Source organism: Kitasatospora sp. NPDC032757 (assembly GCF_055579305.1).
In genome coordinates this window covers 1-56,049 of the sequence record NZ_JBVINN010000021.1, presented here as the reverse complement: position 1 = coordinate 56,049, position 56,049 = coordinate 1, and the positions used below count along the sequence as shown (strand labels likewise).

At 74.3% G+C, this 56,049-nt stretch carries 52 protein-coding genes (1 of these 52 only partly in view); 28 read left to right on the top strand and 24 right to left on the bottom strand.

Translation table 11 applies throughout. The annotated features are described in order from the left end of the window. On the bottom strand, positions 1–840 hold the 5' portion of the coding sequence (locus tag ACZ5WK_RS22695) for an alpha/beta hydrolase (protein ID WP_465549423.1). Its footprint begins 750 nt before the window's first position; the window shows 840 of its 1,590 coding nt (coding positions 1–840); the start codon lies at positions 838–840; its stop codon lies beyond the left edge, outside the window. Positions 841–1,214: 374 nt separating this feature from the next. After that, positions 1,215–2,462: an MFS transporter gene (locus tag ACZ5WK_RS22690; protein ID WP_465549421.1), complete on the bottom strand. Its 1,248-nt coding sequence runs from the start codon at positions 2,460–2,462 to the stop codon at positions 1,215–1,217. A 349-nt stretch (positions 2,463–2,811) separates the two neighbouring features. Between ACZ5WK_RS22690 and ACZ5WK_RS22685 the strand changes: the two genes are divergently transcribed. Next, positions 2,812–5,259, top strand: coding sequence for a molybdopterin cofactor-binding domain-containing protein (locus ACZ5WK_RS22685; RefSeq protein ID WP_465549419.1), 2,448 nt, complete (start codon positions 2,812–2,814; stop codon positions 5,257–5,259). A 35-nt stretch (positions 5,260–5,294) separates the two neighbouring features. Further along, a complete protein-coding gene (locus ACZ5WK_RS22680) occupies positions 5,295–5,756 on the top strand; it encodes a (2Fe-2S)-binding protein (RefSeq protein WP_465549417.1) in 462 nt (153 codons plus the stop codon). A gap of 47 nt (positions 5,757–5,803) precedes the next feature. On the opposite strand, the gene ACZ5WK_RS22675 is transcribed toward ACZ5WK_RS22680, so the two are convergent. Beyond that, on the bottom strand, positions 5,804–6,238 hold the full coding sequence (locus ACZ5WK_RS22675) for a hypothetical protein (RefSeq protein ID WP_465549415.1): 435 nt from the start codon (positions 6,236–6,238) through the stop codon (positions 5,804–5,806). A gap of 272 nt (positions 6,239–6,510) precedes the next feature. Between ACZ5WK_RS22675 and ACZ5WK_RS22670 the strand changes: the two genes are divergently transcribed. Next, positions 6,511–7,758 (top strand): hypothetical protein, encoded by a 1,248-nt coding sequence (locus ACZ5WK_RS22670; RefSeq protein WP_465549413.1) that lies wholly within the window; start codon positions 6,511–6,513, stop codon positions 7,756–7,758. A gap of 17 nt (positions 7,759–7,775) precedes the next feature. On the opposite strand, the gene ACZ5WK_RS22665 is transcribed toward ACZ5WK_RS22670, so the two are convergent. The 6 genes from ACZ5WK_RS22665 to ACZ5WK_RS22640 form a co-directional block, all read right to left on the bottom strand. Beyond that, positions 7,776–8,372, bottom strand: coding sequence for a TIGR03086 family metal-binding protein (locus ACZ5WK_RS22665; RefSeq protein WP_465549411.1), 597 nt, complete (start codon positions 8,370–8,372; stop codon positions 7,776–7,778). Between the two features lie 209 nt (positions 8,373–8,581). Beyond that, positions 8,582–9,367 (bottom strand): SDR family NAD(P)-dependent oxidoreductase, encoded by a 786-nt coding sequence (locus ACZ5WK_RS22660; protein WP_465549409.1) that lies wholly within the window; start codon positions 9,365–9,367, stop codon positions 8,582–8,584. A gap of 235 nt (positions 9,368–9,602) precedes the next feature. Further along, positions 9,603–10,403: a LysM peptidoglycan-binding domain-containing protein gene (locus ACZ5WK_RS22655; protein WP_465549407.1), complete on the bottom strand. Its 801-nt coding sequence runs from the start codon at positions 10,401–10,403 to the stop codon at positions 9,603–9,605. A 660-nt stretch (positions 10,404–11,063) separates the two neighbouring features. Then, positions 11,064–11,732, bottom strand: a complete 669-nt coding sequence (locus tag ACZ5WK_RS22650; protein ID WP_396323362.1) for a response regulator — start codon at positions 11,730–11,732, stop codon at positions 11,064–11,066. Positions 11,733–11,811: 79 nt separating this feature from the next. Continuing rightward, the gene (locus ACZ5WK_RS22645) at positions 11,812–13,536 is read right to left on the bottom strand and encodes a sensor histidine kinase (RefSeq protein ID WP_465549405.1); all 1,725 of its coding nucleotides are present in this window, start codon (positions 13,534–13,536) and stop codon (positions 11,812–11,814) included. A 235-nt stretch (positions 13,537–13,771) separates the two neighbouring features. Then, positions 13,772–16,258, bottom strand: coding sequence for a SpoIIE family protein phosphatase (locus ACZ5WK_RS22640; RefSeq protein WP_465549403.1), 2,487 nt, complete (start codon positions 16,256–16,258; stop codon positions 13,772–13,774). A gap of 133 nt (positions 16,259–16,391) precedes the next feature. Here ACZ5WK_RS22640 and ACZ5WK_RS22635 point away from each other — a divergent pair, with 133 nt between their 5' ends. Continuing rightward, a complete protein-coding gene (locus ACZ5WK_RS22635) occupies positions 16,392–16,739 on the top strand; it encodes a DUF4326 domain-containing protein (protein ID WP_396323359.1) in 348 nt (115 codons plus the stop codon). A 3-nt stretch (positions 16,740–16,742) separates the two neighbouring features. Here the strand turns inward: ACZ5WK_RS22635 and ACZ5WK_RS22630 are convergent, their stop codons facing one another. Then, positions 16,743–17,309 (bottom strand): Uma2 family endonuclease, encoded by a 567-nt coding sequence (locus ACZ5WK_RS22630; RefSeq protein WP_396323358.1) that lies wholly within the window; start codon positions 17,307–17,309, stop codon positions 16,743–16,745. 175 nt (positions 17,310–17,484) lie between these two features. On the opposite strand from ACZ5WK_RS22630, the gene ACZ5WK_RS22625 reads away from it, so the two are divergent. Beyond that, positions 17,485–18,819, top strand: coding sequence for an outer membrane protein assembly factor BamB family protein (locus ACZ5WK_RS22625; protein WP_465549400.1), 1,335 nt, complete (start codon positions 17,485–17,487; stop codon positions 18,817–18,819). Positions 18,820–18,912: 93 nt separating this feature from the next. Further along, a complete protein-coding gene (locus tag ACZ5WK_RS22620) occupies positions 18,913–19,548 on the top strand; it encodes a nucleoside/nucleotide kinase family protein (protein WP_465549398.1) in 636 nt (211 codons plus the stop codon). Here the strand turns inward: ACZ5WK_RS22620 and ACZ5WK_RS22615 are convergent. Both ACZ5WK_RS22615 and ACZ5WK_RS22610 read right to left on the bottom strand, forming a co-directional pair. After that, a complete protein-coding gene (locus ACZ5WK_RS22615; protein ID WP_465549396.1) occupies positions 19,496–20,350 on the bottom strand; it encodes a DNA-formamidopyrimidine glycosylase family protein in 855 nt (284 codons plus the stop codon). The genes ACZ5WK_RS22620 and ACZ5WK_RS22615 overlap by 53 nt on opposite strands. Positions 20,351–20,431: 81 nt before the next feature. After that, a complete protein-coding gene (locus tag ACZ5WK_RS22610) occupies positions 20,432–20,893 on the bottom strand; it encodes a universal stress protein (RefSeq protein WP_465549394.1) in 462 nt (153 codons plus the stop codon). Between the two features lie 138 nt (positions 20,894–21,031). On the opposite strand from ACZ5WK_RS22610, the gene ACZ5WK_RS22605 reads away from it, so the two are divergent. After that, positions 21,032–21,439, top strand: a complete 408-nt coding sequence (locus ACZ5WK_RS22605; protein ID WP_465549392.1) for a hypothetical protein — start codon at positions 21,032–21,034, stop codon at positions 21,437–21,439. 87 nt (positions 21,440–21,526) lie between these two features. Here the strand turns inward: ACZ5WK_RS22605 and ACZ5WK_RS22600 are convergent, their stop codons facing one another. The 3 genes from ACZ5WK_RS22600 to ACZ5WK_RS22590 all read right to left on the bottom strand — a co-directional run bounded on the left by ACZ5WK_RS22600 (position 21,527) and on the right by ACZ5WK_RS22590 (position 24,743). Further along, complete coding sequence (locus ACZ5WK_RS22600; RefSeq protein WP_465549390.1) at positions 21,527–22,537, bottom strand: zinc metalloprotease; 1,011 nt, start codon at positions 22,535–22,537, stop codon at positions 21,527–21,529. Positions 22,538–22,834: 297 nt separating this feature from the next. After that, complete coding sequence (locus tag ACZ5WK_RS22595; protein WP_465549388.1) at positions 22,835–23,494, bottom strand: AAA family ATPase; 660 nt, start codon at positions 23,492–23,494, stop codon at positions 22,835–22,837. Positions 23,495–23,816: 322 nt separating this feature from the next. Further along, positions 23,817–24,743, bottom strand: a complete 927-nt coding sequence (locus tag ACZ5WK_RS22590) for an LLM class F420-dependent oxidoreductase (protein WP_465549386.1) — start codon at positions 24,741–24,743, stop codon at positions 23,817–23,819. Positions 24,744–24,904: 161 nt separating this feature from the next. Here ACZ5WK_RS22590 and ACZ5WK_RS22585 point away from each other — a divergent pair, with 161 nt between their 5' ends. Together ACZ5WK_RS22585 and ACZ5WK_RS22580 are read left to right on the top strand one after the other, a co-directional pair. After that, a complete protein-coding gene (locus ACZ5WK_RS22585) occupies positions 24,905–25,258 on the top strand; it encodes a DUF6401 family natural product biosynthesis protein (protein WP_396323346.1) in 354 nt (117 codons plus the stop codon). A 180-nt stretch (positions 25,259–25,438) separates the two neighbouring features. Continuing rightward, complete coding sequence (locus tag ACZ5WK_RS22580; RefSeq protein ID WP_465549384.1) at positions 25,439–26,248, top strand: alpha/beta hydrolase; 810 nt, start codon at positions 25,439–25,441, stop codon at positions 26,246–26,248. Positions 26,249–26,315: 67 nt separating this feature from the next. Here ACZ5WK_RS22580 and ACZ5WK_RS22575 read toward each other — a convergent pair whose 3' ends face one another. Together ACZ5WK_RS22575 and ACZ5WK_RS22570 are read right to left on the bottom strand one after the other, a co-directional pair. Further along, entirely contained in the window at positions 26,316–26,531 is a 216-nt protein-coding gene (locus tag ACZ5WK_RS22575; RefSeq protein WP_465549382.1) for a hypothetical protein, read from the bottom strand. 106 nt (positions 26,532–26,637) lie between these two features. Next, positions 26,638–27,714 (bottom strand): serine hydrolase domain-containing protein, encoded by a 1,077-nt coding sequence (locus ACZ5WK_RS22570; protein WP_465549380.1) that lies wholly within the window; start codon positions 27,712–27,714, stop codon positions 26,638–26,640. A gap of 320 nt (positions 27,715–28,034) precedes the next feature. Here ACZ5WK_RS22570 and ACZ5WK_RS22565 point away from each other — a divergent pair, with 320 nt between their 5' ends. The 12 genes from ACZ5WK_RS22565 (at position 28,035) to ACZ5WK_RS22510 (ending at position 40,379) form a co-directional block, all read left to right on the top strand. Continuing rightward, positions 28,035–28,733 (top strand): helix-turn-helix domain-containing protein, encoded by a 699-nt coding sequence (locus ACZ5WK_RS22565; protein ID WP_465549378.1) that lies wholly within the window; start codon positions 28,035–28,037, stop codon positions 28,731–28,733. 195 nt (positions 28,734–28,928) lie between these two features. Then, positions 28,929–29,429 (top strand): hypothetical protein, encoded by a 501-nt coding sequence (locus tag ACZ5WK_RS22560; protein ID WP_465549376.1) that lies wholly within the window; start codon positions 28,929–28,931, stop codon positions 29,427–29,429. 283 nt (positions 29,430–29,712) lie between these two features. Continuing rightward, positions 29,713–30,327 (top strand): class F sortase, encoded by a 615-nt coding sequence (locus ACZ5WK_RS22555; RefSeq protein WP_465549374.1) that lies wholly within the window; start codon positions 29,713–29,715, stop codon positions 30,325–30,327. A gap of 110 nt (positions 30,328–30,437) precedes the next feature. Further along, a complete protein-coding gene (locus tag ACZ5WK_RS22550; protein ID WP_465549372.1) occupies positions 30,438–31,286 on the top strand; it encodes a hypothetical protein in 849 nt (282 codons plus the stop codon). Continuing rightward, the gene (locus ACZ5WK_RS22545; protein ID WP_465549370.1) at positions 31,283–32,137 is read left to right on the top strand and encodes a response regulator; all 855 of its coding nucleotides are present in this window, start codon (positions 31,283–31,285) and stop codon (positions 32,135–32,137) included. Before ACZ5WK_RS22550 ends, ACZ5WK_RS22545 begins: the two co-directional genes overlap by 4 nt. Beyond that, positions 32,134–33,402 carry a sensor histidine kinase gene (locus tag ACZ5WK_RS22540; RefSeq protein ID WP_465549368.1) on the top strand — a complete coding sequence of 423 codons (1,269 nt, stop codon included), beginning with the start codon at positions 32,134–32,136 and terminating at the stop codon, positions 33,400–33,402. The genes ACZ5WK_RS22545 and ACZ5WK_RS22540 overlap by 4 nt, the downstream gene beginning before the upstream one ends. Before the next feature lie 324 nt (positions 33,403–33,726). Next, a complete protein-coding gene (locus tag ACZ5WK_RS22535; RefSeq protein WP_465549366.1) occupies positions 33,727–34,479 on the top strand; it encodes a GntR family transcriptional regulator in 753 nt (250 codons plus the stop codon). 9 nt (positions 34,480–34,488) lie between these two features. Continuing rightward, entirely contained in the window at positions 34,489–34,716 is a 228-nt protein-coding gene (locus ACZ5WK_RS22530) for a 4Fe-4S dicluster domain-containing protein (RefSeq protein WP_465549364.1), read from the top strand. 11 nt (positions 34,717–34,727) lie between these two features. After that, positions 34,728–36,110, top strand: a complete 1,383-nt coding sequence (locus ACZ5WK_RS22525) for an ABC transporter substrate-binding protein (RefSeq protein WP_465549362.1) — start codon at positions 34,728–34,730, stop codon at positions 36,108–36,110. Next, on the top strand, positions 36,107–36,937 hold the full coding sequence (locus ACZ5WK_RS22520; protein ID WP_465549360.1) for an ABC transporter permease: 831 nt from the start codon (positions 36,107–36,109) through the stop codon (positions 36,935–36,937). The genes ACZ5WK_RS22525 and ACZ5WK_RS22520 overlap by 4 nt, the downstream gene beginning before the upstream one ends. Beyond that, a complete protein-coding gene (locus ACZ5WK_RS22515) occupies positions 36,934–37,698 on the top strand; it encodes an ABC transporter ATP-binding protein (protein WP_465549358.1) in 765 nt (254 codons plus the stop codon). The genes ACZ5WK_RS22520 and ACZ5WK_RS22515 overlap by 4 nt, the downstream gene beginning before the upstream one ends. Continuing rightward, on the top strand, positions 37,695–40,379 hold the full coding sequence (locus ACZ5WK_RS22510; protein ID WP_465549356.1) for a fumarate reductase/succinate dehydrogenase flavoprotein subunit: 2,685 nt from the start codon (positions 37,695–37,697) through the stop codon (positions 40,377–40,379). The genes ACZ5WK_RS22515 and ACZ5WK_RS22510 overlap by 4 nt, the downstream gene beginning before the upstream one ends. Before the next feature lie 133 nt (positions 40,380–40,512). Here the strand turns inward: ACZ5WK_RS22510 and ACZ5WK_RS22505 are convergent, their stop codons facing one another. Beyond that, positions 40,513–41,307: a metal-dependent hydrolase gene (locus tag ACZ5WK_RS22505; protein ID WP_396323336.1), complete on the bottom strand. Its 795-nt coding sequence runs from the start codon at positions 41,305–41,307 to the stop codon at positions 40,513–40,515. 225 nt (positions 41,308–41,532) lie between these two features. Here ACZ5WK_RS22505 and ACZ5WK_RS22500 point away from each other — a divergent pair, with 225 nt between their 5' ends. From ACZ5WK_RS22500 to ACZ5WK_RS22485, 4 genes are all read left to right on the top strand, one after another. Then, the gene (locus ACZ5WK_RS22500) at positions 41,533–42,297 is read left to right on the top strand and encodes an amino acid ABC transporter ATP-binding protein (RefSeq protein ID WP_465549354.1); all 765 of its coding nucleotides are present in this window, start codon (positions 41,533–41,535) and stop codon (positions 42,295–42,297) included. Positions 42,298–42,334: 37 nt separating this feature from the next. Next, on the top strand, positions 42,335–43,225 hold the full coding sequence (locus tag ACZ5WK_RS22495) for a glutamate ABC transporter substrate-binding protein (RefSeq protein WP_465549352.1): 891 nt from the start codon (positions 42,335–42,337) through the stop codon (positions 43,223–43,225). Between the two features lie 164 nt (positions 43,226–43,389). Beyond that, positions 43,390–44,055, top strand: coding sequence for an amino acid ABC transporter permease (locus ACZ5WK_RS22490; protein ID WP_396323333.1), 666 nt, complete (start codon positions 43,390–43,392; stop codon positions 44,053–44,055). Beyond that, positions 44,052–44,984, top strand: coding sequence for an amino acid ABC transporter permease (locus ACZ5WK_RS22485; protein WP_465549349.1), 933 nt, complete (start codon positions 44,052–44,054; stop codon positions 44,982–44,984). Before ACZ5WK_RS22490 ends, ACZ5WK_RS22485 begins: the two co-directional genes overlap by 4 nt. 110 nt (positions 44,985–45,094) lie before the next feature. Here ACZ5WK_RS22485 and ACZ5WK_RS22480 read toward each other — a convergent pair whose 3' ends face one another. Further along, positions 45,095–45,685, bottom strand: coding sequence for an isochorismatase family protein (locus ACZ5WK_RS22480; RefSeq protein ID WP_465549347.1), 591 nt, complete (start codon positions 45,683–45,685; stop codon positions 45,095–45,097). Between the two features lie 145 nt (positions 45,686–45,830). Here ACZ5WK_RS22480 and ACZ5WK_RS22475 point away from each other — a divergent pair, with 145 nt between their 5' ends. Continuing rightward, on the top strand, positions 45,831–46,823 hold the full coding sequence (locus ACZ5WK_RS22475; RefSeq protein ID WP_465549345.1) for a GlxA family transcriptional regulator: 993 nt from the start codon (positions 45,831–45,833) through the stop codon (positions 46,821–46,823). 40 nt (positions 46,824–46,863) lie between these two features. Here the strand turns inward: ACZ5WK_RS22475 and ACZ5WK_RS22470 are convergent, their stop codons facing one another. From ACZ5WK_RS22470 to ACZ5WK_RS22460, 3 genes are all read right to left on the bottom strand, one after another. After that, the gene (locus ACZ5WK_RS22470) at positions 46,864–47,673 is read right to left on the bottom strand and encodes an arylamine N-acetyltransferase family protein (protein ID WP_465549343.1); all 810 of its coding nucleotides are present in this window, start codon (positions 47,671–47,673) and stop codon (positions 46,864–46,866) included. A gap of 71 nt (positions 47,674–47,744) precedes the next feature. Continuing rightward, a complete protein-coding gene (locus tag ACZ5WK_RS22465; protein WP_465549341.1) occupies positions 47,745–48,470 on the bottom strand; it encodes a response regulator in 726 nt (241 codons plus the stop codon). After that, positions 48,467–49,693: a sensor histidine kinase gene (locus ACZ5WK_RS22460; protein ID WP_465549339.1), complete on the bottom strand. Its 1,227-nt coding sequence runs from the start codon at positions 49,691–49,693 to the stop codon at positions 48,467–48,469. The genes ACZ5WK_RS22465 and ACZ5WK_RS22460 overlap by 4 nt, the downstream gene beginning before the upstream one ends. Before the next feature lie 270 nt (positions 49,694–49,963). Here ACZ5WK_RS22460 and ACZ5WK_RS22455 point away from each other — a divergent pair, with 270 nt between their 5' ends. Then, positions 49,964–52,174: an MMPL family transporter gene (locus ACZ5WK_RS22455; RefSeq protein WP_465549337.1), complete on the top strand. Its 2,211-nt coding sequence runs from the start codon at positions 49,964–49,966 to the stop codon at positions 52,172–52,174. Positions 52,175–52,309: 135 nt separating this feature from the next. On the opposite strand, the gene ACZ5WK_RS22450 is transcribed toward ACZ5WK_RS22455, so the two are convergent. Further along, positions 52,310–53,098, bottom strand: coding sequence for a maleylpyruvate isomerase family mycothiol-dependent enzyme (locus ACZ5WK_RS22450; RefSeq protein WP_465549335.1), 789 nt, complete (start codon positions 53,096–53,098; stop codon positions 52,310–52,312). A gap of 23 nt (positions 53,099–53,121) precedes the next feature. Then, positions 53,122–54,450, bottom strand: a complete 1,329-nt coding sequence (locus ACZ5WK_RS22445; protein ID WP_465549333.1) for an aldehyde dehydrogenase family protein — start codon at positions 54,448–54,450, stop codon at positions 53,122–53,124. A gap of 115 nt (positions 54,451–54,565) precedes the next feature. On the opposite strand from ACZ5WK_RS22445, the gene ACZ5WK_RS22440 reads away from it, so the two are divergent. Then, positions 54,566–55,024: a MarR family winged helix-turn-helix transcriptional regulator gene (locus ACZ5WK_RS22440; protein WP_465549331.1), complete on the top strand. Its 459-nt coding sequence runs from the start codon at positions 54,566–54,568 to the stop codon at positions 55,022–55,024. Positions 55,025–56,049 lie beyond the last annotated feature (1,025 nt).

The window sequence follows — 56,049 nt, the reverse complement described above, 5'->3', positions numbered from 1 at the left end:
GGCGCAGCGCGGGGCTCCGGCCGTCTTGCAGCGCTTCAGGTACTCGTCCAGGGCGAGTTCGAAGCCGGCGGCGCGCTGCCGGTCGTACTCCAGGCCGTTGTGCAACCGCAGGTTCGGGTCGACGTTGCCGTCGATGATCAGCGCGCGGACCTTGTCCGGGTACATGCTGGCGTAGGTGGCGCCGATCAGCGTGCCGTACGAGAAGCCGGCGAAGGTGAGCTGTTTGTCCCCGACGGCCCGGCGCATCCGGTCGAGGTCGCGGACGACGTTCTCGGTCGACATGTGCTCGATCAGCGGGCCGGCGTTGCGGTCGCAGGCGTCGGTGTAGTCCTCGGTGGCGGCCAAGGTACCGTCGATCTCGGCCTTGGTGACGGGCACGCCGGTCTGCCGGCCGAAGACGGCGGCCGCCTCCTCGTCGGTGGTGAAGCACTTCAGCGGGTTGCTCCGGGCGACGCCGCGCGGGTCGAAGCCGACCAGGTCGAAGCGGGCCTGCACCTCGGGGTCGAAACGGCCGGTGGTGGCCCAGAGATAGCCGCTGCCGCCCGGGCCGCCGGGGTTGAGGAACAGCGAGCCGATCCGCTTGGACGGGTCCCCGGCCCGGCGGCGCATCATGGCGATGCCGATCTTCTCGCCGGACGGGTCCGCGTAGTCGAGCGGGACGGGGTAGACGGCGCAGTCGTAGATGCCGGGGTCCGGCTTCGACGGGTCGGGGTTGCAGGGCGTCCAGGCGACCGGTTCGACCCGGGCCTCGGCGGCGGGCGCGGCCGAGGGCGGTTCCGGCGCGGCCGACGCCGCGGCGGCGGTTCCGGCGACAAGGGAGAGCGCGCTGGCAAACGTCAACGCCAGACTGGATATGCGGGACACATGACCTCCTCCGGTTCTGCAAACCCGGCCAGCCTGGCAGCCGGGGACCGGGAGCGGAAGACCATGAACAGCCGTAGATTCTTCTGGCCAATCGTCATCTGACCGGTATTTCCCGGTTCTGACGGATGTTCGGGCGCAGAATCCACGGCGCGGTGACGGAACATCGCCAGTCCGTGGCCGTCTCCCCGATGGCGGCCGTCCGCCACACGGACGCCACACGAACCCCACACGGAGACCACTCGGACCCCACATGCACCCCACTCGGCCCCCGCCATGCGGACGCCGCGCAGGCCCCGCGGGCTCCCCGCGCGCCCCCGCGCGGACGCCGGGGCGGCCCGGCGTCCGGCTCCTCAGGCGCGCAGCGCGACCGCGGTCTGCTCCGGCGCCGCCACCCCGGGGAGGCGGCGCTCGGCCCACCGCACCGCCGGCCCCATCGCACAGCCGGCCGCCAGGAAGAGCCCGCCCAGCAGCAGCCACCCGGGCACGCCCCAGTCCAGCAGCAGGGTGGTCAGCAGCAGCGGCCCGACGGTGCGCGCCACCGCCACCCCCGAGCCGAAGAAGCCCTGGTACTGGCCGGTCTGGTGGGCGGGCGCGAGGTCGAAGCTGATCTGCCAGGAGCCCGCGGACTGCTTCATCTCGCCGATCACCTGGAGCGTCGCGGCCACCACGAGCAGCCCGGCCATCACCCAGAGCGGTACGTCCCCGGCCGAGAGGGCGAAGACGGCGCAGGAGGCGAGCAGGATGACACCGGCGTCGCGGACGGCGCGCGAGGCGGACCGCAGCCCGGTCACGCCGCGGGCCGTGCGGACCTGGAAGGCCATCACCACCGCGGTGTTGAGGACGAACAGCGCCGAGCCGAGCCAGGCCAGGTGGTCGGCCCGGGCCGCGATCCAGAGCGGAATGACCAGGCTGAGCAGCGGCATCCGCAGCAGGAGCACGGTGTTGATCAGCGTGACGACGGCGTACGGTCGGTCGGAGAGCACCGCCAGCTTCCGCCCGGGGCCCGAACTCGCCTGCGCGGGCGGCACTTCGGGCAGTCGCAGCAGCACCAGGCCACTGACCAGGAACCCCACGGCGGTGACCGCGAAGGCGACGAGGAACCCGGCCCGGCTCCCGGTGCTCAGCACGATGCCGCCGAGTGCGGCGCCAAGGGCCAGGCCCGCGTTGAGGGTTGCCTGCAGGCGGGCCAGCAGTGCCGTCCGCTCCGCCCGGTCGACCAGCCCGCCGACCAGTGCCTGCCGGGCCGCCGACAGCCCGGACTGTGTCGTGGCGTAGAGGCAGACGGCGGCCAGGAACGGCACGAAGGAGCGGATGACCAGGAAGGAGGCGACCACCGCGCCGGTGGCGAGCGCCAGCAGCACCGCCGTGCCGCGCGGCCCGCGCCGGTCGGCGAGGTGGCCGAGCGGGACGCCCGCCAGTGAGCCGACCGCCCAGGCCACGGCGAGGCCGAGGCCGAGGCGGGTGGGGGACATCCCGATGACCCGGGTGAAGTACAGCGCCGAGCAGGTGTAGTACGCGCCGTCGCCGATCGAGCCGACCAACTGGGCGGTGGCGAGCGTCCGCTGGACGCCTGCGGGTGGTGCAAGACGGATCGGCAACGACACTCCCCCGGTACGGCGGCCCCGAAGACCGCCGGTTCCCCACTGACCTGACATGATCAATCCTAGAGGCCGGGTGGACCACTGGACAGGTCCAGTCGGAGCACATTCGAGTGGGCCACTTGGGAAGCCGGGGGCCCGCCCCGCCACCACCCCTCGCCGCCGTCGCCCCGCACGGGCCGGCGAGGGCCGAACTCCGGTACGGGAACGGACGATCCGTCACCCGGGCGGCGGTACCGCAGCCACGCCCGGCCCGTCCGGTGCCGTCCGTGTCCGCCCCATCCGACATCCGGCGGGATGTCCGGTCCGGCCCGAAGTGCCCGTGTTGACCGGCCAGTAACCCCCTCCTATGCTCGTCCGCGTTCGCGATCCGGCACCGGGGCCGGGGCCGCCCAGGCCCGCCCGGCCGGAGCCGTCACCGGCTCGAAGGGCTCCTCCCATCAGCACCTCCATCGCACCCTCGGACAGCGCCCGGAACGCCACCACCCCGGCCACCACCCCGGCACAGGAGAGCCCGGCCCAGGAGCGCCCGGCCGACGCCACCGCCGCGCAGCCCCCGGCCGACCCGTCCCCGGCCCCCGCCGGCCGCCGGCGCTTCCTCACCTACCTGCTCGCCGCCCCCACCCTCACCGTCGCCGCCCGGCTCGGCCTGGACGCCGCCGCGCCCGCCACCGCCCGGGCCGCCGTGCGGACCGCAGCCGAGGGCGCATCCGCCGAAGGGCCCGCCGCCGCGCCCCAGTTGCTCGGCCTTCCCGGCATCCCGGACATCCTCGACCTCGGCGACGCGCTGATCCTGGCCGGCCTGCCCACCTCCCACCTGCTGGTGCTGGAGGTCACCGCCGACGGACGCGCCGCGCTGCACCTCCCCCGCCTGGAGGTCGGCCAGGGCCTGACCACCACCATCGCCATGCTGGTCGCCGACGAGCTCGACGCCCGGCTCACCGACGTCGACGTCCCGCTCTCCGACGGCCGCCCCGACCTGCTCTTCAACCAGCTCACCGGCGCCTCCAACTCGGTGCGCTCGCTGTACGACCCGGTCCGCGCCGCCGCGGCCGCCGCCCGCGCCCGGCTGGTCACCGCCGCCGCCCGCCGCTGGTCGCTGCCGGCCGACACCCTGCGCACCGCCGACTCCGCCGTCCTCGCCCCCGACGGCCGCCGGGCCGGCTACGGCGAACTCGCCGCCGCAGCCGCCGGCATCGCCGTCCCGGCCGTGCCCTCCGCCCCCAAGCCGCCCGAGCAGCAGCGCCTGGTGGGCCGGCCGACCGGCCGGATCGACGCCCGCGACATCGTCACCGGCCGCGCCAAGTACGCCGGCGACCTCGTCGTCCCCGGCGCCGTGCCCTGCGTCGTCGCCCGCCCGACCACCATCAACGGCACCCTCAAGTCACTGGACGCCTCCGCCGCCCGCACGATGCCGGGCGTCCTCGGCGTGGTCACCGTCCCGACCGGCGTCGCCGTGCTCGCCGAGACCTTCGACCAGGCGCTCAAGGCCCGCGACGCCCTGCAGACCGCCTGGAACCCGGGCCCCGTCGCCGCGCTCTCCGACGCCGACATCCGGGCCCGGCTGCGCGCCGCCCACCTGCCGTTCCTCGTCCCGCCGCTGCTGACCCAGTACGTGGACGGCGAGTTCGACTTCGCCTTCGTCAACCACGCGCCGATGGAGGTGCTGACGGCCGTCGCCGACGTGCGCCCGAACCGCGCCGAGATCTGGTTCGCCTCACAGACCCCGATCGTCGCCCAGCAGACCATCGCCGCCGACCTCGGCCTGCCGCAGGACGCCGTCACCGTCCATGTCGTGCGCGGCGGCGGCTCGTTCGGCCGCCGGCTGTTCTTCGACGCCGCTCTGGAGGCCGCACGGATCTCCCGGGCGGCCGGCCGCCCGGTCAAACTGATGTGGACCCGCAACGACGACATGCGCCACGGCCGGATGCGCCCCGCCAGCCACCACCGGATCCGCGCCACCTACGGACTGGGCCAGGTCATCAGCTACGAGCACCGGGCCGCCACCGTCCGGACCGACTTCCGGCACGGCCTCGGCGAGGCGCTCACCGCCGCCGGGTTCAGCCTCTCGGTGGCCGGCCTCAGCCTCGCCCAGGCGTTCTTCCTGCTCAGCGAGAAGAACCCCTACGACGTCGGCATCCCCACCCAGCTCCTCGCCGAGGTCCCGTTGGACATGCACACCGGCAGCTGGCGCTCGGTCTACTCCGGCACGGTCCGGGTCGCCGACGAGATCATGATGGACGAACTGGCCCGGCGCCTCGGCCAGGACCCGGTCGCCTTCCGCCGGGCCCGGGTGCGCGGCGCCGCCGGCAGGGCCGTGCTCGACAAGGTCGCCCAGGCCGGCCGCTGGGGACGCGCGATGCCCGCAGGCCAGGCCCAGGGCATCGGCTACCACGACGAGAACGGCGGGCGCGCCGCCTACCTGGTCGAGCTGGACGCCACCGACCCGAAACAGCCCCGGGTCACCAGGGCGGTGATCGCCGCCGACCTGGGCCTGGTGATCAACCCCCGTGGCCTGGAAGCCCAGTTGACCGGCGCGCTGATCGACGGCATCTCGGTCGTCCTCCAGGCCGGCAACCACATCGACCACGGCGCCGTCCGCGAGGGCAGCTACGCCGACTTCCGCTACGCCCGGCAGCGGCACAGCCCGCCGTCGGTCGAGATCCACCTCATGCCACCGAGCGGACCGCCCGGCGGTGCGGGCGAGTTGGGCGTCCCCGCCGCCTCGGCGGCGGTCGCCAACGCGTACGCCCGCGCGACCGGCATCAGCCCGCGCTCCTTCCCGATCGACTTCTGATCCCCTCCACCGACTCCCGAAGGGCGCAACTCCCCATGCCCAGCCACACCTTCGTCCTCAACGGGCAGCCGGTCACCGTCGAGGCCCCGGACGACATGCCGCTGCTCTGGGTGCTGCGCGACAAGCTCGGCGTCACCGGCCCCAAGTACGGCTGTGGGGTCGGCGTCTGCCGCGCCTGCACCAGCCACCTGGACGGTGAGGAGTTCCAGCCCTGCACGGTGGCGGTCAAGGACTGCGCCGGCCGCCGCGTCACCACCATCGAGGGGCTGGCCGACGGCGACACCCTGCACCCCGTCCAGGAGGCCTGGCTGGCCTGCGACGTCGCCCAGTGCGGCTTCTGCCAGCCCGGCCAGATCATGACCGCGGCCGCCCTGCTGCGCCGCACCCCGGCCCCGACCGACGCGGACATCGACCAGATCCAGAACATCTGCCGCTGCGGCACCTACCCCCGCATCCGCGAGGCGATCAAGCAGGCGGCCGCCCGCACGGCGCCGTGACGCGGTCCGCCCCGCCCGCGGGCGGGGCGGACCGCGTCAGCCGGCCGTCAGCACCCGCCGATGGCTCCGTTCTGCCAGGCGTAGTGGAAGTACCAGTTGCTGTCCGCGTAAGCGCCGTACACGTAGACGGTTCCCACGTACGTGGCGTTGTAGTTGTACGAGTAGGCGGCGTGGACCCGGTACCACACGTTGCCCTGGTTGTTGATGTTCTCGCCCCGCGTCCAGCAGTCGGGGGCGATCTTGTCGCCCCACCCGGCGTAGGAGCCCAGGTCGAGGCTCCACGGCTTGTAGGACGGCGAGTACGACTGGGGCAGGGAGTACAGGCCCACCCCGTGACCGCTGGGGGTGTGGCTGCTGATGTAGTACCACCCGTCGGCGGACGCGTCGCCCGCCGACAGGCCGACACCGCCGGCCGCGAGTGCCACCACCGCTGCCGTGGTGGCCCCGCGGCGCCCGATCCTGCGCAGAAGTCCCTTGCTCATGCCGGTCTCCCCTGTGGTCCGTCGTCTCCTCGGGTGCCGCCGCAATGACTGCGGCGGCGGAGACAGCTGACCCGACCACCCGCGGTGTTCGGTACCGGCTGACAGGAACTGACAACAGCTGACACCGAGGGCACCCTGTCCCGAACACCCCCTCCCCCATGAGGATCTGGGCGATCGCCGATCGCCGCCGCCACTCGTCGCTATGATCCGTACGCGACAAGCGAACAGTGGTCGCCGATGGATCTGACACTGTCTGACACCAGGGGGGCGTCATGGTGGATCGGGAGCCGCAGGCCGAGAAGCGAGAAAAGGCGCGGACTGCGGCGGAGAGCTTCGCCGCCGAGCTGTGCCGACTGCGCCGGGAGGCGGGCCAGCCCTCGTTCCGGACCATGGCGAAGAAGGCCGGCTCGATCTCCCACACCACCCTGTACGAGGCGGCCTCCGGCTCACGCCTGCCGTCCTGGCCCACCACCAGGGCCTACGTCCAGGCCTGTGGCGGCGACGAGGCCGAGTGGCACCGCCGCTGGTCCGCCGCCACGGGGAGGGAGGCGGCACCCGAAAACCCGCCGACCCGAACCCCGCCGGCCGTACGCCCGCAGCCCACCGCGTCCGACCGGCCCGCCGACGAACCGTCGGCGCCCCCGGCCGTCACCCCGGCCGGACCGTCCGCGCGCGGACACCGGCTCTGGACCCACGCGGTCGCCCTGCTGGTCGGCGCACTGGTCGGGGTCTGCTCCACCCTGGGCGTCCTCTCCTTCCACGAACCCGTCGCCGCGGCCCCGCTCCCCCAGGACTGCCCGACCGGAGACCCGGTGCCCGTCCGGTCCCCCGCCACGGACGTCGACGCGGCCGGCCCGCCGGCCGGGCCGCCCCGCCCTGCGACGGAGCCGCCCGCCACGGCGGCGGATCCGGCCTGGGTGGCCCGTCCGGCCGCCGACCAACAGGCCCTCCCCGGCACGGACGTCGTCCTGCCGGTCCTCTCCCCGGTCGTCCGGGGGGACGCGCTGGTCGTGACGATGATGCTGACCAGCACCTGCCCCGGGAACGTCACGGTCACGGACACCCGGGGCGATCTGTTCGAGACGGCGGGGGACGTGACGGACTCCAGGCGGCACCGGGTGCTGGTCTTCGCGGCCTTCGGCGTCCCCGCGCTGACGACGGCGGACTCCATCCACGTGACCTACCCGCACGCCAGCAAATACCACATCGCGGTGGACGAGTTCCGCGGGATCTCCGTCGCACGGGGCACCGCCCAGGCGCACGGCCCGTCCGGCGGGACGACCTTCACGACCAGTGCCACCCCCGCCACCTGTGCCCGTGGCGACCTCATGGTCGGCACGGTGGGCACCAACACCGGCACCGCTCCCGAGTTCGGCACCGGGTGGACCGCCCTCCCCGTGCTGGCCCTCTCCTCCTACCGGCTCACCACCGCCTACCAGGTGGCGACGGCCGGCGGCCTCTGCGCCGCGACCGGGCGGACCACCTCGCAGTGGGGGGCCGTCCTCACCGTCTTCCACTGACCGCGGGACGGGGCGGCTCAGGCCCTCCGGGGATCGCGCCCGAAGAACCCGGCCAGCCGGTCGTAGACCGGCGCGTCCTCGGGGACGGTCACCTCGGGGCCGAAGGCGCGGCCGTCGCCCTCGCTGCCGCGGTACTGGGGGCGCAGCGCGCCGTGGGCCCAGGCCAGCGAGGTGCGGGCCACGTCGTGGTCGAGGCCCGCCGTGGACTGGCCGGTGGCGCGGGCCAAGTCCCATCCGTGGACGGCGAATTCGGCGGTCTGCTGGTCCACCGGGAAGCGCGCGGGGATGACGCCGACGCCGGGGGCCTCGATGGTGCCGCTGAGCTCCCCGGCGCTGCGCCAGGCGGCGACCAGCTTCTCGGCCCCCGCCTCGAAGGCGTGCAGCCAGTCCTCCTCCACCCGCTCGAAGGGCTGCGTGAAGTCCGGGTCGTGGCCGTTAGCCCGGACGGTGAACTGCCGGAGGTCCCAGAGGAGGTGGCTGATCAGATCGGCCACGTCCCAGGACCGGCAGGTCGTCGGGTGTCCGGCCTGCTCGGCACCGACGCCGTCGATCAGGCCGGCGGTCTGGGCGAGGGCCCGGGCGAGCAGGTCGATCGGGTCTTCCGCTGCGGTCATGGCGACACCTCTTCGGGGCTGGGACGTGTGCTCGGACCGGCCGATCGTAAACGCGACCGCCGCCCCCCGGCCCGGCGCAACACCGCGCCGGGCCGATCACCGTCCCCTTCCGCCCGCCCCGCTCGTCCCCGACCGCCCCGCTCGTCCCCGCCCGCACCCCGGCGCCACCCGCCCCGGCGCCTCCCCCGCCCGTGCCCCCGCTCGGCGGGTCAGGCGGCCGCGAGCCCGCCGTCCACGGCGATCTCGGCGGCCGTGATGTAGCGGCCGTCCTCGCCTGCGAGGTGGGCGACGGTTGCGGCGACGTCGGCAGCGCGGCCGTACGCCCCGAGCACGGTCAGGCCCGCCTGGAAGTCGCCCGACGGGCCGTCCGCCGGGTTCAGCTCGGTGTCGATCGGCCCGGGGTGGATCACGTTGACGGTGATCCCCCGCGGGCCCAGCTCGCGGGCCAGCGCCTTGGTGAGCCCGATCGTCGCGGCCTTGCTGGTCGCGTAGAGCGAGGCGCCGGGGAAGGCGACGCGCTTCGCGATGCAGCTGCCGATGGTGACGACCCGGCCGCCGTCGGCCAGGTGGGCGGAGGCGGCCTGGGCGAAGAGGAACGGTGCCCGGACGTTGACCTCCAGCACCCGGTCCACATCGTCCAGCGCGAGCTCCTCGATCGGGCCGAACACGCCGACGCCCGCGTTGTTGACCAGGATGTCGAGGCGCCCGAAGCGCTCGGCCACCGCCTCCACGACGTCCCGGACCTCCTGCGGGTCGGCGCTGTCCGCGCGGACCGCCCAGCCGCGGCGGCCCATTGCCGTGATCTTGGCCGCGACCGCCTCGGCCCGCTCGGCGCTGCCCCGGTAGGTCAGCGCGACGTCGGCGCCCTCCTCGGCCAGCCGCAGCGCGACCGCCTCCCCGATCCCGCGGCTGCCGCCGGTCACCAGGGCCACCTTGCCGTCGAGCTTCCCGGGCCTGGCGCTCGCCCCGGTCGTCACAGCCGTCATCGTCGTCATATCGGTAGAACTCCTCGACTCGTTCTCGGACATGACTCGATCTTCGACCCGTGGCGCTCGCGGGTCCGGCGGTATTCGGACGTCGCGTTCAACGTTCAACAATCCCCGCGGGTTCGCACGGGTTCGCACGGGTTCGCACGGGCCGCGCCGCCGAGGCACCCGGTGCACGCGCCCCGACCCGCAGCAGCGGCCGCCCCCGTGGGGGACGGCCGCTCGGGACAGGCGGGGCGGTCCGTCAGAGGCTCAGGACCTGGCCCGGGAAGATGAGATCCGGGTTGTCGCCGATCGCCTTGGCGTTCTTGGCGTGCAGGCTCGCGGTGTCGGTGCCGTACTTGGCCGCGATGTCGCTCAGGGTGTCACCGCTCCTGACGGTGTAGCTGCCGCCGCCGGTGTTGGTGGCCGAGGCGGCCGGCTTGGCCGTGTCCTGCGACTTCCAGGACTGCGACTTCTGCGACTTCCCGGACGGCCGGGCCTGATCGCCCTGGGCCGGCTTCGCCTGCGGGGCCTGCGCGGGCTTGGCCTGCTGCTGGGCCTTGGGTGCGGCCGGCTTGGGCGCAGCCGCCCTGGGCGCGGCCGGCTTCGGGGCCTCGGCCTTGGCGGCCGGGGCCGAGGTGTCGACGGCCGCCGGGGCGCCGCCCTTGCTGAGGCCCGCCTTGGCCGAGCAGACCGGCCAGGCGCCGGGGCCCTGGGAGGCGAGGACCTTCTCGGCGACCGAGATCTGCTGCGCCCTGGTCGCCTGGCTGGCCTGCGACGCGTACGCGGTGCCGCCGTACGCGGCCCAGGTGGACGAGGTGAACTGCAGTCCGCCGAAGAAGCCGTTGCCGGTGCTGATGCTCCAGTTGCCACCGCTCTCGCACTGGGCGACCGCATCCCAGGCCGAGCTGGACGCGGCGGAGGCCGAGGTGGCCGTGACGAGGCCGGCCACCGGAAGGGCCGCGACGGCCCCGCCGACCAGCACCAGGCGGGCGCGGTTGCGGCGCCTGCCGGTGGTGGCGGTGTTGGTGGTGGCAGCGGCGGTCTCGTGACGGAAAGTCATGAAAGTCCTCTCGACAAGCCCCGGGCGGGCAGGCGGAACCAGACCCCTGGCAGGGCCTTCGCGCTCACCTCACTCGACGGGCGGCCACGCACGTGTCGGACGTGCCCTGCCGCCCCGGCCACCCTCGCTCGCCGACGGCCTGTTCGAGCCGGCCGTGTCGGCGGGCACTGCCCTCGCGCCGGGGGTCAGTCGGCGGGCTGTGCGTCGGGGGTGAACCCGGGTGGTGCTCGTTGCACCGCCAATGAAGCTACGGGCCCTCCCGGGCCGCCACAAGCAATTCTTGGACGCCGCAGGCCAGTTGACTGTTACCGGCGGTATCGATCATGAAACCCGGTCCGAAATGACCGGGTTTGACGGCATTTTCAAGATCAAATGGTCAATTTCCGTGCCCGCGCTCACATCTGTCCATCCGTGAGGCCGCCCACACCCGTCGACCCGGCGTGACGAACTGCTGACGCACCGTCACCGACGCCTCCGGAGTTCCTGGTTCCGCGCCGGCCCGCAGTGGCGTCGCCCACACGCGCCACTCTCCGTGGCCGCGCGATGGCGCAGCGCATGGTGCACGACCGGTCCGTATCCGATGCACCAGACGTGCCTGCACGACCCCCGCCCACCCCCCGGCCCCGGCCCCCGGCCCCGGCCCCCGCGTGCCGCGAGCGGTCAGACCCCGCCATCCAGCCCCGCGTCCCGCGCCAGCAGCGCCGCCTGCACCCGGTTCTCACAGCCCAGCTTGGCCAGGATCCGGCTGACGTACGTCTTCACCGTCGCCTCGCTCATGTGGATCCGGGCGCCGGCGTCCGCGTTGGAGAGTCCCTCGCCCAGCAGCGCCAGCACCTCCAACTCACGCGCGGTCAGCACCTCGAGACGCCGCCTGGCCGCCGCGCCCCGGGCAGCGGCCGGGCCGGAGCCACCACCGGCCAGTGAGTCCACGATGTGCCGGGTGGCGGCGGGTGAGAGGAAGGCGTTGCCCGTGGCAGCGGCCCGGACGGCCTGGATCAGCTCGGCCGGCGCGGTGTCCTTGAGCAGGAATCCGGCGCCGCCCTCCGTCACGGCGCGCAGCACGTTGTCGCGCTCCCCGAAGGTGGTGAGGATCAGCGCCCGCGCGCCGGGCGCCACCCGGCGCAGCTCGGTGAGCGCCGTGAGCCCGTCCATCACCGGCATCTGGATGTCCAGCAGGACGACGTCCACCCGGTGGGCCAGGGCGAGATCCAGGGCCTGCCGGCCGTCGGCGGCCTCGGCGACCACGTCGATGTCGTCGGCGGAGGACAGGATCATCCTGATCCCGGCCCGGATGAGCGGCTCGTCGTCGGCGACGAGGACTCGGATCACTGCTGGTCATCCCCTCGGTGGTGCGGGTGGCACTGCTCGGCACCATCCTCACACCTCCGGCCCCCGGCGTTTCCGGCGGTCAGGACTTCGCCGGGTAGTGCTGCTTGTCGACGAGGACGCCGTCCTTGAAGCAGAGCCGGACGATGTTGTCCTCGCCCCAGCCGGCGGACGCCTCCCCGGAGAGGAAGTAGCTGCACACCGAGCCCGCCGGCGGGGTGGGGCCGGAGCCTTTGTACTCCCTGGTGAAGAAGTCGTTGCCGACGGGCAGGCGCTTCTCCACGTCGGCCTGCGGTGTCCCGATCTCGATCGCGTCGTAGACCGACCGCTGCACGGTCGCCTCGTCGGCGGCACGGACGAACGACACCACGCCCCAGACCAGCAGGCCCAGAACGGTGAGCAGGACGAGCCCCCCACCCAGGGCGCAGCCGAGCGCGGGGCTGCGCCACCGCCGCGCACCCGCCCCGCCCTCGGCCGCCGGCAGCGCGTCCAGCATCCACGCCTCCGCGCCCCCGGCCCCGGACGCGCCCCCGATGCCCCCGGACGCGCCCGCCGCACCACCCGCCGCGCCGTCCGCCGCACCACCCGTCCCCTCGTACGGCAGCACCGCGGCGAGCCGGAACCCCTCCCCGGGCGTCGGCCCGGCGTGCACCATGCCGCCGACCAGCCGGGCCCGCTCGCGCAGGCCGGTCAGCCCCTGGCCGCCGCTGACCACGGCCGTGCCGCCGCCCGCCCGGACGCCCACCGGCTCGGGCGCCCGCGGGTTGGCGACCTCCACCACCAGGGCGTCCGGCTCGTAGCGCAGCGCGACGGTGATGGGAGCGCCGGGCGCGTGCTTGTGCGCGTTGGTCAGCGCCTCCTGGACGATCCGGTACGCGGCGTGGCCGACGTTGGCGGCGGGCGGGCGGTGCTCGCCCGCCTCGCTCAGGGAGACCTGCGTCCCGGCCGCCCGGGAGGACTCCACCAGCTTCCCGATCCCGTCCAGGCCGCCGGTGCGGCCGCCTCCGGGCGCCACCGCCGCGCCGGGCACCGACGGCGGGGCGGCCGACTCGTCGTGCAGCACGCCGACCACCTCGCGCAGCTCGCGCATCGCGGCGACGGCGGCCAGCCGCAGCACGCCGACGGCCTCCCGCTGCCGGTCGGTGAGGGTGCGGTCCACCTCCAGGGCGCCGGAGTGGACGGAGATCAGGGCGAGCTGGTGGCCCAGGCTGTCGTGCATGTCCTGGGCGATCCGGTGCCGCTCCCGCAGCCGGGCCTGGTGCGCGATCATGGTGCGCTCGCGCAGCAGCTGGTCGTTGCGCTCGCGCAGCGCGTCCAGCAGGGCCCGGCGCTGTGCCCGGTAGCGGCCCCAGAGCGCGGGCAGCACGGCGAGCAGCAGGAAGCCGCCGAGCGAGAACCCGATCACCAGCTTGACCGGGGCCGAGCCGGCGTCCTTCAGCACGCCCGTGGCCGTCATCAGCAGGAACCCGCCGGTGAACGAGCCGGCCAGCACGGTGACCCGCTTCACCCGGGCGCCGGCCGACCAGCCGGCGCAGACCAGCAGCGGCAGCGGCCCGGCGCCCAAGCCGCTCGCGGTCGCGGTGAGCACCAGGACGGTGGCCGGCAGGCCGCGCCGGAGCAGGAAGAGCGCGGCGGCGACCGGCCCGGAGACCACGCAGAGGCCGGGGTCACTGCCGAGCTCGATCAGTACCCCCAGCGCGCCCAGCAGCAGCGCGCCGCCGGCCTCGCGCACCACCATTCGGGGCCGCCAGGGCCCGGGGACCGCCGTCCGTACCGCCTTCGACCAGGCCTTTGCCAGTGCATCCACCCGTCGAGGCTAACGAATCCACCGCACCGGGCGCCTTCACCCTTCGTCTCGATCCACCCCCGACGAAAGTAGCGGCCGCACCCGACCACGCCCCCGGCGAAAGCAGCGACCGCACCCTACGTGGGTAGCGCCCGTACCCCCGCCGAAAGCAGCGCCCGCACCCGGCGAACGGCTGCGGCCGCCTCCCCTGCCCGGGCCCGACGGCCCCGTACGGCCCGTACACGGCCTGTGGCGCTCACCCGTACGCGGTGAGCAGCAGCGCCACGTCGTCCACCCGGTGGGTGGAGCCGACCTCGTGCAGCAGCCGCTCCGCCAGCCGGTCCAGCCCCTCCTCCTCCGGGTCCGCCGCCCCGCTGGCGTGCGCGAGGGCGACCCGTAGCCGGTCCACGCCCTCGTCGATCCCCACCGCCGGGTCCTCGACCAGCCCGTCCGTGTAGAGAGCGAGCAGCGATCCCCGGGCCAGCCGCAGCTCGGTGACCGGGTACTCGGACCTGTGGTCGACCCCGAGCAGCGGGCCGCCCGCGACGTACAGCGCCTCGGTGCGCCCGCCGGGGTGGCGCAGCACCGGCGGCAGGTGCCCGGCGCGGGCGATCAGGGCGCTGCCGTCGGAGGGGGTGAGCCGGATCAGGCAGCTGCTGGCGAGCAGTCCGGGGTCGAGGTCGAGCAGCAGCTCGTTGGTGCGCACGAGCACCTCGTCCGGCGGGTGGCCGCCGGTGGTGAAGGCCCGAACGGCGCTGCGGAGCTGGCCCATGGTGGCGGCGGCGCCCACGTTGTGGCCCTCGACGTCGCCGATGACCAGGGTGAGGTCGCGGCCGGTGACGATGGCGTCGTACCAGTCGCCGCCGATCTCCATGCCCTGGGTGCCGGGCAGGTACCGGGCGGCGATCCGGATGCCGTCCATCCGCGGCAGCCGGTGCGGCAGCAGGGCCTGCTGGAGGCCTCGGGCCAGGGCGAACTCGGCGTCGTAGAGGCGGGCGCGCTCCAGCGCCTGGGCGATGAAGCCGCCGAGGGCGGTGAGCAGGCCGCGCTCCTCCACGGTGAACGCGCGGGCCTCGTCGAAGCCGATGATGCAGCTGCCGACCGGGTGACCGGAGGCGATCAGCGGCAGGAAGGCCCAGGCGCGCATCTCGTCCAGGGCGATGCCGGGGTAGGCGGCGGCGAGCTCGTGGACGGACTCGAAGAAGATCGGCGTCCCGGTGCTGAGCGCCTCGGCGCCGGGCACCCGGGCGCCGATCGGGGTGCCCTCGAAGCGGTCCAGGAACCCATCCGGGTAGCCGCTCTGCGAGATCAGGTGCAGGTGCTTGTCGCGGACGGCGTAGATGGCCAGCTCCTGACCGCCGAAGGCCGGCAGGATCTCGTCCGCGACCGCCCTGCAGACCTCGCGGACGGTGACGGCCTCGGTGAGCGCGCTCGCGAGCTGGAGCAGGTGGTACATGCCGCCGACGCCGGTCCGGGCGCCCGGCGGGGGCTCGCTCGGCGGCTCGGCCGCGCCGGGCGGCGGTTCGGCGGCGACGACGCGGCCGGTGACGCCGTGCGCGTCCGGGTAGAGCGAGAAGGCGAACCAGTCGTCCGGCGGCCTGGCCGCCAGGAAGGCGGTGGGCTGCTGGGAGAGCATGGCGGCCCGGTAGCGGTTCTCGTACACCGGGTCGGAGAGCCAGGGCAGCGCCTCCCAGGGGTGGTGGCCGACCAGGTCCTCGCGCCGGGTGCGCAGCAGCAGCTCGACGCTGCGGTTGGCGTAGGTGATCCGGCCGTCCGGGTCGAGCGAGAACACGCCGTCGCGGAGCCGTTCGACGGCGGCCGCCGCGGCCGTGCCGGTCCGGGTGTCCAGGACGGCGCCGACCAGGTGGGTGCGCGTGCCCGGGCCGCCGCCCTCGGGGACCCTGCCCCAGAGCTCGACGGGGAACGGCCGCCCCTCCTGGTCCAGCACCCGGACCCGGGCGGCCAGCATCCGGCCGCGGTCGAGGGCCGCGCGGGCGGCGGCCCGGAACTCCGGCAGGTCACTGGGGGCGATCCGGGTGGTCAGGGTGGCCGCGCGGCCGTCGAACTCGACGGGGTCGAGGCCGAAGATCTCGCAGAACTGGTCGTCGACGGAGAGCGCCCCGGTGGCCACGTTCCAGTCGAACAGGCCCACCCGGGTGCTGGGCGGGGTGGCCGGCACCAGCTCGACCACGGCGGTGTCGCCGTTCGGCTCCACCGGGTGCCCGTCCGCCTCCAGAGCCGCCAGCCCGGCCGCCAGCCGGTTGGCCACCGACCGCAGGTGTCGCCGCGCGCCCTCCGGCACGCCCTCGTCGGAGGCCGCCCAGAGCACGCTGAGCACCCCGTACCGCTCCTCGCCCACGGTGACCGGCACACAGGCGGAGGCGAAGTCGTAGGGCATGCCGACGGCGAGCTGCGGGAAGCGCCGCATCGTGTCCTCGCTGTCGGAGAGCGTGACCGTCCGCCCGGTGCGGTAGCTGACCGCCACCGGCAGCGGCCCGGCCGCGGCCACCCGGCGGAACGCGCTGATGATCGACAGCGGCACGCCCGCGATCGTGCAGAGCACCAGCGACCGCCGGTCGCGCGAGCGCAGGTAGACCATGCCGCCGTACGCGTCGGTGCTGCCGAGCGCCTTGCGGACAGCGGTGGCGAGCAGGGCGTCCCGCTCGTGGGCCGCCCTGGCCGCGGCATCGCTCTCCCGGGGGCGGTGCGGGTCGGGTCGCACCGCCCGGGGACCGCCGGTCACGTGCGGACCGGACCGGTCCGCCGGCACACCCTGGCGCATCCTCTCTTGCTACGCCCGGGTCAAGAGACTGTCAAGGCGAGCCCGGCCCCGCCCCGGCATGCCCGCCGCCGGAGGCTGCGCCAGCATGGTCACCATGGCGCGCACCGACCGGGGCCCGACCGGCCCGACCACCGTCGTCAACCTCAAGGGTCACCGCGACGACCCCGCGTACGCCGACGTCGTCTACGTCGGCCGCGCCATGCACCGCGGCGGCTGGCATCTCCCGGAGCACCCCCTGCACTGCCCCTACCGCCCCGGCCCGGACCTCACCCGCGAGCGGATGCTCACCCTGTACCGCGCCCACCTCCTGGCCCGCCCCGATCTGCTCGCCCTCGTCCCCGAGCTCCGCGGCCACCGGCTCGGCTGCTGGTGCGTCCCCCTCCCCTGCCACGCCCAGGTCCTCGCCGACCTCGCCGACCACGGCCCGGGCGGCGAGGCCTGAGGTTCAGAGCGCGCCGAGGTCGATCTCCACCGGGAACGGCACCGCCGTCCTCACCGTGCCCGCGAACACCTCGCCGTCCCGGTAGGCGCAGCTCGCCGGGTCCAGCACGGACGTGTAGACGACGGGAACGCCCGAGGCCACCTGCTCGACCCGCCAGTAGAACGGGATGCCGGCCTTCGCGTACTGATCCACCTTGACCACCCGGTCGGTGGTCTCCGAGCCCGGCGAGACGACCTCCACCACGAGCGCCACGTGCTCGGGTCTCGTCGGCGCGATGTCGATGGTGTCCGCCCGGTAGACCACCACGTCGGGGCGGCGGTTGTTCAGCGGCACGTCCTGCAACCGGACATCGAAGTCCGTGTCGGCGTTCCACTCCGCACCCCCGGCGCGGTCCAGCGCGTTGGCCAGAAGGCGGGCCAGCCGGTTGTGGCGCTTGGAGGCACTCGGGCTCACGACCACCATTCCGTCCACGATCTCGATACCCGTGCACTGTTCCTCGGACCAGGAGTCGTACTGGTCACTGGTGATCTGCCGGTGCATCCACGCGGGTGCGATCATCTCGGCGCTCACGGCCTACCTCCCCGGAGCCTGCTCGGCGGACTCGGACTGCGCAGCACAGCCTACTGCCGCCGGCTGACGGAGCGGCACCGGTGGACGGGCGCCTGCGAACGATCGCCCGCCGCTTCGATATCCTCGCTCGGACAGCGCAGCGCAGCGGCTGCCCAGGGGGAAGCGAGTACCGAAGATGCAGCTGGCAGCGTCCGACCGTTCCGCAGCGCGTGTGCCCGGGCAGCCCGACGGGGCTGGCGGGGCGTCGTGGCAGTGGGACGGCGACGGCGGTGAGACGTCGGAGGCGCCGGGCGACGTGGTCAGCGGGGGTGGCGGGGAGGGCGGCGGGCCCCGGCTGAGCCGGCGGCAGCTGCTGACCGGGGCCGGGGTGCTGGCGGCGGGCGGGGCGGTCTGGGCGTTCACCCGGTCCGGCGGCGGGCCCGGCCCCGTGCCGCCCAAGCCGCGGCCGACCCGGCTGGCCGGGCCGGAGCCGCTCTGGACGTTCCGGGGCCCGGAGGCGATGACGCCCGAGCGGCTGAGCGACCGCCCCTCCCGGCCGGTCTTCGTCTCCCGCTCCGGGCTCCAGGTGCTCGACCCCGCCACCGGTACCCCGCTGCGCACGCTGGCCTTCCCCGTGCCCACAAAGGACTGGCCGAGCGATGTGGAGCTGTCGAACGCCCGCGTCGCCATCGGCGGCGACCGGGTGTACACCGTCTCGAACGGCCACATCGACAGCCGCCACCTCACCGACCCGTCCTCGGAGTGGAGCCTGCCGCTGCCCGAGGAGCTGAGCAGCGGCATCACGCTGTTCGGCTGCGACGGTGACCTCGTCTACGGCCGGGCCACGCCGCGGCCGTTCGACTCCGAGGGCGACCTGTTCGCCGTGCGCTACCCGGAAAGGGTCGTGCGCTGGGCCCGTCCGTCCGTCGGCGGCGAGCGGCCGTTCACCCCGCTCACCTCGGCCGACGGCCGTGTCCCCGTCGTCGACACCCAGGCGGGCGGAAGCCACCTGGCCCTGCTGGAGACCGCCACCGGCAAGCGGCTCTGGGAGGTGCCCGTCGAGGTGAGCACGAGCTGGGCCGTCGCCGACGGCGAGCACGTCTACGCACCCGCGAACTCGGCCGGGGTCCGGGCGCTGCGGCTGGCCGACGGCACCCCGCGCTGGTCGGTCGTGCCGGGGCCGTCCGAGGAGTGGCGCTGTCTGCCGCCGGTCAGCGACGGCGCCCGGCTCTACCTGCCCCGCGACGACGGTCTGGTCACCGCGCACGCCGTCGCCACGGGGGCCGAACTCTGGTCGCACCGGCTGCCGTTCCGGCTGGACCGCCGCAGCCGTCCGCTCCTGGCCGGGCCGACGCTCTTCGTGCCGGGCCCGGCGGCCGCCGGCGTCTGCGCGCTCGACGCGGCCACCGGCGAGGAGCGCTGGACGTTCCGCGACTCCGGCCCCGGCGTCGACGTCTGGTCGCTCTCCAACGATGCCACCCGCCTCTACGCCGGCCACGACGACGTCCTGCACGCCCTGCCCCTCCCCTGACCGGGCGCCGCCCGGCCCCGGCGCCACCGCTCCCGGCCCCGCCACCCCACCCCGGGGCCGCCCGGCCGCGCGGCGTCCGGGCAAGATGGGCGGGTGCAGGTACACCCGATCTCGCCCGACCGCCTCGCCGAGCTCCTCGCCGACCGCATCACCGCGCTCCCCGGGGCCGGGGAGCGGTGGCTGCGGGTGGCGGTGGACGGCGCCACGGCCGCCGGGCCGGGCGCGCTGGCGGACGCCCTGGTGGAACCGCTGCGGCTGCGCGGGCGCCCCGCGCTGCGGGTGTCGGCGGCAGGCTTCCTCCGGCCCGCCTCGGTGCGGCTGGAGTACGGCAGGCAGGACGCGGACGCCTTCCACGACCTCTGGCTGGACGACGGCGCCCTGCTGCGCGAGGTGCTGGAGCCGCTGGAGCCCGGCGGCAGCGGCCGCGTCCTGCCCTCGCTGCGCGACCCGGTGACGGACCGGTCGACCCGCGCCCCCTACACCGAACTGCCGCCCGGTGGCGTCCTGTTGCTGGACGGCGCACTGCTGCTCGGCCGCTGGCTGCCGCTGGAGCTGACCGTCCACCTGGCGCTGTCCCCGGCCGCGCTGGCCCGCCGGACCCCGCCCGAGGAGCAGTGGACGCTGCCCGCCTTCGCCCGCTACGAGGCCGAGACCGTCCCGGCCGACCTCGCCGACCTCATCGTCCGGGTCGACGACCCCCGCCACCCGGCCCTGGTCGAGCACCGGTAGGCCGGGCCTCGGGCGCCGGGCCGCGCTGGCAGTACGGGCACCAGAACGCCACCCGTTCCTGCGGCGGCGTTCCCTGGGCGGCCGTCAGCACCTGCGTGCCGCAACGCGGGCAGGGGCGCCCGGCACGGCCGTAGACCCAGTGCTGGTGGCCGCGCCGGGTGTCGCCGGTGGTGATGTGGCCGGAGCGGAGCCTGTTGGCGTCGAGGAGCTGCCGGGCCCGCTCCACCAGCCGTTCGGGGCGGGGCAGTTCACCGACCGGGGTCCACGGGGTGACACCGGCGAGGAAGCAGAGTTCGTTGGCGTAGACGTTGCCGATGCCGGCCAGGTTGCGCTGGTCGAGGAGGGCTTCGGCGACGGGCCGGCCGGGGTGGGCGAGGAGCCGGCGGACGGCCTCGGCCGGATCCCAGTCGGGGCCGAGCAGGTCGGGCCCGAGGTGGCCGACGGCGCGCTGTTCGTCGGCGGTGCGCAGCAGCTCGACGACGGGCAGCCGGTAGCCGACCGCGGTGCCCCGGTCGGTGCCGAGGACGGCGCGGATCTGCCAGGCGGGCCCGCCGGCCCAGCGTTCGCCGGGGCGGTAGACCTCCCAGCGGCCGTCCATCCGCAGGTGGGTGTGGAGGGTGAGGCCGCCTTCGAGGCGGGTGAGCAGGTGTTTGCCGCGCGGGGCGACCTCCAGCACCCGCCGTCCGGCGAGGGCGGCGGTGGCGTGGGCGGGCACCCGCAGATCGGCGGTGGTCAGCAGCTGGCCGGCGAGGGCGTCGTGCAGCCGGGCCGCCGCGCGGTAGACGGAGTCACCTTCTGGCATGTCTCCATCCTGCCCCCCGTCCGGGCTCCGCGCGGCGGCCCGTTCGGCCGGCCGGGGGGCCGGCACATCGCCCCCCGGGGGTCAGCCGGCCGCCGGCCCCCGCTGGTCGCGGACCACGACGACCGGGCAGGGGGCATGCTCGGTGAGGTGCCGGCTGACCGAGCCGAGCAGTGCGCCGGAGAACCCGCCGAGCCCGCGACTGCCGACGACGACCAGTGCGGCGCCGGCGGCCGCCTCCAGCAGGGCCTGGGCGGCGTTGCCGGGCAGCACGGACTCGGTGATCCGGATGCCGGGGTCGTCGCCGACGACCTTGGCGACCGTCTCGGAGAGGGTCCGCCCGGCCAGCTCCTCGGGGTTGAACCCCTCGGCCGGGGGCACGCTCAGCCCGGCCCAGCCGTAGAACGCGGGGTACTCCCAGGCCGCGATGGCGTTGAGGCTGCCGCCGACCAGCCGGGCGTAGTCCACGGCCCAGCGCAGCGCCTGCTCCGAGGCGGGCGAGCCGTCCACGCCGACGACGATCCGGGGGGTGGCGCTGTTGGCCATGCCGCTGCTCCTTGCTCGACTGCTACCTCGGCTTCACCAGCCTCTGACTCCCCAAACATAGATCAACATGGACATTCCACCACCGATTGCCACACCGAAGGCGTCGAACACTTTCGAACCCTGTGCCATCCTGGCCGGATGGCGAGGAACAGGCCGAAGAAGCCGCATCTCACCTCCGGTTTCGCCGAAACCCTGGCGGGGCCGGAGCGGCCGGAGGAGGAGGATTGGCCCGGGCCCGTCCGGTCGCCGGTCGCCGACCGCGGCTTCACCGATGCGGCCGGCTGCCGATGGACGCTCGTCCGGGGCCCGCTGGACCCGCGCCGGGCCAAGCGGCTCGCCGTGAGCGCCGACCTGATGACCATGGGCAGCGCCTACGACCACGAGCAGGAGCGCTGCTTCCCGGCCCTCGTGCCCGAGGCCGACCGCCCGGCCGCCTGGCTGGAGGCCGGAGGCCGCTACAACGTCGACGCGCTGCCGTCCTACCTGGCGTACGAGTTCGCCGGCCAGGACGGCCGGACCCTGCTCTACGTCGAGACGTTCTGCTGAGCCCGCTCCCGGGCCCGGAACTGGTACTGGCGGGTGCGCGGGCCCCATCACCCACGCACCCGCCAGGGTTTCGGCCGGCCGGAGCCGTCAGGCCCGGTAGGCGGCCCAGGAGTTGGACATCCTGGCGACCTGACCGGGGGTGAACTGCGTCATGCAGGAGTCGTAGGTGTAGTCCATGAAGTTGTGGATCGGGTCGAGGCCGGTCGCGGTGCAGGTGTCGCGGCCCGCGGGGCACTGGTACGCGGCGGTCTTCTCGGCCGGGGTGTCGGAGACGTAGTCGCCCTGGCCGCTGCAGCCGCCCTGGAAGGTGTGGTAGAGCCCGAGCCAGTGGCCGACCTCGTGGGTGGCGGTGTCGCCCTCGTTGTAGTTGGCGGCCGAGCCGCCGGGGAACGAGGAGTCGAGGATGACGACGCCGTCATCGCTCGGGTTGGACCTGTAGGAGCTGGGGAACGTCGCCCAGCCGAGCAGCGACTGGCCGAGCTTGGCGGTGTAGAGGTTGAGCGCGTTGGCGCTGCCCTTGCGCAGCGAGCTCTTCATCGACTTCTCGGCCGAGGAGCCCGGGGTGATGCCGTTGTACCAGGTCGCGTTGTCGGTGTAGTCGGTGCCGACCAGCTGGAACTGGAACTGGCTGGGGGTGTTGCCGGCGCCCTGGCCGCTGTACGCGGCGTTGAGGACGGAGATCTGCTTGCCGATGTCCGTCGCGGAGAGCTTGCCCGTCGTCCCGGAGTGGATGACGTGCACGTACACCGGGATGGTGGTGGTGGCGGCCAGCGTGCCGGGGGCGAGCAGCGCGCTGCCCTGGGAGGACTGCGCCAGCTTGGCGACCCGGGCCTGCAGGTCCGCGTCCATGGCCTGGGCCTGGGCCTGGGTGACGGCGTTGGGCTCCTGGCCGACGGCGCTGCCGGCGGGCTTGCGGGCGGCCGCGTCCTGGCTCACCGCACCGTCCCCGCCGACGCACTGGGCGGACGGGGCCTGGGCGGCGGCGGTGGAGAACGAGGCGGGGGCGGCGAACTGGGTGAGCCCGAGGGCGGCGACGAGGGCGGCGGCGCTGAGGAATCTGCGGGGGACACTCGAGGGGACGCGGGCAGAACGACGCATCTGCGCTCCTGAGGGGGAGTTGTGGGGGGGCGGCCGCTTGGGGGAGCCGCCGAGCCAAGGCTACGCAGGGCCGCGTGTACGCGTCAGATGTCTTCCGGCCTGAAAGTCCTGACGACAAATCGGACATAACCCGGAAGCCTGATGGGTCGACACCGGCCACAGGTGGAACATTTCCCGTGTCGAGCGATCGCAGCAATGGCCCCGAGTTGTCCGAAAGTTGACACACCGTCCGGCCCGGAGAGCCCCGGAAGGCCACCCGGACGGGTCGGCGGGCGGCCCCGCACCGCCTCGCCGAGACTACGACGCCACGAAGACGATCTCCCGCAGGGCACGCGCACCGGCCCGGTCGAGTACCACGGCCGACGCACATCCGGCCGGCGGCTCCCCCGTCCCCGCCAGCCGGCGGCGCAGGCGCCGGGCGGACTCCCGGTGCCGCGCGAAGGCGTACGCGGAGACCCGCTGGCCGCGGGCGTGCTGGCCGTCCCGGGCCTCGCCGGCGGCGGCGTCCAGCAGGATCAGGTGCACCCGCCGCCCCTGGCGGGCCGCCGCCCGGACCAGCCAGCGCCGCACCCAGGGCAGCGCCCCGCAGTCGTGCACCGCCAGCGGGCCGCCGTCGAGCACCGCGCGGCGCAGCCGCCGGTAGTGCGCGGCCCGGACCAGCGGGCGGTAGACGAAGTACGGCAGCCAGCCGGGCAGGCGGGCCGCGTACTCCTCCCGCACGTGCTGGGAGTCGACCAGGCCGGCCGTGATGCACCGGCGCATCAGGGTGCTCTTGCCGCTGCCGGGCAGGCCGGAGACGACCAGCAGGTCGTCCGCCCGGTAGTGCAGCGCGGCCGGCGCCGGGCCGGCCGGCGCCGGGCCGGCCGGCGCCGGGCCCGGGCGGTCGCGCCGCAGGTCGTGCAGTCCGCGCGGGCGCAGCACCGGCCCGGACAGCCCGCTCGGACCGGCCGCCCGCACGGCGGCAGCGCTCCCCGCTCTCGGCACGGGCACCCGGGCCCCGGACAGCCCCGTTCCCGAGGGACCCGCCCCCGGCACCGTCGTCTCCGCCACCGGCTCTCCCCCCTGACTCCCCCGGCTTCCGCCTCTCGAAGGAGCCTTCCCTGCTCCAAGAGGAAGTAAAGACTAGTGGTCAGCGGCTCCGGGCGAGCGCCTTCACCGTCCGTTCACAGCACCGCACCACCGCCGCCCCCGACGGCGACGGGGGTGACGGCGGTGACGGCGGTGCGACGGGGGTGACGGCGGTGCGACGGGGGTACCGGTGCGCGGGTGGTCCGGGCGCTCAGCCCAGCTGCGGGGCGACCCGGGAGGCGATCAGCTCCAGGTGGTCCAGGTCGTCCAGGTCGAGGATCTGCAGGTAGACGCGCTCGGTGCCGACGGCGGCGTAGCGGCCGAGCTTCGCCACCACCTCGTCCGGGGTGCCGGCCAGGCCGTTGGCCTTCAGCTCGTCCACCTCACGGCCGATCGCGGCGGCCCGGCGGGCCACCTCGGCGTCGTCGCGGCCCACGCAGGCGACCAGGGCGTTGGAGTACACCAGGTCGTCGGCCCGGCGGCCGGCCTGCTCGACGGCGGCGCGGACCCGGCCGAACTGGGCGGCGCTCTCCTCGACCGAGGTGAACGGCATGTTGAACTCGTCGGCGAAGCGGGCGGCCAGCGCCGGGGTGCGGGTCGGGCCCGTGCCGCCGACCAGGACGGGGATCTTCTCCTGGGCGGGCTTGGGCAGCGCCGGCGAGTCGGTCAGCCGGTAGTACTCCCCGGCGAAGTCGAAGGTGTCGCCGAGCTTGGTGTTCCAGAGGCCGGTGACGATCGCCAGCTGCTCCTCCAGCCGCCCGAACCTCTCCTTCGGGAAGGGGATGCCGTAGGCGGCGTGCTCCTCCTCGTACCAGCCGGCGCCGAGGCCGAACTCGACCCGGCCGCCGCTCATCGCGTCGACCTGGGCGACCTGGATGGCGAGCACGCCGGGCAGCCGGAAGGTCGCGGCGGTCATCAGGGTGCCGAGCCGGATGGTGCTGGTGTCACGGGCCAGGCCGGCCAGGGTGATCCAGGCGTCGGTGGGGCCGGGCAGGCCGCTGACGCCGCCCATCTTCAGGTAGTGGTCGGAGCGGAAGAACGCGCTGAAGGTGCCGAGCTCCTCCGCGGTCCGGGCGACGCGCAGCAGCGTGTCGTAGCTCGCGCCCTGCTGGGGTTCGGTGAAGATTCGAAGATCCATACGGGCCATTCTGGTACAGACCGCCCCGCGCTCCCGGCGATTCGCCGAATCCGCCGGGCGCCGGCATCCGGTGTCGGCACGGCGACGGGACCCGGCCCCGGGTGGCAAAGGTCTCAGCCGCAGCGGCCCGGACGGCCGCCCGGCTCGCCTACCGTGGACGGATGTTCGCCACGCCCGACGAGTCCCACCGGGGCTCACCCGACCAGCCGCCCGGCTGTCCCCTGCCCGGGATCGTCGCCGCCTTCACGCCGCGGCTCGCCGAGTTCGCCGTCGAGCCGGGTTTCGGCGCCGTGGTCGACCAGCACGCCGCCCAGATCCGCGAGCTGCTGTACGCGCAGGGGCCGGAGCTGGTGCCCCGGCCGCTGGACCGTGCGGAACTGTCGGACTACGCGCTCGGCCTGCTGGACGCGCTCGGCGAGACCGGCCGACTGGAGCCGGTGGGCTACGACTACGCGGTGCACCGGCTGACCGCGATCTGCTGGCTGGTCCGCGAACAGGGCCTGCTCGGCTCCTGACCGCTCACGGCGGCGGCCGTCGCACCGTCCCGTCGGCCCGGGCCGACGGGACGGCCGGGTGGGCGAGCGGGCCGGTCGGCGGCGCCCCACCCGGCGCTGTGCCGCCACCGCTGCCGCCCGCCCGCTGTCGGCGCGTACAGTGGCGGTCCACGGAACGGACAGCGGGGCGGGGCGGTACGGGTGAGCGGGAACGACGCATCGGGCACGGCCGCAAGGGGCCGCGCGAGCAGCACCGGCGGACATCGCGCGCTGGTCTGGCGCGAACTGCCGGAGCAGCCGGCGGCCGCGGTGCTGGTGCTGCACGGCGGCGAGGAGCACAGCCTCTCCCGGCCCGGCCCGCTCAACCTGCCCGGCCTGCGGATGTACGGCTTCCTCCGCGCGCTGCGCCTCGAAACGGCGGGCGCGGGGGTGGCGATCGGCACCGTCCGCTACCGCCACCGGGGCTGGAACGGCGAGCGCGCCGACGCCGCCCGGGACACCGACGCCGCGCTCGGCGACCTCGCCGAGGAGCTGGGCCACGTACCGACCGTCCTGGTCGGCCACTCGATGGGCGGCCGGGCGGCCCTGCGCGCGGCCGGGCACCCGAACGTCACCGGCGTCGTCGCCCTCGCCCCCTGGTGCCCGCCCGAGGACCCGTGCGAGCAGCTCGCCGGCCGGGACGTCCTGATGCTGCACGGCGACCGGGACAAGGTCACCTCCCCCGCCGAGACCCTCCACTTCGCCGCCCGCGGCCGCGAGGCCGGCGCCCGGGTCTGCGGCTACACCGTGGCCGGCAGCGGCCACGCCCTGCTGCAGCGGATCGGCGACTGGCACCGGGCCACCGCCCGGCTCGGGGCCGGCCTCCTCGGCCTGCGTGACCTCCCTGCGGAGGTCACCGCCGCCCTCGCCCTGCCCGCCGGCTCCCCCGACGCCCTCACCCTGCCCCTCCCGGCCCACCCCCGGAGCGCACCTCCCCGCCGCTCCGCACCGGCCCTGCCGACGGACGCCTGAGCCGAAGGCGGGCCGGACCCGCCGCAAGAGGGGTGGGCCTGCCCAGCGCGATGCGGAGCCCCGGCTGCTACGCGTGATCGCCGCGACGCGCCAGCAGCCCACGAACGTGCGCGTCCACCTGATCGCGGTCGTAGCCCCGCCGAACGATCTTGAACACCGGCGCGTCCGTCGGCGCCTTCCCGGCCGCCAGGGCCGCGAGACAGCCGTCGACCTGCGCACGGTCATAGCCCCGCCGCACCACGTCGAAGCCATGAAAATCGGACGGTTCGGATGTCGTCACCACTGCCGGCCACTCCCCCAGTACGTACGGCCTGTCCACCAGGCACCCCACCGTAGCGAACTCCCCACCGGGGCCCGAACGCCTCCGCCACCCCGGGCGGAGCAGAATCTCACACGCCCTGGGACCGGCAGAACTCCGCCTCGAGTTCGGCGGTGAAGACGCCGATCGGGTTGGCCGGCTGGTAACTTCCGTCCGCCCAGTCACCGTTGACGTTGGTGGAGAGCAGGTGCCGGCCGTCGCGCGTGCCGTAGGTGTACGACCAGGATCCCGGGAAGGCCCCGCCCATGCCCCACACGGTGGCGCCGCAGGACAGGGCGATCGAGGAGACGCCGAGTCCGTACGCCGTGCTGTCGATCCACTTGCCGCGCGTGGGGAGCGTCATGAACATCTCCCGCTGCTGCGCGTCGGGCAGCAGGCGGCCGGCGAGCAGGGCGCCGAAGAAGGTGTTGAGGTCGTCGACGGTGGACACCATGTCGCCGGTGGCCCAGGACCAGGACGGGTTCACCTCGGTCACGTCGTAGGCCTTGGCGTCGGGTCCGGTCATCATCAGCCTCGAGTACTCGCGGCCGTGCGGTCCGCGGATCGCCGGGTCCTCACCGGCCGGCTGGTACGTGCCGGCCAGCCGGAGTGGCGCGGTGATGCGCCGCCTGATCTCCTCGCTCAGGGGCACGCCGGTCACCTTCTCGACGATCATGCCCGCGATGACGTAGTTGGTGTCCGAGTAGCCCCAGTCGCTGCCGGGGGCGAAGGCGGGCTGGTGGCGGACGGCAAACCGCACCAGCTCCTCCGGGCGGTAGCCGTCGAACCGGCGCTCCAGGTACGCCGGGCCGTAAGCGGCCTTCAGCATCTGCTCGTCCAGGACGTAGTTGTAGATCCCGCTGGTGTTGTCGAGCAGCTGCCGAACGGTGATCGCCCGGCCGTCGTACCCGTTGCCGTCGACCATGCCGGGGAGCCACTGCTCCAGCGAGTCGTCGAGGCCGATCCGGTGCTCGGCCACGAGTTGCAGCACGACGGTGGCGACGAACGTCTTCGTGGTGCTGCCGATGCGGAAACGGTCGTGCCGCCGGCGCTCCTGCCCCGTGCCGAGGTCGGCCTTCCCCGCCGCGCCGAACCACCGCCGGTCCCCCTCGCGAACCTCGGTGACGGCGCCGGGCAGGCCGCCCTCCTTCACGGCCTGCTCCAGCACGCTCTGCACCCCCCGATGCCCATGCGTCGCCTGCGCCGTCGCCGGCGTGGCAACGGCGCCCCCCGTGACCACCACCGCCGCCAGCAACCCGGCACCCACTCGAACGGTGAACCTCATCGTCTTCCCCCTTCACGGTTTCCTTCGGTGGAAAAACCGTATCCCGCCGTTCACGCAAGCGTCAACGAAACAGTGAGGCACCAACTGTATTTGGCAAGGTAATTGACGGTATTTTGGTGCAATGACCCTGTCGGCTAATGCAATGAACCAGAGCAGGTGTTGCAATGAGATAGCGTGAACTCCATCGACCGGGAGAGGACGACATGCCAGGAACCAGGCTCACCCCGCAGGAGCGCCGGCGGATCTCCGCCGGGCTTGCCGAAGGCCTCAGCTACGGCGACATCGCGCGCTCCCTCGGACGGCCGACATCCACCGTCACCCGGGAGATCGGCCGCAACGGCGGGCCGTCCGGCTACCGGCCCGACCGCGCACAGCAGGCCACCACCCAGCGCGCCCGCCGCAGCCGGCCGTCCCCGGCCCCGCCCGCGGCAGCAGCAGCCGAACCGCAGGGACGCGACGCCGACGCCGTTGACGAATTCGCCGGTGAACTCGCCCAGTTGCTGGTCCATCTGGGATTTCCCCGGATGGCCGCCAGAGTGCTCGCCTGCCTCTCCGTCACCGACGAGGGCAGCCTCACCGCCGCCGACCTGACCCACCGGCTCGCGGTGAGCCCGGCCTCCGTCTCCAAGGCCGTCGGCTACCTCGAAGGCCAGGAACTCATCCGACGCCGCCGCGACGACCCGCGGCAGCGCGAGCGGTACGTCATCGACGGCGACATCTGGCACCAGTCCCTCCTCGCCAGTGCCCGGCGCAACGCCCTGCTCGCCGACACCGCCCGCCGCGGCGGGACCGTCCTCGGCACCGCCAGCCCCGCCGGCGCCCGCATGGACACGGCCGCCACCCTCCTCGACCGCATCGGCGAGGAGATCGTCCGCGCCCTCCACCAGGGGCCGCAGAACTGACCCCGGGGCGGGGCCGGGCCCCGGAAGCCGGCCCCGTGTATCGCCCCCTCCGGCCGTGCCCGCGCCGCCGTTACAGAGCCGATGGGCGGCCGTGACACGACCGGCCGGGGACCGCGACACGGCGCTCCTAGCGTCACTGACGACACCCCGGCCGAACCCGGCCGGGCGCGAGTCACGATGAAGGAGACACCCCGTATGACCAGGAGCCGTACCAACCGCTCGACCGCCCGCCGGGGCCTGGCGGTCTGCGCCCTCACCGGCGCCGCCCTGCTGAGCGCCGTCACCGGCGGAACGGCCTGGGCCGACGGGGGCAGCGGGAAGGTCACCCCCTCCCAGGCCCCCGCGACCGCGACCGCCACCCCCGCCGCCCCGAGCGCCGCGAGCGCCCCGGCCGTCGAGGGCGCCAAGTCGCCCGGCGCCGTCCCGCAGCCGGCCGCCCCGCGCTCCCCCGGCGCCCCCGCCGTCGCCGGGGCCGGCTCCGGCACCGCCCCCTCCGCGGCGCCCGTGCCGCAGACCCCCGGCGGCACCGCGCCGCAGGTCCGCGACGTGCCCAAGGGCGCGGCCCAGGCCGGCGACGGCTCCGGCTCCGCCGGTGACTCCGGCCTCATGCTCGTCGGCGGTGGCACCGTGGCCGCCCTCGGGGCCGGGGCGCTGGGCTACGCCGTCCTGCGCCGCCGCTCCGGTGCGCGCGGCTGACACCGGTTCCGGGCCCTCCGGGCACCCCGCCGCCCCGCCCCCGTACGGTCACGTACCGGGGTGGGGCGGCGGGCCCCTGCCGGACGACGGAAGACCCGGAACCGGCGAAGCGGCGGACCGTACGGAGCCGGCGGACGGGGCGGACCGCGGCGGCCACCGGGCCGGGCGCTCGGCCGGCCGCCGCGGGAGGCGCACCGGAGCCCATCGCGGCCGCCGGGACACCGGCCCCGGCGCGGACGGGCTGCGCCGGACCGCCTTCGGCGCGGCCGGCCTGCTCTGCCTGGTGCTCGGCGCCACCGTGGCACTGTCGGGCCAGCGCACCCCGGTGGTGCGCGTGGAACCCTCCGTGCACAACGCCGCCGACCCCCCGCCCGCGGCGTCCGCGCCGACCACCGGTACGGCCGCTCCCACCACGCCCGCCACCGCCCCGCGCCCCTTCGCCGCCTCGGCGCCGACCAGGCTCCTCGTCCCGGCCGCCGGCGTGGACGCCCCGGTCACCGGACTCGGCCTGAACGCCGACGGCACCGTCGAGGTCCCGGCCGCCGACCGGGCCGGTGAGGTCGGCTGGTACCGCAACGGACCGACCCCCGGCGAGACCGGCCCGGCCGTCCTGATCGGGCACTACGACACCGCGCACGGCCCGGCCGTCTTCCACTCGCTGCCGAAGGTCCGGCCGGGGGACGCCATCCAGGTCCAGCGGGCCGACGGCAGCACGGTCGAGTTCCGCGTCCGCACGCTGCTCCAGGCCCCGAAGGACCGGTTCCCGACCGAGACGGTCTACGGCGACACCCCGGCGCCCGAGCTCCACCTGATCACCTGCGGCGGCCGGATTGGCGCGGACGGCCACTGGACCGACAACATCATCATCCTGGCGGACCTGGCCACCAAGGCGGGGTGAGCCGGCCCCGCGACGGACGGGCGGGGCGGAACCGGGGGCTCCCCTCCGGACGACCTATCACCGTGGACGAACCGGCGGATCGCCGCAGACCAGCTAAGGAGGGGCGGGCCGTGACGACAGCCTTCCCGGCGCGGCGGCGAGCCGGTGTGCCGGCCCTGGCGGGTGCCGCGCTGGCCGTGTTGCTCGCCGGGTGCGCGACGCCCGGCGAGCTGAGGGACAACGGTGCGACGGCGCGGGTGACTCCACCACCGGTGGCCCAGCCGCTCTGGGCGGGCCTGGCGACCGCGCCGCCGCCGGCGCCCCCGACCTCCGCCACCGATCCGCCGCCGCAGCCCGTCCCGGACGTGACCGTGCCGGGCCAGGACATCACCGCGCTCGACACCCGGACCGTGCTCGCCAAGGACCCCCAGGTGACGGCGGACGAGCGACGCACCCTCGACGGCTGCCCGGGCTGTGAGCTCCGCAGCCCCGAGTACCGCGACCTCACCGGTGACGGGCGGCCCGAACTGGTCGCCGCCGTCGGCACCGTCGGGCCGGTGGTGCTGCACGTCTACACCCTGGCCGGGGACCGCGTGGTACCCGTGCTGCGGGTCCAGGTGCTGAAGGGTTTCAGTGCCGAGACGGTCGGCGCCGACCTGTGGCTGCACGAGCCGACCACCGTTTCCGTCCGGACCAGCAGCCGCTACCACTGGGACGGCGTCCGGCTCGGCCTGGTGGAGCGGAAGGACGAGGGGATCGGCCCCGTCCCCGCCCCCGGCCAGGGGGGCGCCGCCGAGACCGGGGCGCCGCCCACCGCCACGCCCCCCGCCGCGCCCAGTACGGCCCGCCCCAGCCGCGCCCCGGCCCAGCCCGGCGCCCCCACCGTCGGCAACGGAACCGGCGGGACCGTCCCCACCCCGCGCGGGGCCGTCCCGGCGCCCGCCCGTCCGACCCCAGCTCCCCCGGAAGCGAAGCCATGAACCCCGCAGCTCCGCCCGCCCAGCCGCACATCCTGATCGTCGAGGACGACGAGGTGATCCGGGAGGCCACCCGGATGGCCCTGGAACGGTACGGCTTTCCGGTCTCCACGGCCGCCGACGGCCTGGAGGGTCTGGAGGCGTTCCACGCCGTCCGCCCGGACCTGCTGCTGCTCGACGTGATGCTGCCGCTCCTGGACGGGGTCGGCCTCTGCCGGCGGATCCGTGAGGAGAGCCAGCTGCCGATCCTGATGATGTCGGCCCGCACCGACCCGGTGGACGTGGTCTCGGGGCTGGAGGCCGGCGCGGACGACTACGTCGTGAAGCCGTTCGAGAGCGCGGTGCTCGTCGCCCGGATCCGGACGGTGCTGCGCCGGGTCCGGGTCGTGCCGGCGGCCGACGCCCCGCCACCGGCCGCCGTTCCGCCACCGGCCGCCGCTCTGTCACCGGTCCCGTCCCTCGGCGGTGTTCCCTCCGGCCCGGCCGGTGCTCCCTCCGCGCCTGCCGGGCCGTCGGCCGCTTCGGTCCCCACGGCCGACACCGTGCCCGCGCCACCGGCCCGGACGGTGCGCAGCCTCGACGGGATGGAGGTGGACACCGACAGCATGGAGGTACGGGTGCACGGCCGGCTCGTCCCGCTCACCCCGACCGAGCTGCGGCTGCTGCTGGAGTTCACCGCCGCGCCCGGCATCGTGCTGGAACGTTCCGGCCTGCTGGAGCGGGTGTGGGACTACGAATGGGGAGCCGACACCCGGGTGGTGGACGTCCATGTGCAGCGGCTGCGCGCGAAGATCGGCGCCGGCCGGATCGAGACGGTGCGCGGGTTCGGCTACAAGCTGCGGCGCCCGGTATGACGCTGCGCCGTCAGATCGCCACCGCCGTCGCCGCCATCTCCGTCCTGGTCGCGGTCACCGTCGGCCTGCTGGTGCACCAGGCGATGGTCCGCCAGCACATGGACCAGGCCCGCGGATCCGCGCTCGCCGCGCTGGACTCGTCGCTGGCGGTGTACCAGCGCAGCGGCGAGGTCGCCGGCCGGGGCGCCGCCCTGGACGACCCGGCGCTGCCGCAGCCGCTGCGCACGCTGGTGGCGGACGGCCGGCAGGGGTCGGTCCTGGCCGTCGGGTCGCAGGGCGAGGCCATGTGGGCGGCCACGCCCGTCCAGAACGGGGCGCTCTCCGTCCGGCTGGACTTCGCGCAGGACCGGCAGGCCATCGCCGACCTCGACCGGATCATCCTGATCGCCGTCACCACGTCGGTCTTCACGACGGTGCTGGCCGGGGTGCTGGTCGCGGACCGGATCAGCCGCCGGCTGCGGACGGCCGCGGCGGCCGCACGGGGGATCGCCGCCGGGAGGACGGACACCCGGATCGGCGAGCTGGTCGAAGGGCGGGACGAGGTCGCCGATCTCGCGGCGGCGGTCGATTCGATGTCCCGGGCGCTGCACCGCCGGCTGGAGGACGAGCAGCAGTTCACCGCGGACGTGGCGCACGAGCTCCGCACCCCGCTCACCGGTCTGGTGACGGCGGCAGAGCTGCTGCCGCCGGGCCGGCCGACCGAGCTGGTCCGCGACCGGGTGCAGGTGCTGCGCTCGCTGGTGGAGGACCTGTTGGAGGTGTCCCGGCTGGATGCGGACGCCGAGACGCCGTACCTGTCGGCGGTGCCGCTGGAGCGCGCGGTGCGCCGCACGGTCGCGCTCACCGGGCTGACCGTGACGGTGACGGGCGAGGCCGACGGGGTGGTCCGCACCGACCTGCGCCGGCTGGACCGCATCCTGGGCAATCTGCTGGTCAACGCCGACCGGCACGGCAGCGGCCCGGTGCTGCTGGGCGTGGACGGGTTGCGGATCACGGTGCGCGATCACGGGGCGGGGTTCCCCGACGACCTGCTGCGGCACGGGCCCCAGCGGTTCCGGACCGGTGTGCGCGAGCGCGGACGCGGCCACGGGCTGGGGCTGACGATCGCGCAGGGCCACGCCCGGGTGATCGGCGCGGCGCTGACGTTCGCCAACCACCCCGACGGCGGTGCGGTGGCGACCCTCGTCCTGCCGCCCGGGGCGGAGGACCCCGGGCCGGAGGCGGTGGACGGCGAGGACCCGCAGGAGCGGCGGCTGCAGCCGTGACCTCGCTCCGGGAGCCCCCGGAGCGAGGCCGGCGGTTGCCGGACGAATGAGCACAAGCCGTGAACCCGTGGGAGTGCTCCCGCGGGGAAGCACGGCGCGAACACAGGGGCGTGCCGGGCGCCGCGGCGGGCGGCGGCGCCCGTGATCCGCCCCGGGAGCCGGACCGGCCCCGGGTGGCAGTTGGGCTCGACCGAAGGCCCTTTCCGCAGGTGGGAGCAGGTCTCGACGGACCGTCAGGTGGCGTAATGCGGCGGCAACGAAAAACCGGCCGGTACGGGCCTATGGTTCAGGCCGAACCCGACCCCGAGGCCCGGAGCAGCGCCGATGACCAGCGAGAACCCGAACCGCGCCGGTGCCCGGCGGCTGCGCGCCGACCGGGCCCGGCAGGTCGCGGACGTCCTGCGCCGGCAGGTGCTGAACGAGGCGTACAAGGACGGTCCGCTGCCGCACGAGGACCGGCTGGCCGAGGAGTTCGGCGCCTCGCGGAACACCGTCCGGGAGGCGCTGGACCTCCTGCGCGGCGAGGGCCTGGTCCGCCGGGTGCCCGGCTCGGGGACGCTGGTGGTGGCGGAGAAGGTGCCGCACGGGCTGAACCGGCTGCAGGGCCTCGCCGAGACCCTGCACGAGCACGGCGAGGTGACCAACGAGGTCCGCGCCTTCGGGCCGGTCCGCGCACCCGGCCCGGTGGCCCGCCGGCTCGGGCTCCCCGAGGGCGCGGACGTGGTGTACGTGGAGCGGCTGCGCCGGCTCAACGGGCTGCCGCTCTCGCTCGACCTCACCTATCTGGCGCCCGACATCGGCGCCGGGCTGGCCGCGGAGGACCTGGCCGGCCAGGACATCTTCCGGCTGATCGAGGAGGTCACCGGCCGGCCCCTCGGCCGGGCCGACATCACCCTGGAGGCGGTCAACGCCGACCCGCACTCCGCCACCGTTCTCGAAGTCCCCCGCGGGTCCGCCCTGTTGATGCTGGAGCGGCTCACCGCGCTGGCCGACGGCCGCCCCGTGGACCTGGAGTACGTCCGCTTCCGCGGCGACCGGATCACCATGCAGGGCCGGCTGCTGCGCGACACCCCCTGAGGAAGCCCCATGGCGCTCGCCGACCACCGTTCCGACGTGCCCGTGACCATCGACGCCTCGCTGTGCATCGACGGCTGCACGCTCTGCGTCGAGATGTGCCCGCTGGACTCGCTGGCCATCGACCCGGACAGCAGCAAGGCCTACATGCACGTCGACGAGTGCTGGTACTGCGGCCCGTGCGCGGCCCGCTGCCCCACCGGCGCGGTCACCGTCAACATGCCCTACCTACTTCGCTGAGGATGCGTCAGATGCCCCACACCACACGCCCGCTGAGATCCCTGCTGGCCGCGGCCACGCTGGCCGCCGCGACCGCCTGCTCGTCCTCGGCCGGCGCCGGAGGCTCCACCGTCGAGGTCGTCGTCGGCTACCAGTCGAAGACGATCAACACCGTGACCGCCGGCACCCTGCTGCGCGCCCAGGGCTACTTCGAGCAGCTCCTCGCCGAGCAGGGACGCACGGACGGGAAGACGTACAGGGTCACCTGGCAGGACTACGACTCCGGTGCGCCGATCACCGCGCAGATGCTCGCCGACAAGACCGACATCGGCTCGATGGGCGACTACCCGCTGCTGATCAACGGCTCCCGCGCCCAGGAGGCCGGCGGGCCCGGCACCCGGCTGGTCTCGGTGACCGGCTACAACCTGCTCGGCGCGCTCAACTCCGTGGTGGTGCCGAACGGTTCGACCGCGCACTCGCTGGCCGACCTGAAGGGGCGGAAGGTCTCCACCTCGGCCGGCTCCGCCGCAGACGGCACCCTGGTCCAGGCGCTCGCCAAGGCGGGTGTGGCCGAGGGCGAGATCCAGAAGCAGAACCAGCAACCCGCGGTCGGCGCCTCCGCGTTGAAGGCCGGCGGGGTGGACGCGCTGGCGCAGTTCGTGGCCTGGCCCGGCGCGGTGGTCTTCGCCGGCGACGGCCGGCTGCTGTACGACGGCGCCGCGCTCGGCCGGCCGACCCTGCACGGCGTGGTGATCCGGCAGAGGTTCGGCACCCAGCACCCGGAGGTGGTCCAGGCCTTCCTGCGCGCCCAGGCCTCCGCCACCCGGTACCTCAACGAACACCCGCTGGACGCCAGCCGGAAGGTCGCCGCAGCGACCGGCCTGCCGCCCGAGGTGGTGCACCTCTACAACGGCCCGAACGGCATCGCCACCTTCGCCACCCCGCTGGACCCCGCGCTGCTGGACGCGCTGCGCGAGGACGTGCCGTTCCTCCGGTCGGTGGGCGTCCTGAAGGCCCTGGACGTCGAGAAGTTCATCGACGCCTCCTACCAGCAGCAGGCCGCGCTGCCCACGATCGCGCCGGCCCGGATCACCGGCACCGACCCGGTCTGCGGCCGGCCCGTGGAGGACCCGAAGCTGGCCGGGGAGATCTGGTACGACGGCGAGGAGACCACCCGGCCCGCCGCCGACCCCGGCTGCCTGCTGCGCGCGCTGAAGAACCCGACGGGCAAGGTGCGCGCCGCGTACGTGCCCGACGCCGCCACCGGCACCCGCTGGTTCGCGGACAAGGACTGGTGGGTGCAGGACGGCGCCGCCCTGCTGCCGTTCACCACCGAGGACGGTGCGAAGGCGCACCTGGCCGCCCACCCCGGCGCCCGGCAGATCTCGTACCGGGAAGCGCTGGCCGCGTCATGAGGCCCGCACGACGGCTGGCACAGGCCGGTGCGCTGCTCGCGTTCGTCGGGCTCTGGCAGCTGCTGACGGCTCAGCGGGTGCGGTTCTGGGTGCGGTTCGACCACCTGCCGACGGCCGTCCAGGTCTGGCAGGCGTTCACCGAGCGGCTCGGCACCGCGGAGTACTGGCAGGACCTTGCCGACAGCCTGCGGCGGATCGGCAGCGGTTTCCTGCTGGCGGCGGTGCTCGGAGTGGCGGCCGGCGTGCTGACCGCCCGCTCCCGCTGGGCCGCGGACCTGCTGGGGCCGGTGCTGGAGCTGATCCGGCCGATCCCGGCGATCGCGCTGGTGCCGGTCGCCATCATGCTCTTCCCGGAGAACGAGCAGGGCATGGTGTTCATCACGTTCACCGCCGCGTTCTTCCCCGTCCTGGTCGCCACCCGGCACGCCGTGCGGGCCCTTCCCCCGCTCTGGGAGGACGCCGTCCGGACCATGGGCGCCGGCCGCGGAAGGGTGCTCTGGACGGTCGTGCTGCCGGGCGTGGTCGGCGGCCTGTCGGTGGGGATCGGGGTGGCCTGGATCTGCGTGATCTCGGCCGAGATGGTCTCCGGACAGTTCGGCGTCGGGTACCGCACCTGGTCCGCGTACACCGTGCTCGACTACCCGGGGGTGTTCGTCGGGATGGCCACCATCGGGCTGCTGGGCCGGGCCACCTCGGGCGCGGTCGAGCTGCTCGGGCGCCGGCTCACCTCCTGGCTGCCGCCGGCCCGGGCGGGCGCCGCCACCGCGCCGGCCCCCTCCCGGCCCGCGCAGCCGGCGGCGCCCGCGCGACAGGAGGCGAAGGTATGAGCCTGCGGCTGACCGCCCGGGGCCTGAGCCTCGGCCACCCCGGGCACCCGGTGCTCGACGGCGTGGACCTCGACATCGCGCCCGGCGAGGTGCTGACGGTGGTCGGCGCCTCCGGCGGCGGCAAGTCCACCCTGCTGCGCGCCCTGGCCGGGCTGCTGCCGCCGATCGGCGGCGAACTCCTCGCCGACGGGCGGCCGTTGCGCGGCCCCGGCGCCGAACGCGCACTGGTCTTCCAGGAGGACGGCCTGCTCCCCTGGCGGAACGTCCGGCGCAACGTCGAACTCCCGCTCGCCGTCCGGCGGACCCCACGGGCGGACCGGCGCGCCCCGGTCGCCGACTGGATCGGCCGGGTGGGCCTCGCCGGGCTGGAGCGGCGGCTGCCGCGCGAACTCTCCGGCGGCCAGCGGCAACGGGTGCAGCTCGCCCGCGCACTGGTCGGCGCTCCGCGGGCGGTGCTGATGGACGAGCCGTTCGGTGCGCTCGACGCCCGGACCCGGTCCTCGATGCAGCAACTGCTGCTCGCCGTCCAGGAGAAGGAACGCTGCACGGTCGTCTTCGTCACCCACGACGTCGACGAGGCGCTGCTGCTCGGCGACCGCGTGGCCGTCCTCGGCGGCGGGACGGTCGCGGCCGTCCACGACGTCCCGTACTCCCGCGACCCCGCCGCCCGCACCGAACCGGCCGTGCTCGCGCTGCGCGAACAGCTGCTGGCCCACCTGTCCAGCGCCGCCCGCCGGGCACCCGAGAAAGGCTCCCGATGAAGATCCCCGACCCCGCCGAGGCCCGGCGGCTGAGCTGCGACGTGCTCGTGATCGGCGGTGGCACCGCCGGCTCGATGGCCGCGATCAGCGCGGCCGAGGCCGGGGCGGACGTCCTGCTGCTGGAGAAGGCGCACGTCCGGCACTCCGGCGCGCTCGCGATGGGCATGGACGGCGTCAACAACGCCGTCGTCCCGGGCCGCGCCGAGCCGGACGACTACGTCGCCGAGATCACCCGCGCCAACGACGGCATCGTCGACCAGCGCACCGTCCGCCGGACCGCCACCCGCGGCTTCGCGATGGTGCAGCGGCTGGAGCGGTACGGGGTGAAGTTCGAGAAGGACGAGCACGGCGAGTACCAGGTCCGCCAGGTGCACCGCTCGGGCAGCTACGTGCTGCCGATGCCGGAGGGCAAGGACGTCAAGAAGGTGCTCTACCGCGTCCTGCGGCAGCGCCACATGCGCGAGCGGATCACCATCGAGAACCGCGTCATGCCCGTCCGGGTGCTCACCGCGGGCGGCCGGGCGGTGGGGGCCGCCGGGTTCGACACCCGCAGCGGGGAGTTCGTCACCGTCTCGGCCGGCGCGGTGGTGCTCGCCACCGGCCCCTGCGGCCGGCTCGGCCTGCCCGCCAGCGGCTACCTGTACGGGACGTACGAGAACCCGACCAACGCCGGGGACGGCTACGCGATGGCCTACCACGCGGGCGCGGAGCTGAGCGGCATCGAGTGCTTCCAGATCAACCCGCTGATCAAGGACTACAACGGGCCCGCCTGCGCGTACGTCGCCAACCCCTTCGGCGGCTACCAGGTGAACCGGCACGGCGAGCGGTTCGTCGACTCCGACTACTGGTCGGGGCAGATGATGTCGGAGTTCGCCGCCGAGCTCGCCTCCGACCGCGGCCCGGTCTTCCTGCGGACCACCCACCTGCCCGAGGAGACCGTCCAGGCGCTGGAGTCCATCCTGCACACCACGGAACGGCCCAGCCGGGGCACCTTCCACGCCGGGCGCGGGCACGACTACCGGACCCACGACGTCGAGATGCACATCTCCGAGATCGGCCTCTGCGGCGGCCACTCGGCGAGCGGCGTCTGGGTCGACGAGAACGCCGCCACCACCGTGCCCGGCCTCTACGCGGCCGGCGACCTCGCCTGCGTCCCGCACAACTACATGATCGGCGCCTTCGTCTTCGGAGACCTGGCCGGCACCCACGCCGCGGGCCACCTCCCCTCCGGGCGCGCCGAGTTGCCGGCAGACCAGATCGCGGCCGCGCACGAGCTGGTCTACCGGCCGCTGCGCCACCCCGACGGGCCGCCGCAGCCGCAGGTCGAGTACAAGCTGCGCCGCTTCGTCAACGACTACATCGCCCCGCCCAAGACCGGCGCACGCCTCTCCCTCGCCCTCGACCACGTCGAGCGGATGCGCGGCGAGATCGCCGCGATGGGCGCCCGGACCCCGCACGAGCTGATGCGCGCCGTCGAGGTGGACTTCATCCGGGACTGCGCCGAGATGGCCGCCCGCTCCTCGCTCGCCCGCACCGAGAGCCGCTGGGGCCTCTACCACGAGCGCGTCGACCACCCCGGGCGGGACGACGAGCGCTGGTTCAGCCACCTCAACTTGCGGAAGAACGCGGCCGGCGCGATGGAGTTCCTCACCCGGCCCGTCGCCCCGTACCTGGTCCCGGTCGACGGCCTGGAACCGCCCGCCCTCCCGGTGACCGTCCTCGGCGAGGTCCACCCGCTGCCGGTCGGCCGCACGGGTGAGGCCGCCCCCCTCGCCCCGGCGCGCGCCGCCGCCGGCGCACCGGCCTCCCCGCGGCTGCTCGGCCTGCTCCGGCTCGCCGAACTGCAGCCCGGGCTCGACCGGTTGGCGCCCTACCTGGCCGACCCGGCCGCCGAGGTCCGGCGCACGGCCGTCACCGTGCTGACGGAGACCGCGCCGGACGGCACCGGCGCCGCCCTCGCCCGGGCGCTGGGCGACGCGGACGGGCCGGTCCGGGCGGCGGCGGTCGCCGGGCTTCGCGAGCTGGCCGAGGTGCTGGACGCCTCGCTCGGCGCGGACCTCCTCCCGGCGGCGGCCTCGCCCGACCCGGTGGTGCGGGCCGGGGTGCTGGAGCTGGCCCGGGTGCTGCGGGCCGGCACGGTGCGGCTCTTCGCGGACGCACTGGCCGACCCGGCCGTCCCGGTGCGGCTCCAGGCCGTGCACGGGCTGGTCTCGCTGGACGCAGCCGCCGCGCTCGCGGACGCCGCCGGGGACGCCGCCCGCGAGGTCAGGGTCGCCGTCGGCGAGGGCCTCGGCACCGTCGGCGACCCGGTGGCCACGGCTGCCCTGCTCCGGCTGGCGGGCGACCGGGACCCGCTGGTCCGGGCCGCCGCCTTCGCCGGCGCGGCCGGGATCGGGTGCCCGCCCGCGCTGGCCGGGCCGGCCGGGGCCGCGGCGCGGGACGAGGCCTGGCAGGTGCGCAAGGCGTCCGCCGCGGCGCTGGCCGCCGCCGGGTCGCCCGCCCCCCTGCTCGGCCTGCTCGGCGACCAGGACGCGGACGTCCGCAAGGCCGCCGTCCGCGCGCTGGCCGCATCCGCCGCCGAACCCGCCGTCACCCCGGCCCTGCGCGCCCGCCTCGCCGACCCCGACGCCGACGTCCGCGCCTACGCCCGGCTCGCGCTCCGGGCACTGCGCGCACGGTGAGGCCGGCCCGGTGGCCGACGGCCAGGCCGCCGGCCGTCCCCTCCTGCCCTGCGGCCCGGGCCGTGTTGACGGTCATCCCCTGGAGCCCCTGGAGCGGCGTCGACCACCCGAACAGCCGGGCGAGGGGCGCGCGTCAGCCGATGAGGCCGAGCGCGCCCAGCGCCCCCACCCCGCCGAGGGCCATGAAGACGGGCATCAGAATCTTGATCTCGACCCGGCTGCCGGCCCGGAACCGCATGCCCTTCGGCGGCCCGACCGGGTACCAGCGCCGACGGCCGACCGGGATCGGCCACAGGATCGGGCAGCCGGAGACCGTCAGCGCGTCGCCGACGCAGTGCACGAGCGCGCCGAGCACGATCGGCAGGCCCACCCAGAGGTACTCCTGGCCGGGCTCGGTGAACAGCCACCCGGCGCCGTTGCCGGGCCGGTCGAGCACCTCGACCAGCATCCAGGCGCTGCACGCGCCCAGCAGCCAGACCAGCACGTCACTGGAGACCCGGGCGTGCCGCCAGAGCAGCCCCTCGATCGCCAGCACCATGTGGACGAACAGCACCGCCAGCACGCCCCAGCGGCCGCCGTACACACAGACCGCCGCCGCGCCGGCGCCGCAGAGCACGGCCCAGAGCCAGGTGTGGGTGAGCGTCCGGTGCCCGCCCGAGCGGCGCGGGTCACGCTTGCCCCGGGTCGACTTGTAGACCGAGTAGGAGAGCTTGTCGATCACCTCGCAGAGCGTCCGGGAGACCGGCCCGAAGGCCCGCGATATCGTCGCCGCCTTGTGGTCCAGGTCGGGCGCCAGCGCCGCACCGGCGCAGATCAGGGCCCCCGCGAGCAGTACCGGCCACGGCATCGGGTGGTCCCAGGCCGCCGCCGCGGCACCCACCCCCAGCCAGGCCGCCGCCCCGGAAAGCGCGTGTGCCGGTCCCATCATGGCGAGAACCATCCCTCGATCAGCTGCCGGGCACCCCGTGCGCCCGGCGGTCCCGCAGCATATCGACAGATGATCTTGCAGCCCGACCACCGTGACGGCGGCCGCCCCTGCCCGCACCCCTGCCGCCCGCCGGCCGGGCCCGGTTCGCGGCGCGCCGGGCCCCTGCCCCCGGCGTGCGGCCGTCCTCGCGAGGGCGGACCATGAGGCCGACGAGCGGAGGGACAGGTGACCCAGGAGATCCCCACCGCGGCCACGGGCGACCTGGTCGTGCTGAGCAAGGTCAACAAGCACTTCGGCACGCTCCACGTCCTCCAGGACATCGACCTGACCATCGCGCGCGGCGAGGTCGTCGTCGTCATCGGGCCGTCCGGCGGCGGGAAGTCCACCCTGTGCCGCGCCATCAACCGCCTGGAGACCATCGACTCCGGCGAGATCGCCATCGACGGCAGGCCGCTGCCCGACGAGGGCCGCGAACTGGCCGCGCTCCGGGCCGACGTGGGCATGGTCTTCCAGTCCTTCAACCTCTTCGCGCACAAGACCGTGCTGCAGAACGTGACGCTCGGCCAGATCAAGGTCCGCAGGAAGGACCGGAAGGCCGCCGAGGAGCGGGCCCGCCGGCTGCTCGACCGGGTGGGTGTGGCGTCCCAGACGGAGAAGTACCCCGCCCAGCTCTCCGGCGGCCAACAGCAGCGCGTCGCGATCGCCAGAGCGCTGGCCATGGACCCGAAGATCATGCTCTTCGACGAGCCGACCTCCGCCCTGGACCCCGAGATGATCAACGAGGTGCTGGAGGTGATGCGGCAGCTCGCCCGGGACGGAATGACCATGGTCGTCGTCACCCACGAGATGGGATTCGCCCGTTCGGCCGCCAACCGCGTGGTGTTCATGGCGGATGGCCGGATCGTGGAGGAGACGACGCCCGATCAGTTCTTCAGCCACCCGAGCAGCGAGCGGGCCAAGGACTTCCTCGCGAAGATCCTGCACCACTGACGGGACCCGGGCCCCTAGAGCACCAGGGAAGATCACCATGAAGCTTCGCAAGGTCACGGTCGCGGCCACCGCCGCGCTCGCGCTGGCCCTGACCGCCGCCGGCTGCAGTTCCGGCGGCGGCACGAGCAGCGGCAGCACCGCCGGCGGCAGCCCGGGCGGCGGTTCGGGCGCCGGCACGGGCGCGGGTACGGGCGGCGGCGGCAAGATCACCGTCGGCATCAAGTTCGACCAGCCCGGCATCGGCCTGAAGACCCCGGACGGCACGTACACGGGGTTCGACGTCGACGTGGCCACGTACGTCGCCAAGGAGCTCGGTCACCAGCCCGGCGACATCCAGTGGAAGGAGGCCAAGAGCGCCGACCGCGAGACGCTCCTCCAGCGCGGCGACGTCGACTTCGTCGCCGCCTCGTACTCGATCACCCCCGCACGCTCGGAGAAGGTCGACTTCGCCGGCCCCTACCTCCTGGCCCACCAGGACGTGCTGATCCGGGCGGACGACGACTCCATCACCAAGCCCGAGGACCTCAACAACAAGAAGCTCTGCTCGGTCACCGGCTCCACCTCGGCGCAGAACGTCAAGACGAGGATCGCGCCGAACGCCCAGCTCCAGGAGTACGGCGGCTACTCGGAGTGCCTGACCGGCCTGGAGAACAAGGCCGTCGACGCCCTGACCACCGATGACTCGATCCTCGCCGGCTATGCCGCGCAGCCCGAGTTCAAGGGCAAGTTCAAGCTGGGCGGCTTCAAGATGAGCAACGAGAACTACGGCATCGGCGTCCAGAAGGGCAGCGAGCTCAAGGCGAAGATCAACACAGCCCTGGAGAAAATGGTCGCCGACGGCTCCTGGGAGGCGGCCGTCCAGAAGAACTTCGGCCCGGCCGGCTACCAGAACGAGCCCGCACCGAAGATCGGCGTCATCGTCAGCTGAAGCGGGTGACCAACGGCGCGCCGCCCCGCAGCGGCGCGCCCCGCCGTTCACCCGCGCGAGAGCGCCACCCCGCTGCAGGCTCCACCCACGCGAGAGCGCCACCCCACCCACGCGAGAGCGCCACCCCCCGCATCAGGCTCCACCACGCGGAAGGCCGGGAGACCGTGTTCGACTTTCTTGACCGTTACGACCTGCTGGGGGCCTTCTGGGTGACGGTGCAGCTCACGTTCTGGTCCGCCATCGGATCCCTGGTCTGGGGGACCGTCCTGGCCGCCATGCGCGTCAGCCCGGTACCGCTGATGCGGGGGTTCGGCACCGCCTACGTCAACGTGGTCCGGAACATCCCGCTCACCGTGATCATCGTCTTCACCTCGCTGGGCCTGTTCCAGACGCTCGGCGTCACGCTCGGCGGCGGCACCTTCAAGACGATCGACTTCCGGCTCGCCGTGCTCGGCATGATCGCCTACACCTCGGCGTTCGTCTGCGAGGCGCTGCGGTCGGGCATCAACACGGTGCCCGTCGGCCAGACCGAGGCGGCGCGGGCCATCGGCCTGAGGTTCGGCCAGGTGCTGACGCTCATCGTCCTGCCGCAGGCCTTCCGTTCGGTGGTGGGCCCGCTGGCGAACGTGCTGATCGCGCTGACCAAGAACACCACGGTGGCCTCCGCGATCGGGGTCGCCGAGGCCGCCGCGCTGATGCGGGAGATGATCGAGAACGAGGCCCAGCTCATCCTCATCTCCGCCGTCTTCGCGTTCGGCTTCATCTGTCTCACCCTGCCGACCGGGCTCTTCCTCGGCTGGGTGGGAAAGAAGGTCTCGGTGCGGCGGTGACCGGGCCGACCACGCTCTACGACGTCCCGGGGCCGCGCGCCAAGCGGCACAACGTGCTGTACACGGCGCTGTTCCTGGTCGCCCTCGCGCTCCTGGTCTGGTGGGTGGTCCAGAGCCTCGCCGACAAGAACCAGCTCGAATGGGCCAAGTGGCGGCCCTTCTTCACGGACTCCCGCGCCTGGTCGACGTTCCTCCTGCCGGGGCTGCGGAACACGCTCAAGGCGGCCGCGCTCGCCATGGTCCTCGCACTGCCGCTCGGAGCGCTGTTCGGCATCGCCAGGCTCTCGGAGCACCGGTGGGTACGGGGCGCGGCCGGCACGGTCGTGGAGTTCTTCCGTGCCATCCCCGTGCTGATCCTGATGCTCTTCGCGAACGCGGCATACTCCGAGTTCACCGACGTCAGCCCCGACAGCCGGCCGCTGTACGCCGTGGTCACCGGTCTCGTCCTCTATAACGCCTCCGTGCTCGCCGAGATCGTCCGGGCCGGCATCCTCTCCCTCCCCCGGGGCCAGACCGACGCGGCCAAGGCCATCGGCATGCGCAAGAACCAGGTCATGCGCCACGTGCTGCTGCCGCAGGCGGTCACCGCGATGCTGCCGGCGATCGTCAGCCAGCTGGTGGTGATCGTGAAGGACACCGCACTGGGCGGCGCGCTGCTCGGCTTCTCCGAGCTGCTGGCGTCGGTCCGCCCGATGAGCGCGAACTACGGTGCCAACACCATCGCCAGCTTCACCGTCGTCGCGGTGATCTTCGTGCTGCTGAACTTCGCGCTCACCTCCTTCGCCGGTTGGCTGGAGGGCCGGCTGCGGCGCGGCAAGAGGTCCACCGGCGCGGTGGTCGGCGCCGGCGCGGTCGAGGAACTGGCGACGCCGGGCGAGCACGTGACCCGTGACGACCTCGGCGGCGGCCCGGCGCCCCCCGGCGCGTGACGCCCGGCCCCGTTTGACCGGCCGGCGCCGGCCGTGTGGCCGGGGCGTGCGGACCGGCCGGCCGTGCCATGCGGCCGGTCCGCACGGCCGCCGGCACTCAGCCCAGGGACTCAGCCCAGGGACTCCCCGGACTCCACGACGACCCCGTACAGGTCGGCCACGGTCGCGAGCGCGCCGTGGTGGATCTGCTCGGCGGTCAGCTCGACGCCCACCGACCGCAGCGGCCGCGTCGCGCAGGCGTCGGCGACCACCGTGGGCCGGTTGCCGCGCAGGAACGCGCCCTGCGCGGTGAACAGCACGCACATGTGCGTCATGAACCCGGCGATGATGACGTCCTTGTTGCCGGCGGCGTCGAGGTGCTCGGCCAGGTCGGTGCCGACGAACGCGTTCGGGACCTGCTTGACGACGACGGGCTCGCCCTCGATCGCCGCCACGCTCGGGTGGATCCGCCCGATCTCCGCCCGGATGTCGTACGGGGTGCCCCCGCCGCCGTCGTTGATGACGTGGATGATCTTCGCGCCCGCCGCCCGCGCCCGCCCCAGCAGCGCGGCGGCGGAGTCGAGCGCCGCCTGCCAGCCGTCCAGCTCCATCACGCCGCGGACGTAGGTGTTCTGGTAGTCGATCAGGATCAGGGTCGATCCGGCGAGCGACGCGGGCGTCTCGTCGAAGCCGTTGAGCTCGCGCAGGGTCGTCGTAGCCATGGGAGTACCGCCTTGAATTCCGTGTCAGGAAGCGCAGTTCACCGGCGGTGACCTGCTCCTGAAACGCTACGGGCGGCCGTCTGGTGTCGGCAATGTCATCTAACATGCAGATACCGACATCGCCCGCACCGAGCAGCGGAGACCCGTGACCACCGTCAACCGACTCATCGTCATCGTCCTGTTCGAAGGCGTCGACCTGCTCGACGTCACCGGACCACCCGAGGTCTTCTCCCTGGTGCGGCGCGAGACCGACGACGCGACGGGCTACCAGGTCGTCCTCGCCGCCGAGACCCTGGACCCGGTCACCACCTCCGCCGGCGTCCGCATCCTCCCCGACCTCACCTTCGAGGAGGCGTCCGCGCGGGCCATCGACACCCTCCTGGTGCCCGGCTCGGTCGAGGTCGACGACCGGCGCCGCGTCCACGCCCTCGCCGACCCCGCCGTGGTCGGCTGGGTGAGGACGCTCGCCGCGACGACGCGACGGGTCACCTCCGTCTGTGTCGGGGCGCACCTGCTCGCCGCCGCCGGGCTGCTCGACGGCAAGCGCGCCACCACCCACTGGTCGACCGCGCAGCAACTCGCCGCCGAACACCCGGCGGTCGAGGTCGACGCCGACCCGATCTTCATCCGCGAGGGCGACATCTGGACCGGGGCGGGGATCAGCGCCTGCCTCGACCTGTCCCTCGCCCTCGTCGCCGACGACTTCGGCGAGGCCACGGCGCTGCGCGTCGCCCGGCAGCTGGTGATGTACCTGAAGCGCCCGGGCGGGCAGAGCCAGTTCAGCGTTCCCCTCGAACCCGTCTCCACGACCCGGCGCATCGAGGACCTCCGCCACCACATCACCCGCACCCTGGGCGAGCAGCACACCGTCGCCGGCCTCGCCGAGTTCGCCCACGTCAGCGAGCGGCAGCTCACCCGGATCTTCAAGGCCGAGCTCGGCATGACCCCGAGCGTCTACATCGAGTCGGCCCGGGTCGAAATGGCGCGCAACCACCTCGAATCCACCGACATGACCCTCGAACGCATCGCGTCCACCTGCGGCTTCGGTACGACGGACACCCTCGTCCGGGCGTTCCGCCGCAGGCTCGACACGACACCGACGGAGTACCGCCTCCGGTTCCGCTCCGGCGCCGGCTGAGCACCACGGGCGCGGAGGCGCGGAGCAGGGCGGGCCCCGGTCAGAGGGCCGCCCCGAGGCCGGGCGGCGGGGTGATCCCGAACTCGGATTCCAGCACCTCGCCGATCTCCTCCGGGCCTTCGAGCTCCCGGGTCGTGGTCGCTCCGGTGGCCTCGGTACGGGTGAAGGTCATGCCTTCGAGCCGCAGGTGGCCGTCGGCGCTCGTGCGCTGGATGTAGAGCCGCCGGAAGGGCGAGCGCGGGTGGGTCGCCACGTGCCAGTTGGCCATCGTGATGTCGGGGGCGGGGACCGGGTCCAGGGTGAAGGCGACCTGGTCCCCCCAGGTGTCGCCCGTCCTCGCCTGGAGCACCCAGACCGGCGCGGGGCCGTCCGGCTCCTCCACCACGAGGCGGTGGACGCGCCCGGCGGCCTCGCGGACCTCCCCGGGGATCATCGGCAGGGGCTCCAGCAGCGCGCCGATCGACCCGTAGCCGACGTCGGCGAGGTAGCGGCCGGGATCACCGGGCACCCGGACGGCCAGCACCATGTGGGTCCGCGGCCGGATCTCCCCGGCGCGCGCGCCCACGCGGACGCGGCCGGTGAGCCGGGTGACCTCGAACCCCAGCTGCTCCAGTACGGCGGCGAGCAGGGTGTTGTGCTCGAAGCAGTAACCGCCGCGGGCCTCCTCGACGAGTTTGGTGTGCAGGTCGGCGACGTCCAGCGACGGGACCGAGCCGACGACCACATCGAGGTTCTCGAAGGGGATGCCGAGGACGTGGGCGTGGTGCAGGGAACGGAGGGTGGCCAGGGTGGGCACGGGCTCCCCGTCCCACCCGATGCGTGCGAAGTACTTTTCCACATCAACAGTCATACCGTCACCCTACGTACCGGAAGGGGGTGTTGACCTCGGCCCATGGACCCGGCCGCGATGGAACGCGCGACCTAGGTCCGGCCCACCTGCCCGGCGCCGGGCGGGTCCGCGGCCGCCGCACGGGCGGTGACCAGACCCGATTCGTAGGCCGCGATGACCGCCTGGGCACGGTCGCGGACGGCGAGCTTGTCGAAGATGCTGGTGATGTAGTTCTTGACCGTGGAGAGGCTGATGTCCAGTGCGCGGGCGATCCCGGTGTTGTCGAGGCCGGTGGCCATCAGCTGCCACACCTCCACCTCGCGAGGGGTGAGTTCACCCCGGCCGGTGGGGACCGGCCGGGCGGCGGCGGGTGCCCGTACGTAGGTGGAGATCAGCCGGGTGAGCAGGCGCGGCGCGACGACCGCATCGCCCGCGTGGACGGTGCGGATCGCCGCGCTCAGGTCCTCCGGGGAGCTGTCCTTGGGCAGGAACCCGTAGGCTCCGGCGCGCAGGGCTCCCACGACGTACTCGTCGACGTCGAAGGTGCTGAGGGCCAGGACCCGGCAGCCGGGCACGGTCGCGGCGAGCTCCCCGGTCGCGCCGACCCCGTCGAGGACGGGCATCCGGATGTCCATCACCACGACGTCGGGGCGCAGTTGGCGGGCGAGGCTGACCGCCTGCGCACCGTTCTCGGCCTCTCCCACCACCTCGAAGGACGGGTCGGGGGAGAGGATCAGCGACAGGCCGCGCCGGACCAGCGGCTGGTCGTCCACGATCAGCACCTTGATCCTCGGCGGCGTCGGGCCGGCCCCGGTCATCGGCTCGCCCCCTCGCACCGGACGGCCGCCTCGTCCACCTCGTCCGCGGCCAGCGGCAGGTCGGCCACCACGGCGAACCCGCCGCCGGCCTGCGGGCCGGCGGTGAGGGTGCCGCCGTGCAGGGCGACGCGCTCGCGCATGCCGATCAGGCCGTAGCCGCCCGGGCCCGTCGCCGGCACCCCGTCCTGCGGCAGTGCGCCCCCGCCGTCGTCCCGCACCTCGACGGTCACCCCGCCCTGACGGTACGTCAACTGCACGGACACGCGGGCCGACCCCGCGTACTTACGGGCATTGGTGAGAGCCTCCTGGGCGATCCTGAACACCGTGAGCCCGACGGTCGGCGGCAGCGGCCGCCGCGGCCCGTGGACGCCGAACTCGGTCGGCAGTCCGCCGAGGCGGGACTCCGCCACCAGGCGGTCGAGGTCGTCGACGCCCGGCTGGGGCAGCGCCGGAGCCGTCTCCGGCTCGTCGCCGGCCCGCAGCACGTCGAGGAGCTGGCGCATCTCGCGCAGCGCGAGCCGCCCGGAGGCCTCCAAGGTGACCAGGGCGTCCCGGACCACCTCCGGATCGGCGATGTTGGCCCGGGCTCCCCCGGCCATCAGCTGCATGGTGGTGATGTGGTGGGCCACGATGTCGTGCAACTCCCTTGCGATGCGGCGGCGTTCGTCGGCCACCGCACGGTCCGCGAGGAGTCTGCGGTTGGCCGCCACCTCCCGCTGCCAGCGGTTGATCACCAGGGCGGTGCCGACGACGATCAGGCTGGAGACGGGCGGCCCGACGGCCACGTGCCAGGGCGGAATCCGGCCGTTGCTCTGGCTCAGGAGCGTCACCGACGCCGTCGCGACGGCCGCCACCGCCGTCACCCGGCCGGGGCAGGCCCTGGCGACCGCGTACAGGGCGACCACCAGGACGGCGCCGAAGTGGCTGGGCAGCGGGACGGTCAGGGCGGCCGTCGCATCGAGCACCAGCACGGCGGCGAGCGCCGCCACCGGGTGGCGGCGCCGGGCGAGCAGCGGCAACGCCGCCGCCGCGACGAGGAGGAACCCGGCCACGCTCACGTCGTACTGGGCGCCGGGGTCGTCGAAGAACGCGTAGCTGAGCACGTTGATGGCGCAGGCCCCGGCGGTCACGAGCGCGTCGTTGCGCGACCACGGCGGCTCGGCGCCGTCGACCGGCAACGGCTCCCCGGCATCGCCGGGCCCGGTGTGTCGGCTCCTGGGCATGTCCGTTCCCCCTCCACCTGGCCTTCCGGCCTCCTGTCTCCCGGGACAGGGTTGCACACCGGCCGCGGTGTCAGCACCGGCGGCGGCTCGCGGCCGCAGGCCCCTGACCAGGACCGTGGTCCTGGTCAGGGGCCTGGCAGGGCCCCAGGGCCCCGGTCCGGATCATCCGCTCCCACGACGCCCGGCGGCCCCCGCGGCTGATGGTCTGGAGACCGGCCGGGAGCCCCCGCCAGACGTCCGCACCCAAGTCCGTCCGCCGGAGGACACCACATGATCCGCGCCCTGACCGGCTACTCCACCAGACACCCGTGGAAGGTCATCGCCCTCTGGGTGGTCCTGGGTGTCGTCCTGAGCGCCCTGACCCCGACGCTGCTCGCCCGCGTCACCCAGCACCAGACCGGGGACTTCCTTCCCCGCAGCTACGACTCGGCCGCCGCACAGCAGATCGCCGAGGAGCGGTTCGGGGTGAACCCCGACGCCACCACGGTGACGGTGCTGGTCGCCCGGTCCGACGGCAAGCCCCTCGACGCCGCCGACCAGCAGCGGATCGAGGCCGAGGCGGCGCAGCTGGGCCGGCGCCGGGTGGCCATGCCCCGGGAGGACGACGTCCCGCGGTTCCTGGTCCCGGACCGCTCCCAGACGCCCCGGATCGCCCCGGCGATGACGGCGCCCGACCGGAGTTTCGAACTGCTCGCCGTCCAGCTGACCGGGAATCCCACCGACAAGGGGGTCCAGGGCGTCTACCGGACGTTCCGGGACTCCGCCCGGACGCAGTTCTCCGAGGCGGGGATGCGCACCGGCTTCACCGGGAGCCTCGCCGGGAGCGTCGACACCACCGATGCCCACAGCACCGCCGCGACGGTCGGGAGCGCCCTCGTCACGGGGCTGATCGTCGTGCTCAACGTGCTGGTGTTCCGCAGTGTGCTCGCGGCCCTGCTGCCGCTGCTCGCGGTCGCCATGATCGGCGGCGCGGCGACGGGAGCCGTCGCGGGCGCCGCGGTGCTCACCGGCCGCAAGCTCGACGCCGGCACCCCGGGGCTGATCAACGTCGTCCTGCTCGGCATCGGCATCGACTACCTGCTGTTCCTGCTGTTCCGCTTCCGCGAGCAACTGCGCACCCGGCCCGATCAGCCCGCCCGCGAGGCCGCCGAGCAGGTCTCCGGCCGTGTGGGCGCCGCGATCACCTCGGCGGCGCTGACCATCGTGGCCGCGTTCGCAACCCTGGGGCTGGCGACCTTCGGGCAGTTCCGCTCGCTGGGCCCCGCGATCGCCGTCGCGGTCCTGGTGATGCTGCTCGGCAGCCTCACCCTGCTGCCCGCACTGCTGGCCGCCGCCGGGCGCAGGATGTTCTGGCCGTCGCGGACCCTGCAGCGCGAGCCGCGCGAGGGCCGTGCCGCCCGCTTCGGCGCGCTGGTCACGCGGCGGCCGCTGGCGATGCTGACCGCCTCCGTCGCCCTGCTCGCCGCCCTGGCCGCCGGGTCGGCCGGCATCCGGATGGACTACGGCCGGGGCGGCCCGGGTGACGGGACCGCTGCCGTGGCCACCGCGGCCGAGATCTCCCGCGCGCTGCCGGCCGGGGTGTCGGACCCGACGAGCGTCTTCGTCACCGCCCCGGACGGCGCCACCCTCACCACCGCCGGGCTCGACGGCCTCTCGCGCGCGCTCACCCGGGTCGACGGCGTGGGCGCCGTCGCACCGACCGTTCTGAACGAGGACCACCGCGCCGCCCGGATCGACCTCTACCCGACCGCCGACCCGCAGAGCAGGCAGGCCCGCGACCTGGTCGCCGGACCGGTCCGGGCCGCGGTCGCCCGGCACACGCCCGCCGGGACGACAGCCCACGTGGGCGGGACGGCGGCGGTCCTCGCCGACGTCTCGACCGCCGTCGACCACGACCTCACGGTCGTGTTCCCCGTCGCGGCCGCGCTGATCGCGCTGATCCTGCTGCTGCTCCTGCGCAGCCTGATCGCACCGGTCGTCCTGATGCTCTCCGTCGGGCTCGGCTTCGCCGCCACCCTCGGCGCCGCCACGCTGCTGTTCCAGCACGCCCTCGGCGAGCCGGGCGTCGACTTCACCCTCCCGCTGGTGCTGTTCCTGTTCGTCGTGGCCCTGGGCACCGACTACAACATCCTGATCGCCGACCGGATCCGGGAGGAGATGCAGCGGCCGGGCCCGGCCCGCGCCGCCGTGGCCCGCGCGGTGCGGCACACGACGCCGGCCATCGCGACGGCCGGGCTGGTGCTGGCCGGCTCCTTCGCCACCCTCGCCACCACCCCGGGGAGCGAACAGGTCGCCTTCGCGATGGCGCTCGGCATCATGCTCTCGGCGCTCGTCCTTTCGCTGGTGCTGGTCCCCGCCCTGGCGGCACTCCTCGGCCGGGCCCTGTGGTGGCCGGTCCGTCCGCGGCCCACCGCCGGCGGCCGCCCCCTGCACAATGCGGCCGCACCGGCCCCGGAACCCGACCGGGTCACGGCGTACTGAGGCGTGGGACCGCGGAAGCGTGGGACCGCCGGCTCCGGGGCCATGCGCCCCGGGGCCGGCGGTCCCATGCTCCGGTCGCCCGGCCGCGTGGCCGGGCGGCCGGGCGGCTTCCCGGTGGACGGTCCCGTCCTCGGCTCAGAAGGCGGAGTTGGCGAACCAGTGCGCCAGCAACTCGTCGTCCCCCCGCACCTCGAAGCGGTCGGCGGACCGGTCCAGCCGGCCGTAGAGGAGGAGCAGCAGGTCCGCGGCGGAGCCCCGGACGGTCGCGTCGGCGGTCGCGTCGGCGGTCGCGTCCGCGCCCTGCGGGTCGAGCCCGAAACCGTCGGGGCGCAGCCGGACCAGCCAGTCCCCGTCGCCGTCGGTGCGGGTGAACCGGATGGTCCGGTCCGCGCCGCGGAGCGCGGCCGTCCCGGGGGCGAAGCCGGCGGCGAAGGGCAGGTTGGTCAGGAACTCCGACACCCCGTCGGCAGCGAGCGCCGGGTCGACGTCGGGGTTCAGGCCCAGTGCGAGGTCGGCGTCCACGCGGTGCACGAGGGTCTCGAACAGCATGCGGCGCACCCAGAACCGGGCGTGCTGGTCGGCGCCCCAGGCCCACATCGGCGCGTCGAGGTCGGCCGAGGCGAACTCCGCGCCGGCCTGCGCCGCGGCTTCGGCCAGCCAGTCGGGGTAGCCGTCCGGCGTCTGCGGCAGGTGCAGGTCGACGTCGCGGCTGCGCGGCGGCTCCTGGATCCTCTGCCGCAGCAGGACGGTGAACCAGCGCTGCACGCTGCCGGTGTGGCGCACCAGGTCGGTCAGGGTCCAGCCCGGGCAACTGGGCACCGGGGCGGTCGGATCGGCGGTCCGGACGGTGGCGACGAGGCGCGCGGTCTCGGCTGCGACGCCGGCGGCGTGGTCGAGGGTGGTGGTGGTGGTCACGAGGGTCATTCTCCCGGGTGGCTGGGTCCGGCTCAGACGAGGGGCTTGTCGACGACGGCCTTGGCGTGGCTGAACGTGTCGATGGAGTACTCGCCGTGGTAGCGGCCCATCCCGCTCTCGCCCACGCCGCCGAACGGCAGCTCGGGCATGGCCAGGTGGGAGACCGGCAGGCCGAAGGAGAGCGCGCCGGAGGAGGTCTCCTCGGTCAGCCGCCGCTTGGTCCGCTCGGACTCGGTGAAGGCGTAGAGGGCGAGCGGCTTGTCCCGCTCGTTGATGAAGGCGATCGCCGCGTCGAGGTCGGGGACGGCGACGATCGGCAGGATCGGGCCGAAGATCTCCGCGCGCATCACGGGCGCGTCCGGGGAGACGTCCGCGAGGACGGTCGGGGCGAGGTAGCGCTCGGTGCGGTCGTGCCCGCCGCCGGTGACGAGCCGCCCGTCGTCCAGCAGTGCGGCCAGGCGGTCGAAGTGGCGGTCGTTGACGATCCGCCCGTACTCGGGGTCGGCGGCCGGATCGTCGCCGTACATCTCGCGGACTGCGTCGGCCAGGTGCCTCTCCAGCCCGGCGGCGGTCTCGCCGATGGCGAGGACGTAGTCGGGGGCGACGCAGGTCTGGCCGGCGTTGAGGAACTTGCCCCGGGCGATCCTGCGTGCGGTGAGCGCCAGGTCGGCGCCGGGCTCGACCACGACGGGGCTCTTGCCGCCGAGCTCCAGGGTGACCGGCGTGAGGTGCCGGACGGCCGCCGCCATGACGATCCGCCCGACCGTGCCGTTGCCGGTGTAGAAGATGTGGTCGAAGCGCTGCTCCAGCAGGGCGGTGGTCTCCGGGACGGCGCCCTCGACCACGGCCACGGTCTCCGGGTCCAGGTAGCGCGGCAGCAGCCGGGCCATCGCCGCGGAGGTGGCGGGGGCGAGCTCGCTCGGCTTGACGACCACGGTGTTGCCGGCGGCCAGGGCGCCCACCACCGGGGCCAGCGCGAGCTGGAGCGGGTAGTTCCACGGCGCGATGACCAGCACCACGCCGAGCGGGTCGCGGACCACACGGGCGTCGGCCGGCTGGAAGAACCCGGGGACGGCGGCCGGCTTCGGCCGGAGCCACTCCTCCAGGTGCGCCACGGTGTGGTCGAGCTCGTTCAGCGTGAACCCGATCTCGGTGCGGTACGCCTCCTTCGCGCTCTTGCCGAGGTCGGCGGCGAGCGCCTGCTGGAACACCTCGGCCTGCTCGGTGAGCAGCGAGCGCAGGGCCGCCAGCTGGTCCAGGCGCCGGGCGAGGGGCTTGGTCCGGCCGCTGTCGAAGGTGGCGCGCAGGCGGGCGACCAGGGTGGGGATGTCTGCCGCGGCGGAGGTCGGGGGGTGCGTCATGAGGGTCTCGCGGTCCTTCCGGGGGCTTGAAGGCCTAGATGGTTGATGTCTTCAAGTAATTCGACGGTAGACCTCAATGGTTGATGATGTCAAGCAATCTCCCTATGCTGGAGGCATGCCCCAGACGCCCCGGCCCACACCCTCCCCCTCCCCCGAAGAGCTGATGGACCGGCTCGCGCGGGTGGCCGCGGCCTACTACCGCCACTTCGCCACGGTGGCCGCCGGGCACGGGCTCACGCTGATGCAGGGCAAGACGCTCAGCCTGCTGATCCGCCCCCGGCCCATGCGCGCCCTCGCCGAGCTGCTGGCCTGCGACGCCTCGAACGTCACCGGGATCGTCGACCGGCTCACCGCGCAGCACCTCGTCCGCCGCGAGGCCGACCCGGCCGACCGCCGGATCAAGAACATCGTGCTGACCGACCAGGGCGAGCACACCGTCGGCCGCATCCGCGCCGAGCTGATGTCCGGCCTCACCGCCCTGGAACAGCTCACACCCGACGAGCGCGACACCCTCCACACCCTGCTGGGCCGCGCCTTCCCGGAGACCGCCGCCCCGCAGGGCCAAGTGTTCTGACCACGGAGGCTGGTGACAGGGCTCACGGCGTGGTGATCCGACGAACGGCCGGTGAGCCCGGCTCGAGCCCTGCCCAAGCGTCACCGCCCCGTGGCCACGAGTACGGCAAGACCGCCGTCCGCCATGAAGCGACCGTGCCGCTCGCCGGCCATCGACGAGTGGCTGTGATCAGCCACTCGGACGGTGAGCGGGTGGGCCTCAGGAAGACATCGCTGCGCGCTCGGCCGCGCTGCGCAGAACGCAGAATTCATTGCCTTCGGGGTCTCCCGACACACAGAACTGGATGCTCTGGAGTGTGAGAGATGGCAGCGGCATCTGTGCTGGTCAGGGACTCGGAAGCGGGTAGCGGGCAAGCCTTGCTCCCCATACAGAGCGCGGCAGGGTCGAACAGGCATGGCGCTTGTGGCACACCTCCGCACACCAACGGACCGAGGTTGGGGCCCTGCTGCCGGACCTCTTGCGCGAGACCCACGGTGCGGTTCGCGCCTACGACGGGCGGGAGCGACGAGCGGCGTACGGGGCGCTCGCTGACCTGTACCGCCTGGTGCAACGGCTACTCGCCCACATCAGTGAGCCCAAGCTGATTTTGTCGGGTCATATGGGAGCCACTGCTCCGGTGTGAACGGGAGCCAGGTGTAGGCCATTCGTGGCGGTGATGTACTCGACCCCGGTGGGTGTTCTTCGGCGAATTCGGGAGCCGTTCCGGCGAGATTGGGAGCCACTGATCGGGTGACCTGTTGGGCCCGGGTGGAGTGTCCATGGGGGCCAGAGTGGTGGCGTCGGTAGGTGTGACTGCGGGCCCAGGTCGCCTCTCTGACAAGTCGCGGCCGGGGCCTCACCCTGGATATGCGGAAGGGCTGGACCCGTGGGGTCCAGCCCTTCCGGCTGTGGCAGCAAATTGGACAGTGAGATTCGTTCTTCTGGGGTTAGTACTCCAGCCGTAGATCGTGATCACGGATGGGAAGGTCAGGCCCGGGACGCTCCGAGGAACCGCAGCACGGCCAGGACGCGGCGGTGGTCCGCGT

Bases quoted from the DNA above. Each gene is read 5' to 3' on its own strand.
- ACZ5WK_RS22685 (WP_465549419.1), top strand. From the start codon at position 2,812: ATGCTCGTCCGCGTTCGCGATCCGGCACCGGGGCCGGGGCCGCCCAGG.
- ACZ5WK_RS22680 (WP_465549417.1), top strand. From the start codon at position 5,295: ATGCCCAGCCACACCTTCGTCCTCAACGGGCAGCCGGTCACCGTCGAG.
- ACZ5WK_RS22675 (WP_465549415.1), bottom strand. From the start codon at position 6,238: ATGAGCAAGGGACTTCTGCGCAGGATCGGGCGCCGCGGGGCCACCACG.
- ACZ5WK_RS22670 (WP_465549413.1), top strand. From the start codon at position 6,511: ATGGTGGATCGGGAGCCGCAGGCCGAGAAGCGAGAAAAGGCGCGGACT.
- ACZ5WK_RS22665 (WP_465549411.1), bottom strand. From the start codon at position 8,372: ATGACCGCAGCGGAAGACCCGATCGACCTGCTCGCCCGGGCCCTCGCC.
- ACZ5WK_RS22660 (WP_465549409.1), bottom strand. From the start codon at position 9,367: ATGACGACGATGACGGCTGTGACGACCGGGGCGAGCGCCAGGCCCGGG.
- ACZ5WK_RS22655 (WP_465549407.1), bottom strand. From the start codon at position 10,403: ATGACTTTCCGTCACGAGACCGCCGCTGCCACCACCAACACCGCCACC.
- ACZ5WK_RS22635 (WP_396323359.1), top strand. From the start codon at position 16,392: ATGGCGCGCACCGACCGGGGCCCGACCGGCCCGACCACCGTCGTCAAC.
- ACZ5WK_RS22625 (WP_465549400.1), top strand. From the start codon at position 17,485: ATGCAGCTGGCAGCGTCCGACCGTTCCGCAGCGCGTGTGCCCGGGCAG.
- ACZ5WK_RS22615 (WP_465549396.1), bottom strand. From the start codon at position 20,350: ATGCCAGAAGGTGACTCCGTCTACCGCGCGGCGGCCCGGCTGCACGAC.
- ACZ5WK_RS22610 (WP_465549394.1), bottom strand. From the start codon at position 20,893: ATGGCCAACAGCGCCACCCCCCGGATCGTCGTCGGCGTGGACGGCTCG.
- ACZ5WK_RS22605 (WP_465549392.1), top strand. From the start codon at position 21,032: ATGGCGAGGAACAGGCCGAAGAAGCCGCATCTCACCTCCGGTTTCGCC.
- ACZ5WK_RS22600 (WP_465549390.1), bottom strand. From the start codon at position 22,537: ATGCGTCGTTCTGCCCGCGTCCCCTCGAGTGTCCCCCGCAGATTCCTC.
- ACZ5WK_RS22590 (WP_465549386.1), bottom strand. From the start codon at position 24,743: ATGGATCTTCGAATCTTCACCGAACCCCAGCAGGGCGCGAGCTACGAC.
- ACZ5WK_RS22585 (WP_396323346.1), top strand. From the start codon at position 24,905: ATGTTCGCCACGCCCGACGAGTCCCACCGGGGCTCACCCGACCAGCCG.
- ACZ5WK_RS22565 (WP_465549378.1), top strand. From the start codon at position 28,035: ATGCCAGGAACCAGGCTCACCCCGCAGGAGCGCCGGCGGATCTCCGCC.
- ACZ5WK_RS22560 (WP_465549376.1), top strand. From the start codon at position 28,929: ATGACCAGGAGCCGTACCAACCGCTCGACCGCCCGCCGGGGCCTGGCG.
- ACZ5WK_RS22545 (WP_465549370.1), top strand. From the start codon at position 31,283: ATGAACCCCGCAGCTCCGCCCGCCCAGCCGCACATCCTGATCGTCGAG.
- ACZ5WK_RS22540 (WP_465549368.1), top strand. From the start codon at position 32,134: ATGACGCTGCGCCGTCAGATCGCCACCGCCGTCGCCGCCATCTCCGTC.
- ACZ5WK_RS22535 (WP_465549366.1), top strand. From the start codon at position 33,727: ATGACCAGCGAGAACCCGAACCGCGCCGGTGCCCGGCGGCTGCGCGCC.
- ACZ5WK_RS22530 (WP_465549364.1), top strand. From the start codon at position 34,489: ATGGCGCTCGCCGACCACCGTTCCGACGTGCCCGTGACCATCGACGCC.
- ACZ5WK_RS22525 (WP_465549362.1), top strand. From the start codon at position 34,728: ATGCCCCACACCACACGCCCGCTGAGATCCCTGCTGGCCGCGGCCACG.
- ACZ5WK_RS22520 (WP_465549360.1), top strand. From the start codon at position 36,107: ATGAGGCCCGCACGACGGCTGGCACAGGCCGGTGCGCTGCTCGCGTTC.
- ACZ5WK_RS22515 (WP_465549358.1), top strand. From the start codon at position 36,934: ATGAGCCTGCGGCTGACCGCCCGGGGCCTGAGCCTCGGCCACCCCGGG.
- ACZ5WK_RS22510 (WP_465549356.1), top strand. From the start codon at position 37,695: ATGAAGATCCCCGACCCCGCCGAGGCCCGGCGGCTGAGCTGCGACGTG.
- ACZ5WK_RS22505 (WP_396323336.1), bottom strand. From the start codon at position 41,307: ATGATGGGACCGGCACACGCGCTTTCCGGGGCGGCGGCCTGGCTGGGG.
- ACZ5WK_RS22495 (WP_465549352.1), top strand. From the start codon at position 42,335: ATGAAGCTTCGCAAGGTCACGGTCGCGGCCACCGCCGCGCTCGCGCTG.
- ACZ5WK_RS22480 (WP_465549347.1), bottom strand. From the start codon at position 45,685: ATGGCTACGACGACCCTGCGCGAGCTCAACGGCTTCGACGAGACGCCC.
- ACZ5WK_RS22470 (WP_465549343.1), bottom strand. From the start codon at position 47,673: ATGACTGTTGATGTGGAAAAGTACTTCGCACGCATCGGGTGGGACGGG.
- ACZ5WK_RS22465 (WP_465549341.1), bottom strand. From the start codon at position 48,470: ATGACCGGGGCCGGCCCGACGCCGCCGAGGATCAAGGTGCTGATCGTG.
- ACZ5WK_RS22460 (WP_465549339.1), bottom strand. From the start codon at position 49,693: ATGCCCAGGAGCCGACACACCGGGCCCGGCGATGCCGGGGAGCCGTTG.
- ACZ5WK_RS22455 (WP_465549337.1), top strand. From the start codon at position 49,964: ATGATCCGCGCCCTGACCGGCTACTCCACCAGACACCCGTGGAAGGTC.
- ACZ5WK_RS22450 (WP_465549335.1), bottom strand. From the start codon at position 53,098: ATGACCCTCGTGACCACCACCACCACCCTCGACCACGCCGCCGGCGTC.
- ACZ5WK_RS22445 (WP_465549333.1), bottom strand. From the start codon at position 54,450: ATGACGCACCCCCCGACCTCCGCCGCGGCAGACATCCCCACCCTGGTC.
- ACZ5WK_RS22440 (WP_465549331.1), top strand. From the start codon at position 54,566: ATGCCCCAGACGCCCCGGCCCACACCCTCCCCCTCCCCCGAAGAGCTG.